Below are 40,775 nucleotides of genomic sequence, written 5' to 3'. Positions count from 1 at the left end.
GGTCAGATAAATCCGAAGGGGGTCAAAATTGGACGCCGATCACCCCGCTAATGGGGTCAATTTTGCACGCCGAAACACAGCGATATGGTCCATCCGTACTTGCGCCGCCGCGAAGGGAAGGAGCCTGTCGAATATCCGACAGAGGAACTTTGAGAGGTGCTCGGCAAGACCCTCGGTGTGCCGCTCTTCCAGGAGTCAGCGGTGAAGGTCGCGATGGTCTGTGCAGGCTTCACCGCAGGCGAGGCTGATCAGCTACGCAAGTCCATGGCTACCTTCAAGTTCACAGGCGGCGTGTCCAGATTCCAGACCAAGCTGATCGATGGAATGGTCAACAAAGGCTACAGCAGGGAGTTCGCCGAGAAGACATTCAAGCAACTGGAAGGCTTCGGCAGCTACGGTTTCCCTGAAAGCCATGCAGCGTCGTTCGCGCTGATCGCCTATGCCTCCTGCTTCATCAAATGTCATTACCCTGAAGCCTTCGCCGCTGCGCTGATGAACTCGTTGCCGATGGGGTTCTATGCCCCGGCGCAGATCATCGGCGATGCTCAGAAGCACGGTGTCGAGGTTCGCCCGATCTCCGTTGCGCATTCGAGATGGGACTGCACACTGGAAGAGATCCCCGGTACCGACCGCCACGCGATCCGCCTCGGCATGCGACAGGTTGCGGGACTGGCGGCTGCCGATGTTGCCAGGATCGTCGTTGCGCGCATCGAGCGGCCGTTCGAGTCCGTGGACGATGTCTGGCGGCGATCGGAGGTTCCATCGGAAGCCCTCGTCCAACTAGCGGAAGCTGATGCCTTCAGACCAGCGTTCGGTCTCGAACGGAGGGACGCGCTGTGGGCGATCAAGGCCCTTCGCGACGAGCCGCTTCCGCTGTTCGTTGCCGCAGCGGCGCGGGAGGAGAGGGCGGTTGCCGAGCAGCAGGAGCCCGAAGTCGTCCTCCGGCAGATGACCGAAGGCCACAACGTCGTCGAGGATTACGCGCACGTCGGCCTGACGCTTCGAGCGCACCCGATATCGTTTCTGCGTCGAGATCTGACAGCCCGGCGGATCGTGACCTGCGCCGATGCCATGAATGCCCGCGACAAGAGCTGGCTGTGCGTCGCCGGACTTGTGCTCGTCCGGCAGAAGCCGGGTAGTGCGAAGGGCGTGATGTTCATTACCTTAGAGGACGAGACCGGCATTGCCAACATCGTCGTCTGGCCGTCGCTGTTCGAGAAGAGGCGACGGGTCGTCCTCGGAGCAAGCATGATGGCGATTCAAGGCAAGATCCAGCGTGAGGGCGACGTAGTTCATCTCATTGCTCGACAGCTAGAGGACTTGTCTGGAGACCTGTCGGCGCTGGCGGACCGCGATACCGAGTTCAAGAACCCAAGTGGCCGTGGCGACGAGTTCGCTCATGGCTCACCCGGAGGTGGTGATGCGCGGGATCGCCCGAAGTCTATCCCCGAAGCGAGGGAAATTTACGTCAGGGATTTGCATATCGATACGCTGAAGGTGAAGTCGCGAAATTTCCAGTGATCGGCAGCCTTCTCTGCTCCCGGCGCACGCAGAGCGGAGCCGGAATCATTTAAAGCTTCACTCATGGGAATTTCTCATCAACGGCATCGGCACGGACTTAGCTTTGATCGGTTCCTGGTCTGCACTGCCTTCTTTATCTATGATCCATAGACGGCGAATGCTCCTCCCGCGACGACAGGCAAAGAGCGCACTGTAAGGTGCGTTGCAACCTGATGTTAGGCCATTCCTGATAATGATGGCGGGTTGCACACCGACCGAATTAGCGCGCGGAGCCTTGCGGTGCGGTGAAAGTACACGGATCATCGGTCCTGGATCACTTCGGCGGTGCCGATCAGTTCCCGTGTGACATCAGTAAAGATGTGTTTCACGCCTGCCACGGCCGTCATCGATGACCTCGTTGCCGCCGTCAAGAACGAAGCGTGAGATGCAACGGCGATCTTGATTGACTGTTTACCTGTTCGCTTTATGTTCGACAATGTAACCGGGAGGCACCCATGGCGACCGCGATTCTCTTTAAGACCTGCAAACACTGCGGCGGCTCGCACGAGCGCGACGGTCCAGACTTCTCGGCTGACAGATTCTGCAACAACTGCAGCGGCGACAGGAGAGAAATTGCGGCTGCGGTCTTCAAGGCACGTCCAGTGACAAGGGACGAAATCGTCGCCTCGGGCAGGTATCTAAAGCGCTCATCTAGCCGCGCTAGCCTCCGAAATACTTCCTGAGTTGGCTGTCGGCCAGGCTCTTGGCAACGGGGCCGCCAGAACTTCCCAAAGTCTTTTTCGCGCCTTTGCCAATGGGGTGGCTGACCGCCGTCCAGCTACACAGTTTGCCGTGCCTTACGAGATCAACCTCTATCCTGCGGCCCTTGATCTCCCGGGTCCAGCGGACGCCGTCGCAGTTGAGGGCGCAGTCCCACGCGGCTTCTCCTGCAATATCGGCAAGCGCATCCAATGCTCGTCGGCTTGTCGCCAGACGTGTCGCGCTGTCGTCCGCGAGCATCGCCCGGATGAGGCGCCGCCATCTGCCGGAGACATGGGGAAGCCACGTCAGCCTGTCAGCGTAGCCGCCGTCCGCCACGCTGAAACGGGGAAGGGGACTCTGCCTGTACCATTCGTCTCCATGAAGAAGGCGGTAGAGCGTCATCCCGAGCGCCCAGAAGTCGGTTTTCTTGCTGGAGAGTCCCGTCTCATGCGATTCCGGTGCCAGGTGATCGGTGTACGAGTAGCCGAGTTCCGCGTAACCCAGCAACATGTCGTCGGTTACGAGGCCGAAGTCGCCGAGCTTCACGGTGCCGTTCTTGGTGACAAGAATATTACCCGGCTTGAGGTCGCGGTGGAGCATCTCGCGATCATGCAGGGAGCCGAGGCCATGGCAGATGTGCGTTGCCACACGATGAACCTCGGTCGAGGGCATCGGCCCCGCCTCGTAAGGCTTCTGAAGGGAACCCCGCTCGCACAGCTCCATTGCTAGGTATATAGCGTCTTCGGTCGTCGAGCCGTTGACGTAGTAGACCTGGACGACGTTGTCGTGGGTCGCCTTCTTCAGGTTGGCGCCCTCCTTCACGAGGTTCCCCTTGCGCTCCTCCCACTTCTCGGGAGTGTCGGTGTTCTTCGGGCGGATTACCTTAATGGCGAGTTGCTCGTGTATGTCGTCGCTTCCCAAGTGAACGTCGCCGAAATGACCGTTGCCGAGCTTGGGCCCGATCTTAAGATTGGAGGAAAACTCGCTCATGTCAGCGGGTCGCCAGTATCAGGAGAGCCGCCTCGCGGCTGCCGCTGCGCATGGCGACACCATCGACGTTTTCCTTCCAGAAGTCGTTGTCCTTCAGATAGTCGTCGGCCTTGCGTTTTCCGAAACCTTTACTGATGCGAGCCTTTGAAACCTGCTCGACCGGGCAACCGCAGGCGAGAGCGCATATGGCGACACCACGTAGCTCCGCTGCCTGGAGATGCGCAAGGCCCATGCCGCGCGCGTTCGCGGCGCTCTCCTTGATGACTGCCTTCACTACGCCTTTGTCCCGGACATAGTCCGAGAGGCGCCTGTAGATCGTCTGGAAGGCCTCGGGGCGATCACCCTTTTCTAGCTTCCATGATTCGTCCGCCACGATGACGATGGGGCCGTCGTCAGGAACCTCGGCGTCGACTACGATCAGTCCGTCACCAGAGACATGCACACCCAGCCACCTGTCCGTCACTGTTTTCCGAGTCCTTCGCGGCACCCGGATATCGAACTGCGTCGGCAAACGCATGGGTGCTTTAGATGATTGAAACTAGCGGGATAGTTGATGATCGAGACGATTCGGTCAAGGAGCGGGTAGTCTCGGTTTGGTGGAGATCATCGCGTCGGAACACCGGATTTTCGCTTTCTCTGCTTCGCTCGGCGGAGCAGTTCGGCGAGACCGAGCGTAACCGCTGTCCTGATTCTACCTTCCGCGTCATCGTTTGATAGCTGATGTTCATCCTCAGCTCGAAATCAGTGCTCCCGTTACCAAGGCAAAACCTCATTTGAACCGAAGTCTTTTGACTAACTGTGCCCACCTCATTCGAAGGGAATTTGGCTCAAGTTCAGACCAGGTTGCCAGCATGAAATCAGGCAACGGTACGTTTGGCATGTTGTCATAGGCTTTAAGGATGGTCTCCAGTGGCGTCAGGGTCTGGTCGCGGTCCCAATAGACGATCTTCAACCATGTGGCCGCACGCTTATATTGGCCGCCTCCCAACCACCCCTCGAGGTTGGCCCGCAACATTCGCTGCCCGGCCTCCAACAGGTCATTTTCGCCAAACCGCGCCCGTCCTAATTTCTTTAGACAAAGCGCATAGGCAAACGCTCGTGGTTTTAACGTTGTTTTGATCGATGGGTTTTTCGGCTTTAAGTGTCGCTCATATTCCTCGACTGCGGTGTCGTATTGACCAGCCTGGAGGCTGAACGCCATGAAATCGTCAAGAGTTCCGTCGACGAGCAGTCTCCGTGAGCTATACGGCAGGCCCTTGACTTCCTGAGGAACGAAACGTTGGTGCTTGTAATCAAACTTGTCGACACCGAGTACTTTGGTAAAGCCGGTTCGCATGTATTCAATTTCTGCATCCTGAGCGGTTTTCCACGATGCTTCGTCGTTTCCTTCACCGTGCATCCAGTGGCCAAGGGCCTTAGCCCAGTGCAAAGTCCTGCGGTGGGAACAGGGAAAAGGACCAAACCTTTCCTCTTCTTTTCCCTCGATGGCCTTGTCCAACCATTGGAGCGCACGTGGAAGAACGGGTGTTATTTCCTTGTCATGACGCACCAGCCAAGCAGAGATAACATCGTTGATGTCATGCACCGCAAAATTCCCCATCGGCCTCGCGGGATCATATTCGGTACGAAGTACGCGGGCTGTAGTCTCACCAATCACCTCCCGCGTTCGAATGGGATTGAATTTTTTCAAAGCTGTCTCCGCCTATTGGGAACGAAATTCGAAACCTTCGCTGGCACCGAGTTCTTGGGGTAAGCGGTGCCCCGATCCCATACTGACGAGGTTTCTCGCCTGATGTCGAGGACCGGAGCCGCGACGACGACGTCTCTTCGCCGTGCGCACCAGGCCAATAAACCTTGACGAGTTAAAGCGCTCAACGGCAACCTCGCGCGGTACTTGAGACATCTATAGACGCCGGTCGTTTTTGGCGGGTTAAAACGACGGATCAAATGTCGGGAGAAGTCCGCAATGTGCCGGATAGAAGGCTTTATGTCCGTCACCGTTTTCGAGTCCTTCGCGGCACCCGGATATCGAACTGTGTCGGCAAACGCATGAACGCATGGGTCTTTAGATGGTTGAAACTAGCGGGATAGTTGATGACTGGGACGATTCGGCAAATGAGCGAGTGATTAGGATCCGGCGAGGCGATAGGTGTTATACGCACCCACACCTTGCCTAAGCTCCTCTGAAATCATTGGGTAATCGCCCGTCGTCCGCACGGCATTTTGCCGACCCACACTGAAATCTTGCCAAAAGCGGTCACCGGCGGGTTGTTTGAGCCAATAATGATTTCTTTATCGGAGGATCAGGTGCCGAGACCAAGCCGTTATTCCTGCGGTGCAACGATGCTCGCCGCCCCCGATTCGTACTGACCGTCCAATTTGGTCATTTCCACAACGTTGTCCTAACGACGTGTTGAAAAGGTTTCCGGATCAGCTATCGATGGATTGGTTCAATCTGGAGTACCACCATGCGATCTCAGTCCTCAGCAGTTGCGGATCAATGGCAAACTTGGTGGATCATCACAGGACCGAAGCTCCCTGCTGACGAGTTCAGATTTTCGGATCGCATCGTTCTGGCTCCTCTATCGGATGCCGCCTTCGAAGACTCGAAAAAGGTTCGGCCACCTGTGATGAAGATGGAGGCTTCTTTAGACTCCCAAGTCGTCTGCTATCCTCCGCGGGATGAGGTGCAAAGTCGGCACCGCCTCCAGATCGATGTCCAAGCATCTAATGCCGACGAAGCTTCCGACACCGCACAGCGTATAGCTGACCGGCTGCTTCTGTCACTGAGCCTTTCGATTGCTGGCAGGAGGTATCACGCCGAGCTTCGCCGTCTGCGACGAGTAGGCGAGCAACAAGAGATCACGGCTTGGTCGCAGTCGGCTACCATAGCGATATTTGAAGAGCCGGACCCGTTGTTTGAAGCCGATTTGACGGAAGTCCGGGCGCTATTTTCGGAGATCGACAAGGACTCTGTTGCCGAAAACGCCTACATCCATCTGCTGACCGCCTGGCAGCTACAAAGCACTGCAGGGGCGAAACCGCTCCAGCGTTCGATCCTCCAGCATTACGTTCTCTGCGTCGAGGCGATCGTCAATGGCGTGATGACCTCGGTGCGGAAAGACCGAGCGGACAGCATCCGGCAGGAAGAACGTCAGTTTGCAGCAGGCTTTGCGGAGAGTTTTTCCAAGCGCGCAAACAAGCCGGAAGCGATCCGTGAAGCGTCGACCGAACTCCGGAAGATAGGTCTCATAAATATGCTGCCGTCAATCGCGACGGTATCTTCAATCTTACGGATATCCGATGATGTGAAGGATCATGCCATAAATCTATATCGATTTCGTTCGAGCAATCTCAGCCATCCCGGTCGAGATAAGCCGGATGCTTTCCGAGAATGGTTAACTGGCGGATCAACCGTTGATAAATTCTGTCTGGCGGATGTCGTCGCGCGAAATTTCTTGGCTGCGTATTGCAGACATAATGCCGGGATTGAGTAGCGGCAGGCAACCCCGGAGAGATTTAGATGACCCTGAAGTGGACTGCACTTGGTGTCTTGCCCAACGTTGATATTGTTTCGAACGTCTTCGGCGGCGAACACATGGCGTTGGTCGGCACCCACGATTCTCGCTACAAGATGCTCTAGCCAACGGTCCAAATCTCCAGACCTTCCTGTCGAAGTTCGAAAGCAATCACCGTCAGCGGCTGAGGCTGCTTATCTGGCTCCGAGGAGCCGTTCCACTACGTTGGAAAATCCAGCCTAGTTGAGCGGTCGCTCAAGTTTGGTCGGACGCGACAGTGGTTTCTCAGCTACTCTGTCTTGTTTTCACTGTTTGTTCTAAAGGGCATTTTCCGGGCAATTTTAGGTGCCCGGAGATAGTCGTTTGAGGCGTTGGCCAGTTTCAGTTTCCAAAATGGCCAGTACTAGGGCTGTTTGGCCAGTACTAGGGTTGGTTTCTCACCTCAAATATCCAGATTATCCGCAAAGGCGGCCCGTTCCTGAATGAAGCGGAAGCGGGCTTCCGGCTTGGTGCCCATCAGCGCGTCGACGGCGTCGCGGGTGCCTTCGAAATCCACCTCGTCGATTTCGACTTTCAGGAGCAAGCGCTTGGCCGGGTCCATGGTGGTTTCCTTCAACTGCGCCGGCATCATTTCACCGAGGCCTTTGAAGCGGCCGATTTCGACCTTTTTGCCCTTGAAGACGGTGTCCATCAGCTCGGCGCGGTGCGCGTCGTCGCGGGCATAGACGGTCTTCGCGCCCTGCCGGATCACGTAGAGCGGCGGCACGGCGAGAAAGAGGTGATTGCCTCGGATCAATTCGGGCATTTCCTGGTAGAAAAAGGTGATCAGTAGCGAGGCGATATGGGCGCCGTCGACGTCGGCATCTGTCATGATGACGATGCGCTCGTAGCGGAGGTCTTCGTCGCGATACTTGGTGCGTGTGCCACAGCCGAGCGCCTGGATCAGGTCGGCGATCTGCTGGTTGGCCATCAGCTTTTCGCGGCTGGCGCTGCCGACATTGAGGATCTTGCCGCGCAAGGGCAGGATCGCCTGATTGGCGCGGTTGCGCGCCTGCTTGGCCGAGCCACCGGCCGAATCCCCTTCGACGATGAACAGTTCGGCACCTTCCGCGGTGTTTTGCGCGCAATCTGCCAGTTTGCCAGGCAGCCGCAGCTTGCGCACCGCCGTCTTGCGGTTGACTTCCTTTTCCTTGCGCCGCCGCAGGCGCTCTTCGGCACGCTCGATCACCCAATCCAGCAGCTTTGCTGCCTCATTCGGGTTATCGGCGAGATAGTGGTCGAAGGGATCGCGCAGGGCGTTCTCGACCAGCCGCTGCGCCTCGACCGTTGCCAGTTTGTCCTTGGTCTGACCGACGAATTCCGGCTCCCGGATGAAGACCGAGAGCATGCCGACCGCCGAGATCATCACGTCATCGGTGCTGATCTGCTGGGCACGCTTGTTCTGGGTCAGTTCGGCATAGTTTTTCAGGCCCCGGGTCAGTGCGATGCGCAGGCCGGCTTCATGGGTGCCGCCTTCAGGGGTCGGAATGGTATTACAGTAGGAATGTACCTGCGGATCGCCGCCATACCAGGTGATTGCCCATTCCATCGCCCCGTGGCCGCCGGTCTTGTCGGTCTTGCCGGCGAAGATTTCTCGGGTGACGGTGAAATCCTTGCCGAGTGTCGCCGCCAGATAGTCCTTCAACCCGCCCGGGAAATGGAACACGGCCTTATCAGGGATTTCGCCGCCGGCGATGACAACGCCCGGATCGCAGGACCAGCGGATCTCTACGCCGCCGAACAAATATGCCTTGGAGCGCGCCATTCGGAAGATCCGGCCGGCATCGAATTTGGCGTGGTCGCCGAAAATCTGCGGATCGGGGTGGAAGCGCACCCGCGTGCCGCGCCTGTTGTGCACGTCGCCGAGTTCCTCCAGCCCGCCGAGCGGCACGCCTCTGGAAAAACGCTGGCGATAGAGCTTGCGATTGCGCGCCACTTCCACTTCCAGCAGATCGGATAGGGCGTTGACGACGGAAACGCCGACGCCGTGCAGACCGCCCGACGTCTCATAGGCCTTGCCGTCGAATTTGCCGCCGGCATGCAGCTTGGTCATGATCACTTCAAGCGTCGACTTGCCCGGTACTTGCGGATGCAGCTCGACGGGAATGCCGCGACCGTTATCGGAAACGGTGAGGAAGCCCTCCGCATCCAGATGCACGTCGATGAAGTTGGCATGCCCGGCAACCGCCTCGTCCATCGAGTTGTCGATGACTTCGGCAAACAGGTGATGTAGCGCCTTTTCATCCGTGCCACCGATATACATGCCCGGACGCATGCGTACCGGCTCAAGACCCTCGAGCACGCGAATGGAAGACGCGCCGTAGTCATCGGGATTGTTGGCGGAGATCGGCGCTGGCCTGGACGAAGCCCCGGTGCGGGCAGGGGTGTCGCTGGCAGCCGGCACAGGGGTCGCACTCGCTGTCTGTGCCTTGGCGGCCTTGGCAGGCGGCGTCGGCAGGGCGGCGAAGAGATCGTTTTTGTCGTCCATGATCTTGTCTGTCACTTGCTTCAAGCTTTGCTTGCATCGAATGTTTCCGATGCGGTGGGTCTTCATCGGTTAATCGTTGAAGACCGATGTCTGGTGATGCTCAGGCTGTAGTTTCCGGTTTGTTCCCGTTCTAACTCAATACCGCCGCAGAAATCAATCGGCTGTAAAACAGGGACGAGCCCTCTACACTGGCGTCGAACATTGTGCGAGAGCCACATGCCCGGCACGGTCAGGTTCACATCCCGCATCATTTTACGGAAAACTTTTGCGTTTCTCGCAGCGGCGTGGCAAGGCTGCGCCGTCAAGGAGACCTGATCCCGATGCGGATGTCCACAGTTCATTTCTTCGCCTCTGCTGTTCTAAGCTTCTCTGCCGCTTTTGCCTGCACTGCCAGCGCCGCCGGCGTCGAGTTGAAACCGTTCAAGGACGAGCTGTTTGCCGGTCAGACGGTTATGGAAAGCCGTGACAAGGGTGACTTCCAGACCATCGATTACCAGGAAATGCGCGACATCAACGGCCGCGATGAAATTCCTGAGCGCCGGGTCAAGGCGCCGTATGTCTCGCTCGGCGTTCGGCATTTTCAAAAGGACGAGACGCTCGATCTGGGCGATGCCGGCAAGATGGAGGTGACCCGCACTGGCCCTATCGATGGCGCCGCCTTCACGGTCATCTTCATTCACGGTCGCGGTGGCGATCGGCGCCTCGGGGCAGATGATTACAAGTTTGGCGGAAACTTCAATCGGCTGAAGAACCTCGCGACCGACAATGGCGGCACCTATTACGCGCCGACGGTCCGGTCCTTCGACCAGGCCGGCGTCACCCAGGTATCGGCGCTGATCGACTATGCCTCAGCCCATTCCGGCGGGAAACCGGTGGTTCTCTCTTGCGCCTCGATGGGCAGTTTCGTCTGCTGGGGTATTACCCGCAACGACAAGATCGTCTCCAAACTGTCAGGCATGGCAATCCTCGGCGGCGCCACCGATCCCGATTTTGGCAACAGCGCCGCCTTCAAACGAAAGCTGCCGATCTGGTTCACCCATGGCAGCCGCGATAGCGTCTACGCCGCTGGCGACCAGATCGCGCTCTACGATCGGCTGCACCGCGCCGGCTACCCGACCCGCTTCACGCTGTTTCTCACGGGATCGCACGGTACGCCAGTGCGGATGACAGATTGGCGCGCGGTTCTCAACTGGCTGATTCGTTAGCAGTGGTCGAGGTCGCAGCTGCGCTTTAACCCCGCTAAACGAGGGGTGAAAGCCGATGCTCTGCTTGAATTAGCGGCATGCTGCATTGCACCTTGCCTTTTTTGCCGTCACGCCCTTTTATAGAGCGTCGAGGTATGAAACAGATGATTTATGCTGTTCCGAAGGGCATCTTCAGCAGAATTGCTGGGGCTGGTGTTCTTTCGGACAAAGAGGGTGGGTTGGAGCGATATGACACCAGATGTTCGTCCGCTTGTCGCGGGCAATTGGAAGATGAACGGAACCCGTGAGTCGCTGGACCAAATCAAGGCCATGGCGGAAGGCGTCAAGGGGCCGCTCAGCGAGAAGGTCGAAAGCCTGATCTGCCCGCCCGCAACGCTGCTCTATGTGGCGACCGCGCTGTGCGATGACAGCCCGCTTTTGATCGGCGCTCAGGATTGCCACCAGAATGCATCTGGCGCCCATACCGGCGATATCTCGGCCGAAATGGTCGCGGATTGCTTCGGGACCCACGTCATCGTCGGCCATTCCGAACGCCGCACCGATCATGCCGAGACGGATCATCTCGTGCGCGCCAAGGCTTCTGCCGCTCATGCCGCCGAGCTAACCGCGATCGTCTGCATCGGTGAGACCGCCGACCAGCGCAAGGCTGGCCAGACGCTCGATATTCTCAAGCGCCAACTGGCCGGCTCGATCCCGGATGATGCCCGCGCAGACAATACCGTGATTGCCTATGAGCCGGTTTGGGCTATTGGCACAGGCCTGACACCGACAGTATCCGATGTCGCCGAGGCCCATGCCTTCATGCGCTCGGAACTGACGCGGCGCTTCGGCGGCGAGGGCGCAAAGATGCGCATTCTCTATGGCGGCTCCGTCAAGCCGTCCAATGCACGAGAATTGATGGGCGTGGCCAATGTAGACGGTGCGCTGATCGGTGGCGCCAGCTTGAAAGCTGCTGATTTCCTTGCCATATACGGCGCGTACTCCGATTTGACTGCCTGATCTTTTGAGATTTAGGGCTTTCTTTGCGGCGGCTCCTCGTGTAGAGAGCCGCCGAATGTTGTTTTGACTTGGCCCCAAGCGGGCAGGATGGATCGTCCATGCAGACCGTACTGATCGTCATTCACCTGATTATCGTGATCGCACTCGTCGGCGTCGTGCTGATTCAGCGGTCCGAAGGCGGCGGGCTTGGCATCGGCGGCGGTTCCGGCTTCATGTCGGCGCGCGGTGCGGCCAACGCCCTGACCCGCACGACGGCGATCCTCGCGGCCCTGTTTTTCCTCACGTCTCTTGGTCTTGGCATCCTGTCGCGCTTCGAGGCAAAGCCGACCGATATCCTGAACCGGATACCAGCAGGCCAGCAGGCTCCATCCGGCAATATCCTCGACCAGCTACCTGGCACGCCGGCAGCTCCGGCCAACAACGGCGCACCCGCATCTTCGACCAATGGAGCTGCCGCACCGGCAGCCGGCGGTGCTCAGGCACCTGCCACGGGCGCAGCCCCGGCTCCGGCACAGCCCGGCGCGGTTCCGACCGGCAACTGATCGGTCTGGTTCTGACTTCGCTCCGGCGGGCTTTTCCAAGTCCGCCGGTTTTTCTTTGTGTGTATTGTCGTCAGCTTTGAAAATAATGCTGGCGGAATCGAAATCGAAACGGTATCCGGTGAAGCCCATGGCGCGATATGTATTCATCACAGGCGGCGTGGTTTCCTCTCTTGGCAAGGGAATAGCGGCCGCGGCACTCGGAGCATTGTTGCAGGCGCGGGGCTACCGCGTGCGCCTGCGCAAATTGGACCCCTATCTCAACGTCGATCCCGGCACGATGAGCCCGACTCAGCACGGCGAAGTCTTCGTGACCGACGACGGTGCAGAGACGGACCTCGACCTTGGTCATTACGAGCGCTTCACAGGGCGTTCGGCCACCAAGACCGACAACATCACCACCGGCCGGATCTACAAGAACATTATCGACAAGGAACGGCGCGGCGATTATCTCGGCGCCACCGTTCAGGTCATTCCGCATGTGACCAACGAGATCAAGGACTTCATCGTCGAAGGCAATAGCGACTATGATTTCGTGATCTGCGAAATTGGCGGCACGGTCGGCGACATCGAGGCCATGCCTTTTGTCGAGGCCATCCGCCAGCTGGGCAACGAATTGCCGCGCGGCACGGCGGTCTATCTGCATCTCACGCTGATGCCCTATATCCCGGCCGCAGGCGAGCTGAAGACCAAGCCGACGCAGCATTCGGTCAAGGAGCTGCAGGCGCTCGGCATTCACCCAGATATCCTGCTGGTGCGGGCAGACCGGGAGATCCCGGAACCCGAGCGGCGCAAGCTGTCGCTGTTCTGTAACGTGCGGCCGTCTGCTGTTATTCAGGCGCTCGACGTTGCCAATATCTACGACGTACCGATGGCCTATCACAAGGAAGGCCTCGATAACGAGGTCCTGGCCGCCTTTGGCATCGAACCGGCGCCCAAGCCGCGTCTGGAAGCCTGGGATGAGGTTTCCAACCGCATCCGTACGCCGGAAGGCGAGGTGACCATCGCCATCGTCGGCAAATATACCGGCCTCAAGGACGCCTATAAGTCGTTGATCGAGGCGCTTTATCATGGTGGCATCGCGAACCGGGTGAAGGTCAAGCTCGAATGGATCGAGTCGGAGGTCTTCGAAAAGGAAGATCCGGCACCCTATCTTGAAAAGGTCAACGGCATCCTGGTGCCCGGCGGCTTCGGTGAGCGCGGCTCCGAGGGCAAGATTCTCGCGGCGCAATTCGCTCGCGAGCGCAAGGTTCCCTATTTCGGCATCTGCTTCGGCATGCAGATGGCTGTCGTTGAGGCTGCTCGCCATCTCGCAGGCATCGAAAACGCCTCCTCTACGGAATTCGGTAAAACGCCGGAGCCTGTCGTTGGTTTGATGACCGAGTGGATGAAGGGCAATGAGCTGGAAAAGCGCTCGTCTGCCGGTGATCTCGGCGGAACCATGCGTCTCGGTGCCTATAAAGCGGCGCTGAAGAAGGATTCGCGGATTGCCGACATCTACGGCTCGAGCGAGATTTCCGAGCGCCACCGCCACCGCTACGAAGTCAATGTCGACTACAAGCAGCGGCTGGAAGACTGCGGCCTGGTCTTCGCAGGCATGTCGCCCGATGGCCTGCTGCCGGAGACTGTCGAGTATCCTGACCACCCGTGGTTCATTGGCGTCCAGTACCATCCGGAACTGAAGTCCCGCCCGCTTGACCCGCACCCTCTGTTCAAGAGCTTCGTGGAAGCGGCGCTGGAGCAGAGCCGGCTGGTGTAATCACTGCCATCGATCGAATGATAGAAACAGAACCCGCCTTCGAGGCGGGTTTTGAGTATTTGGACATCGGTTGCGCCGGCTATGGCGAATGATACCCGGAGGCTGTTTACGACTTTAAGCAGGATTCCGTCTCATGACATTTGCGTTCTTCGAGATTTGGTTCTTATCTCTGCCCTCAAGATCGGTTTTCAGGGAGAGCAAAGGCAGCTGATCCCTGGCAATGTCATTTCGTCCTCTGCTGGGATCGACCCCGACTAGAGCTTTTGCCACCGGGCGATATCTGCTGGCTCCCGACTTTCATTTTGATGAGCAGACCAAGCCCAGGCCATTGCGGTGATCACGCAAAACATCTTGTGGTCGTATATTTCTGAACCCGGAGCGAATTTCTAAAGGGCCGATGATGAGGCAATTCGTCAATTTGCATCAAACAATTGCCGGCTCCGCTGATTAGGAAGTAGTTTAGAAGGCAGTTGTTCCTGGAGAGCTTTGGTGGAAATAATGGCCGAATCTTCCTTTCTTCATCTCCCAAAGGCTCTTGCCGACGGCCGGAAGCCTGCAATCGTGATATTCGGAGCTGGCCACGGCACCACTTATCCTGCCAAGGATAGTGGCGGACATGCTCTTGCCCCCGCCGCCTTACGTGCCGCCAGCCATGAGGACGCAGGCCTTATCGATCATTGGGATTTTGATCTTGGCGGTCCGCTGTTCGCCGGAGGTCCCCATTGTTGCGTCGACATTGGCGACATCCCCACTGCAATGCATGACAATCGCGGCAACCGAACGCGTGTCGAGACAAAGACACACGACATTGTATCGGCATCAGCCGTCCCCATTCTGCTCGGCGGTGATGACTCCCTCGTCATTCCATTTCTCAACGGCTTTGCCGATCAGGAGCCGGTCTGGATCTTGCAGATTGATGCCCATATCGACTGGCGCGACGAGGTAGATGGCGAGCATTACGGCTATTCCAGTACGATGCGCAGGATTAGCGAAATGCCGCACGTCGCGGGCATGGTGCAGGTGGGGATGCCGGAGTGTCGGTAGTGCGAGTCTGTCCGAACTCGACGCGGCTCAACGCTATGGCAGCCATATCGTCACGGCGCGTGCAGTTCACACAGACGGTATCCAATCAGCTCTACGGCACATACCCGAGGGCGCAAGAGTGGCTATCACGTTGGACTGCGACGGTCTTGATCCAAGTCTGTTTCCGGGTGTTGCAGCGCGGGCCCCGGGTGGCCTCACATACACTCAGGTGATCGACTTGATAGCAGGTGTCGGAAACCGCGGAAGGATCGTGGGTTTCGATCTCGTTGAATTCTACCCTCCAGCCGATATCGATGGGCTATCGGCCCTGACCGCTGCCCGCATCCTCATCAACGTGATCGGCACCATCGTCCGCCAAAGCTAAGTGACAGCAGGATACCTCCCCGAACGCAAAACCCCGGCCTAGGCCGGGGTTTTGTCTGAGTCAGAACATGTCTTATCGATCAGCTGAACCGGCCGGCCGCGTGGGCCAGCATGGTGTAAACCTTGCCCGTATCCGACGTCAGATAGGACTGGGTGATCGACTTGTCGCGGTCGGTGCGGGCAACGTCGGAGAGCAGCTTTTCGAAGTCAGCGATGTAGCGATCGACAGCGGTGCGGAATTCCGGTTCGCGGTCGTACTTGCGCTTGATCTCGTCAAAGGTCTGCTGGCCCTTCAGCGTGTAGAGCCGGCGGGTGAAGACATCGCGCTCGCCCCGCTGGTAGCGGCGCCAGAGATCCACCGACGCATCGTGATCGATGGCGCGGGCGATGTCGACCGACAGCGAGTTCAATGATTCCACCATGTGGCGGGGATTGCGGCTGTCATTGCTGCGCGGCGCTTCAGTCGGGGCCGGGCGGGCGCGGGCAGGCGAGGTGATCGTCTGCTCCTCACGCGAGGCACCGCGCAAGAGATCGCTGATCCAGCCACCAGAGGCCTCACCCTGGGCCGGAGCGGCTTGGTCGCCCTGCAGGCTGCCACGCAGGCCGAGCGAGCCGGCGGTGGTGCGTGGAGCGGCCTGCGCCGGGGACTGTGCCGGGCCAGCGGAAATCACTGGACGGTTCTGGACCGGTGCGGGCGGAGCCGACTGCACAGGCTGGGTCGGACGCTGTGGCTGCTGGCTATAAGCCTGCGGCGCCAAGACTGCGGGAGCAGGCTGGACCGGCGCGGGTGCGGGGGCCGGAGCCGGTGCAGGTTGCGCCGCACGTGGAGCAGGCGTGGCGATTTCCAACTGCTGGGCGCTGCGGCCGACGAGCTGGGAAATGTCCTGCAAGGCCTTGATCTGTTCGGCGACAGCACGACGCATGGCGCCAGCACTTTCCTTGGCTTCTTCCGGCAGGTCGAAGGCGCCGCGCTTCAGTTCGTTGCGGGTCAGATCCAGTTCCTGGCGGATTTCCTGGGCGGAGCGACGGATCTCGTCGGTCGCGCCCGAGAACCGGCCGAGAGCATCCTCAACGGCAGAGCGTACCGCTTCGCGCATCTGGTTGGCAGTGCCGTCCGATTTCTGGCCAGCCTCGGCAAGAATACGGTCGACATCGGCAAGCGAGGACGACAGGCCACCGCGCAGGCGGTTGGCCAGTTCGCCAGAGCGCTTTTCGGCTTCGCCCAGCGTACGTTCGATAGAGCGGGTCGCGTCCTCACCAGCAGACAGGAGCGCTTCGCGCATGGAGCCGGCTGCCGAGCGCGCCTTTTCTTCGGTATCGCCGAGGATCTGGCCGATATCGGCAAACGAGGTCTCGATACCCTGGCGCAGATTGCCAGCCACTTGACTGGAGCGCTGTTCGGCTTGCGAGAAGGCACCGTCGACCATGCCGGCCAGCGACTTCATCGTGTTTTCAATTTCTTCTGACCGTTTGACGATGCCGATAGACAGATCGCGAAGGGCCTGCTGGCGCTCTTCGAGCGTGCCGGCGAGATTTGACTGAGCAGCACCGAGCAGTTCAGAGGCCTGGCCCAGAACCTTGGCGTGCTCGCCGAACCGGCCAACAATGCCAGTGACCTGCGACAGCGCCTGGTTTGAGACGTTCGACAGCCGCTCGAGATTGCTCTCAAGCAGGCGGCCGGAAGTGGCCAGGACATCAGCAGCGCGGTCGGTGGTCGAGGCAAGCCTTTCGGTTGTTGCGCCGAACTGACGGTCGGCATCTGCCATGGATTGTGCTGCCTGCTCGACAACCGAATGCAGGACCTGATTGGTCTCACTGATCCGGTCGATCATTTGGCCGGCGCTGGATGTGAGACTGTCTTCAGCTGCACTCATCTGGCGGGCGGCTTCGGCAGCGCGGGTGGCCAGCGCATCGGCCAGCTTGGCGTTTTCACGGCGCAGGCTGTCGGCGCTCTGGTCGGCAGCGTGAGCGATACGCTCCGCGGCTTCGCGGCCAACCTGGGCATATTGCTCGACGGTCGGCTTCGCCTTTTCCTCGATCAGGCGGGCGAGCTCCGAGGTGCGGCCCGACAGCATGGAGTTAAGTTCGCGGGTGCGCTCGTCCAGCGTCGTACGGATGGCATTGCCGCGAGCGTCGAGCGCCTTGTCGACATTGTCGAGAGCAGTCGTCATGTCGCCGGTCGTTGCCGAAAGCGCGGCGCGGATCGCTTCTGCGCGTTCTTCCAGAGCCTTCTCGGCATCGGTCAGCGTGCCGGCAATTGCGCCGGCCTTGGCAGTAATCGTGGCTTCCGCAGCCGAAACCTTGCCGACGATAGCGTCGCCAGCGTCGGAGAAGCTCTGGGCAATCTGAGCACCCTGGCCAGCGAGACGGTTCTGGGTCTCGGAAATACGGCGGGTCAAGTCTTCTGCCTGGTCGCGCACCGAGCGAGTGAATTCCTCGTTGCGGGCCGTCATTGCGTCGGTGAATTCCTGGCCGGTGCGGCTCAGCAATTCAGCGGACTTCTGCGCCTCGCTGTCGATTTCCCGGGTCGCGTCGACCACGGCTTCGCGCAACGAAGAAGCAAGCCCTGCGGCCTTGCCTTCGATCGTGTTGTTGACGTTCTGCAGGCCGATGTTGAGGGCGCGGTCCATGGTGGACAGGCGCTCGTCGATCTGGGACGTGCGGCTGTCGAAGGTCTCGGCCACGCGCTGAGTAGCTTCGCCCAGGGTCTGTTCAATCCGCTGGGTCGCATCGCTGGTGACGCGCTCAAGGTCGGAGACCTTCTCGGTCAGCTTGGCAGCGACATTGTCACCGGCATTGCTGACCTTGAGATCGACACCTTCCAGGCTGCCCTGAATGCGTTGCTCGAGGCTGCCGAGGCTGGTCTCGATCCGTGTGCCGGTTTCCGACAGGCGAGTTGCAACGCCATCGAGCGAGCCTTCGACACGAGTAGAGAACTCCTCAGCCGTGCGGCTGATTTCACGCGCAGCCTGGCCGAATTCGCCAGCAATAGCACCAGCTGATCCACGCAGCCGGTCCTGCAGCTCGCGGCTGGAGGCATCGATCGTGGTGCGCAGATGGTCCTGTTGCTCTTCGAGCGACATTTCAAGCATGCCGGCGCTGGCAGCAATCGAGGCACCGATCGCCATACCCTGGTCTGCAAGCGTTTCTTCTAGACCCGTGCGCGCCTGTTCCAGAGCCGTGGTGATCGCGTTGCCGCGTTCATCAAGCGTCTGGCGCAGACGATTGTGATTGTCTTCGAAGGACGTTTCCAGTCGCGATACGCTGCCGGTGAGGTCGGTTTCGATACGCGACACGCCGGAACCAAGGACTTGTTCCACCCGGTCCGTCGACTGGGCAAATACCCGCTCGACCCGCTCAGTGGACTGGCCAAGCGTTTCGGTGAGCCGGCCGGAATGGGATTCGAGTGTCTGTTCCAGACGGCCCTGATTTTCCTCGTAGGCGGCGCGGATGTCGTCTGCCTTGTTGCCGAAAGCGAGCGCCATGCGCAGATCTGCTTCCGTCGCGGTGTCGAGAACCTGATTGATGCGGCTGTCGAGCATTTCCTCTAAGCGGCCATGATTGGCCTCATAGGCCTGGCGGATCTGGTCGGCCTTTGCGCCCAGCGCTTGTTCCACGCGGCTGTCGGCAAAGCCAACGGTCTCGATCAACTGGCCAAGCTTGGCATCGATTGTGCCGGCAAGACGCGCTTCGCTGTCTTCGTAGACGGAGCGGATTTGGTCGACTTTGCTGCCGAGCGCGAATTCGATGCGCATGTCGGCCTCTGCAGCGACGTCCGTCAACTGCTCGACCTTGCTGTCGAGCGTTTGGGTGAGGCGGGCCTGCCCTTCTTCATAGACGGCACGCATCTGGTCAGCCTTCGAGCCAAACGCCTGTTCGATCCTGCTATCGGCATGACCGAGCGTATCGGTCAGGGCATTAAGCTTTTCGTCAATCGTGCCGGCGAGGCGGGTTTCGCTCTCTTCGTAGACGGCCCTGATCGTGTCCATGCGGTTGCCGAGTGCAAGCTCGATACGCATGTCGGCATCGGACGCGGCGTCGCTGATCTGCTCGATCTTGGTGTCGAGTGTCTGGGCAAGCCGAGCTTCGCTTTGTTCATAGGCGGACAGCACCTGATCGGCCTTGGTGCCGAATGCCTGTTCAATGCGAGTGTCTGCCTGGCCGAGCGTTTCGGTCAGCGCGCCGAGCTTGGCATCGATCGTGCCAGCCAATCGGCTTTCGCTCTCTTCATAGACGGCCCTGATCGTATCCATGCGGTTGCCGAGCGCAAGCTCGATACGCATGTCGGCATCGGAAGCGGCATCGCTGATCTGCTCGATCTTGGTGTCGAGCGTCCGGGCAAGCCGTGCTTCGCTTTGTTCATAGGCGGACAGGACCTGATCGGCCTTGGTGCCAAATGCCTGTTCGATGCGCGTGTCTGCCTGTCCGAGCGTTTCGGTGAGCGCGCCGAGCTTGGCATCGATCGTGCCGGCCAGCCGATTCTCGCTCTCTTCGTAGACGCTGCGGATGGTGTCCATGCGGTTGCCAAGAGCAAGCTCGATGCGCATATCGGCTTCGGTTGCGGCATCCGATATCTGGTCGACCTTGCTATCCAGCGTGCGGGTAAGGCGGACTTCGCTCTCCTCATAGGCCGCACGAATGGCGTCGGCCTTGTTGGCGAAAGCGGCTTCAACGCGGCTGTCGACAGCGATTGCGGTCTGCTCGAGTTGCTCGACCTTGGCATCCAGAACAGACGTCAGGCGCTCGTGATTGGTTTCATAGGCGGCGCGGATGGCATCTGCCTTGTCGCTCAGTGCAGCTTCGATGCGGGCATCAGCGCCATCAGCCGCGTCGATGATTGTCTGCGCCTTGCGGTCGAGTGTTTCGGCGAGACGGCCTTCGCTGGAAGATACCGCCTCGATGATGCCAGAGGAAGCATTCTGCAACAGGTCGGAAATTCGCTCGTGGCTGCCGGTCAGCTGATTGATGACGGCTTCGGAACGGCTGCCCAGGGTTTCGTCGAAACGGTTCTGGCTGACGGCCAGCGCTTCGGTGAGGGCAGAGCCGCGCTCTGCCATGATCTGGTCGATCCGGCTCTGGGCGTTGGTAATGGTCTCGTCCAGTTCGCGACGGCGGCGTTCCAATGCCTCGGCCAGTTCGCGGGAATGGCTCGACAGAGCTTCGCTCAGCACTTCCTGGCTGCCGCCCAGCGTTGCAGCGAGCGCGAAGGACTGGTCGGTCATGGTGTTGCCGAGGCGATCGATCGACGACGAGAGAATGCCCTCGATAGACTCGGAACCTCCAGCCATCGACTCGTTGATCCGCATCAGGCTCTCGCTGAGCTTGCTGTCCAGCGTGCCGGCGCGCTGATCGAAGGCGGTGGCGAATTCGGTCATCCGGTCGTCGAAGGTGGCGTTGATCTGGCCGATCGTTGCCTGCATCCGATCCTCGAACAGGCCTGAGCGCAGGTCGATATCGACAAGCGCATCTTCGGCGTTGGTCTGCAGGCTCTGGCGGAAGGAAACGGACTTCTCTTCCAGCGACGCATTGAGGCGGCTGAGCGCACTTTCCAGGCTACCGCTGATCGAGGCCTCGCCCTGCGTAAAGCTCTGAGCAATTTCCCGGGTGCGGGCGACAAGAGTTTCGTTAAGCTGGCGGGCGCGATCGTTCAGCGCTGCGTTAAGCTTTTCGGTGTTTGCGTCGAGTGTGGAGGCTCGGGTCTCGAACTGGCGCAAAATCTCGTCGCCATGGCTCGACATCGAGCTAGTCAGCGTCTGCAGCCGGTTGTCGAACTCACTCGACAGCGAGAAGCCGGCAGCGCCGAGCGTCTGGACCATCTCGTCGGTCTTGGCGGTCAACAACGAGCCGAGCGTCGTGGCGGCCGTATTCGACTTTTCCATGATCGATGCGGCACGCATGTCGATCATCGAGGCGAAGGCTTCACCAGAGGTGGCCAGACGGATGCCGATTTCCTCTGTCGCAAGCGACAGGTCTTCCTTCAACTGGTCATGGGCGCCGACAATGGAGGAGCGAATGCGGTCGGCGTGGTTGACGATAGCGTCACGCTCAGCCGACAGTTCCTGCACCAGGCTGCGTACCCGCAGTTCGTTGTCCGTATAGCTGCGTTCCAGCGCCGTCACTTCAGAGTGAACGAGTGTCTCGAGCTCGGTGGCACGGGCAATGGTGCGCTCGATGCCTTCGTTCATGGCAGAGACTTCGCGGCGAACAGCCTGCCCAACGGACATGATCCGCTCGGAGGCCACCGTTTCCGGCTCTGACAGCCGCAGCGCCACTTCCGCCATGGACCGGGCGGCATTGCGCATGTCCTGCGCCCGCGACATCATGATTGCGAAGGAGAAAAATACAAAAATCGGCAGAACAGTGCCGACGAGGATTGCGATGATACCGGGGTTGGCGAAAATCACGCCGGCGCCACCGCTCCAGATCTGCGAACCATAAAGCAGTTGTGACAGGACCACGCCTCCAGCCGCCCAAAGCAGCGAGACGATTGTGGCGTTGCGCACGGCACCACCCATCGAGCCATTGTCCAGCGACTTCAGGATCGCGGAGGAAGTACGGCGGGAGGCATCATTGGCAGGCGCAAAGGCAGGGGATTTCGGAGCCGAGTCAGCGGATGGTGTTGCGGATTTCTGAGACTTGGCGGCTTTCGCTTGGGCAGCGGCGCGGGCGCGCTCCCTCTCTGCGGCCGCAGCATCCGCTTTAGGCGCGGCTTGCGGGGCGGGTGCGCGGGCTGCGGGCCGCGTCTGTCTCGGTGTGTCGGACATTCTTGCCTCCGCTGCAGGCGCGGGGCTTGGCACTGGCGTATCGTCTTCTTCCTCGAAGTCGATCCTCAGGGCTGCCTCGAGGGCCTGGAAAGCGCTATCGTCAATCGACTCGCTTGTCTTTTTGGTCGCCATAGGTACGCCTCGCTTACGCCTACTCAGGCCGTCCTGCCTGACCGGATCGCTGCTGAGGCCCGGCAAACACGGCTAACACCTTGATCATCCAGTCCCGTACCCCCGCTAAGATCGGCTTGCCGATCATCGGGCTGGATTTCTGGCAGACTTGGTCCGAACTTGCTTCATACCCCGCATTGCAACGGTCATCCATAGCACTACAGAAGCGAGCAGCAAAGCCTTGGGCCCAATCCGCCTTTCTTACCGTTCCGTAGTGACACATTCCAGGTAGCGTTACAATTAACGCCTTGGCTTATCCTAAGGAGATCGCAGGCTTATTAACACAATTTAAAGGATCTGCGGCTTCGAAAACACGTAATCTGTCGCCCTTTAACGGAAATTAACCATAACGCGAAATTTCCGCAGGCTCCCAGCCCGAATTTAACCCCAATCCCACTGTTGACAAGCATGCTCTAAAACGAGAACCGTACCAAAACAAAAAAGGATTTACAGGGTCATGGCTGCCGTCAACATCGCTTTCGAAGCTCCAGAAGTGCAATCCGGGCTGACTCCCTCGAAGGAAAGACCGATCGACCTCGTGCATCTGGCCACCCAGACCATGGGCGACAAGGCGCTTGAAATCGAAGTTCTGCAGATGTTTGCCAAGCAGGCCCGCAGTTGTCTCCAGGGGCTTGCCGCTGCGACGGCCGATCCGGTTGCGATTGCCCATCGCCTAAAGGGTGCTGCGAGCGCCGTCGGCGCATTCAAGGTTGCGCATGCGGCCGGCGAAGTCGAGAGCAAGGGCGCCGATGCCGCTCGCATTGCAGCGATCACCGCAACCGTTGTCGAAGCTGAGCATTTCATTCTCAAGCTCTGCCGGATCTGAAAAAGAACCATTTAGCTCACCGCACCAGCATCTGCATCATACAGGTCGACTTACACGAGGGGTTGACCTGGGCGCGGAGTTGACTGGCCGACGGAATTGAAAGAAGACTGCCGTCGTTTGTTTTCCCGCATTGCTATGGGCAAAGCCGCAGCGCCGGTCTTGCCGCAATGCCCTTAAGCCTCGGATAGATCTCATGACCAAGTTGACCATCGTCGCCTTTGACGGCACCCGCTTTGACCTCGATGCCGCCGACGGCTCCACCGTGATGGAAAATGCCGTCCGCAACTCGGTTCCGGGCATTGATGCGGAATGCGGCGGCGCCTGTGCCTGTGCCACCTGTCATGTCTATGTCGATGATGCCTGGGCGGAAAAGACCGGCGGTCCGGCACCGATGGAAGAGGACATGCTGGATTTCGCCTCGGATGTCCGGCCAAATTCCAGGCTTTCCTGTCAGATCAAGATCGGCCCGGCGCTTGACGGGCTGGTCGTGCATGTGCCGGAACGCCAAGGCTGAACCGGTATCCGGCGCCTCGGTCGAAGTCTCTGCCAATTTTTGCTTGAACAGAAAAAAGCCCCGCTCTTCTCAAGGACGAGCGAGGCAAGAGGGTGCGCTATCGGCTGGCATGGGAGAAGACGCCAGCGATGTTTGGACGCACCGGGGGAAGAACCAGGCTGGAATTACGCATCAGCACCAATCAATAACGCCATTTTATTTTAGGATTTGCAAAAATTCTATACCAAGAAATTACGGGTGATTTCCGGTTGTATTCACCGGAAAGTTCTCGCAAGCCCGATGGGTCTGCTTTTGCGCCTGCTGGAGGATCCCGTTGATTTTCTGCGGGGATTGGCAGCCAGGTCAGGGCTTTTGCGTTTTGTGATACCGATATGTCAGCAGCCGCATGATCCGATTGTTAAAATTGACGGCCTCAATCCTGTCGAATCGGATCTGGTCTGCATCATGTTCTCGTGTCACCTGGTCGGTGAGCTCCGATACGGTCTGCTGCAGGGCTTCGCAGGAACTGGCGCTGGGCAGAGCTTTTAGTTTTTCGTCGAGATCACGAGCGTGCTGCACCGCGATTTCCGCGTGGCGGGCCTCATGGCGATTGATATCGGCGGACAAGGTATCCCAGATCAAGCCGAGTTCGGGATCGGCTTTGGACCGGTTTTTCCAACTTGGCACGATAATTTTGATCGATACCGTCACTTTGACGTTGCCTATCGAGCAGTGGCCGGGGCGCCGCAGATAATCCATCGTGCCACCGAAGCGGATACGGGTGGCGCCCGGGTGACGCAAGCCGCTTCCCGACGTGTGGGGGCCTTTGCGTTCCAATTCGCCGTCGAGGTCCTTCGCCGAATGCCCGCCGATTACGAAGGTGCTTGTCGATTTGCGCACGATGGTTTCCGCGCTGGCATTATCGGTCAGGGCAGGGGCCGCAACGCCAAAGCTCGCCAGCACCAGCATGAGGCCTGTGAAGCCTCTGGTTTCCATCTTTCCACGCATCCACGACATTGAACTTCATCCCGGTTTGGGGCATACAGCGCCGCACGTCGTTTCATGACGCACCAGTCGCTGCGAGCAACCGTTTCCTTGAGGCGTTATCTTCGGTTTGAATTTTAGCCCTTTCAAGGAGGTAGCAGTTGTTTGGCGCGTTGCAATATCGGCAGTGGCGTTTTTCTGTTGGCAAGAACTCTTAGGCGTCGGATTGCGGAGCGGGTTTCCTCAGCGCCCGAAGATCGCGCGACGACAATACCGCTGATGAAGCACCATCCATTTGCCTGATAGCGGCAGAGATCCCGAGGAAAAGCCTGTGAAAATTGTGAACCGGGAATGGCATTTGGCCCATGGCCGCCGCCTCACACTTGGACCAGAGGCGCGGCTGATGGCGATTGTCAATGTGACGCCGGATTCCTTTTCCGATGGCGGCGTCCATATGGGTCGTGAGTCGGCTCTGCACCACGCATTTACCTGTCTCGAAGAGGGTGCCGATATCGTCGATATCGGCGGTGAATCGACCCGTCCCGGGGCAGCGCCAGTGTCTGCAGCGCAGGAGCAGGATCGCGTTTTGCCTGTCATCGAAGCGCTGGCGCGCCAGACGGACGCGCTGATTTCCGTCGACACCTACCGCGCTGAAACCGCACGGCTGGCGCTCGCAGCAGGTGCCCACATCGTCAACGACGTCCATGGCCTGCAGCGCGAGCCTGAGATCGCAAACGTTGCCGCGCAAGCCGGAGCCGGGCTCTGCATCATGCATACCGGTCGTGGTCGCACCGTGCTTGCCGATCCGATCGAAGACCAGCGCCAGTTTTTCAAACTCTCGCTCGACATTGCCGCAAGGGCCGGCGTCACGCCCGAAACCATCGTTCTTGATCCGGGCTTTGGCTTTGCAAAGGAAACCGTGGAAGCCAATATCGGCTTGATAGCCCGCTGCAGCGAGCTTCTGGCTTTGGGCTTCCCGCTTCTGGTCGGCACGTCGCGCAAGCGGTTTCTCGGCACACTGACCGGTCGCGACGCCCAAGGGCGCGATGTGGCAACAGCCGCGACATCCGTCCTGTTAAGGCAGCAGGGCGCTTCCATATTTAGAGTGCATGATATAAAGGCCAATCGCGACGCCCTTGCGGTTGCCGACGCCATGCTGGCCTTGGCCCAAGATGATGGCACAGGCGTAGACCACAAGCCGCGGGGAGACGAGATCGATGGCTGATACCTACAGGATCACCCTGAAGAATTGCGGATTTTTCGCCCGTCATGGCCTGCATGAGCAGGAAGAGTTTCTCGGCCAGCGGTTTTTCGTCGATGCCGAGTTGGAGGTGCAGTTTTCTTCAGCACTGGAAACCGACGACTTGACCGGCACCGTCGATTACGGAACCGCCTTCAACGTTATTGAGGAAATCGTCACGGGAAAGCGGCGCTATCTGATCGAAGCGCTGGCGCTCGATATTGCGAAGTCGCTCTGTGAGAGGTTCGAATCGATCGTGCGAGCAAAGATCACCGTCAGAAAGCCAAGTGCGCCGATTACCGGCATGCTGGACTATGTTGAGGTCTCCGTTGACCATCATCGATAAGGTGGGCGATCAGCAGGGTGCGGTCGTCGCAGCGCTCGGACTTGGCGGTAATATCGGCGACCCCGCCGCCGCCATGGCATCCGCGCTGCAGGCGCTCGACGCCCGCGAGGATTGCGATGTAATGGCCGTGTCCAGGCTCTACCGCACGCCTCCTTGGGGGAAGCTCGACCAGGCGGATTTCTTCAACAGTTGTGCGCTGGTGCGCACCACGCTTGCGCCATCGTCACTGCTGTCCGTCTGTCTCGATCTCGAGCGGGCGATGAAACGAGAGCGGCGCGAGCGCTGGGGGCCGCGTACCCTCGATATCGATATCCTTCTCTACGGCAACTGCCGGATCGAGGAGGATCATTTATCGGTTCCGCATCCGCGCATGACCCAGCGCGCTTTCGTGCTGCAACCGCTGAGCGATATTGCCGATGGATTTACCGTCGACGATCGCAGTATCGGCGACTGGCTGGCGGATGCCGATGCGCATGACATTACACTCGCCGATAGCGACGTGAACTGGTGGAAGAAAAGATAAAACCCGGCGGTCTTTCGACCCCGGGTTCCTGTCTTCAAATGCCTTAATAAGGGCCGTATCGTTACTTCTTGATGGAGCCGACGGCGACGTCATCGACCTGGCGGTTCAGCCGCAGCCCGATGACAGGGATCATCCGATCCTCTACCTTTACGGAAATTGTTACGTTCATGGCCTTGTCGTTGTCCATGCTCGCGACCATCGCGCCGTTCAACTTAGCGCGGTTGATGCCCATGACGACCTTGTCGCCGTTGACCTGCCCGGAAATGATGTCGAGGCCCTTGCCATCGGCGCCGTCGAGAAACTGGCCGGTATAGGTGCCGCCCTTCATCGAAATCACGGCATTCATGGGCTGGGAGAACACGCCGACCCGGCAGGTGCCGCCGAGCTTTATGCCGGCTTCGGCACCCTCGACAGGCTCACCCGTCAAATTACAACTGAACTTGGTGCCTTTGTATTTGCCCGCGACAATTTCGCCCGGACCACTCCAGACGCCGGAGACAGATTCGAAGAACTGGCGATCCTTCTGGGCGGCGTCAGCAAAACCCGCTGGAAGAGCCACAGCGCAGACGATGGCAAAACTGCCGAGAAGCGAAGAGAAACGGTGCGGCATCGGCTTTCCTTGGGCGCAATCGACGAACACTTGTTGGGTGTTTTATACCGTCGGGATGGTTAATATTTTATTAGCTCAGGGGAAATCGCGCCGACGATCGTTATATGGCTAATAATTGACATTCAATGTCATCAGCCAATTTATCTGTTTTTATTACAAAGTGTTAGCATCGGAATTGCTCGCCGGTTTCAGTGCGGGCATGAAGTCGCCGATGCCCGGACGTCTTAACGCTTTGAAGCTGAGAGGGCGGCAGAGGTCCATAGCGGCTATACCGATTCTTGCCGTCATCAAGCCATTGATCACACCTTCGCCGAGTCGCGCCGACAGGCGGGAGGCAATCCCGTGGCCCAGCACCTGTTGCGCCAACCCGTCGCCGATGGCGATCGATCCTGTAACGGCGAGATGGGCAAAGACATCCCGCAGCAACCGCAGCATACCGATCGAGCCGGGTCTTCCACCGTAAAGTTCCGCCATGCCCCGCACCAGGCGCACGACTTCAAACAATACATAGGCGAGATCGACTAGCGCGCGGGGGCTGACGGCCGTTACGACAGAAACTCGTTTTGAGGCATTGACGATCAGGGCCCGTGCTTTTGCGTCCAGCGGGCCGAGCAACTCTCGCTCGGCAAGGTCAATCAGATGCGGTGCATCGATGATATCGCCTTCCGCGGCCTTCAACACGTCACGCCCGCGTGCAGTCTCGGCTCGATGCCCCGTCAGCGCCTCGACCTCCTTCACCAGCTTGCGCGCTTCGCTCGCCGTGCCCTGAAGGCTCAGCGCTGCAGCCCGCTGCTTGACGGTCTGCACCGCATCCAGCCGATAGATGCCGGCAACCTCGCGCAGTACGACGACGCCGAGCGCCGCAAGGCCAATGCCGAGCAAACCGAGCGCGGTATAACCGAGCCAATCGGCGCGGGTGAAGAGGTCGCGGACCAAGTCATCGATCCAGAGACCAATTGCAAAGGAAGCAAGCGCGCCGAAGGCAGCGCCGGCGAGCTTGCCGAAGGAAAACCGCCGCCGGCGTGGCCGGGCGATCGGCACGGTCGCGTCGGTGCCTTCTAGGCCTGCAAGGAGTGGATCGGCCAGAAACGGATCTTCGGCATCGGGCGTGATCGTCACGTCGGCATCGAAGCTTTGGGGCGCGCGGCGTACCGGTTCTGGCGCTGTCGTAAAAGGCGGGCGGGCAGGGGAAGCCTCGGGCTCGTCTAGGGAAAATGCAGCCGGGCGGCGTGGCATAGGCCTGATATCGTCGGGTGTCTTGCTCATGCCAGCCGATCTCCGAGAAGAAATTGCAGGGCGCGGTCGAGGCGGATATGGGGGATGGACAGCTTGATACTGCCGTTGGCGCCTTGGCTCACCTCTTCCAGTTCCGGCGGACGAAACCTGACGATGTTGAGGTCCAGCCCAGTATCTGTCTGGTCGGGGTGAAACAGACCTTCGATATTTTTCGGCAGATCGCCCGGAAAGACGGCGGTCTTGCGCGTGCCATCGAAGCGCTCGCCGCCAATGGTCTCGCCCTGCATCGGTGTGCCGACCACGACAGGCAGCACATGCCCGTCCTGCTTCACCGTCGCCTCCCGTGTGGCCCGCACCGAAGCCAGAGCCAAGACATCAATGCCGGCGCCAGCCATACCGATCCGGGTGATGGCGCCGTCCACCAGCCGTCTGGTCACGGCCTGTAACTGATCATGGCTTTCATGGTGCAGGTGATCGGCTTTGGTGGCGGCGACGAGCACCTTGTCGATTCGTCTTCCGACCAGACCACGCAGCCAGCTGGAACTGCCGGGGCGAAAACAAGCAAGCACATCGGCCAGTGCCCTTTCCAGATCCTGAACCGCTTCCGGCCCGCGATTGATGGCCTGCAAGGCATCAATCAGCACGATCTGCCGGTCAAGTCGCGCGAAATGCTCACGGAAGAACGGTTTGACCACAACGCTCTTATAGGATTCGAACCGTCGCTCCATCATCGCCCGCAGCGAACCCCGGACAGGTTTCATGTCGGGCGCGAGGACAAGCGGCGCAAAGGTCAGCGCCGGCGAGCCTTCAAGATCTCCCGGCATCAGGAAGCGCCCGGGCGGCAAGGTAGACAGCGACCGCTCATCGGCTTTGCATGCTTTCAAATAGTCGGCAAATGCCTCCGCCAGTTGCCGCGCCGTGGTCTCATCGGCCGGCGCATCGGGATCGACGGCACTGGCAAGCCTCAGCCACCGTGCCGACAACTCCTGGCGAATACCGGTTTGGGCGAGCTCCACCGTATTGCGGCTGAATGTCTGGTAATCCTGCGACATAAGCGGCAGATCCAGCAGCCATTCACCCGGATAATCGACGATATCGATCGCCAGTTTGCCGGACGAAAACAGCCTGTTCCAGCCGCTGGCGCTCTTGTATTCGACCACGAGCCGCAATTCGGAAATCGCTCTCGTCGATCCCGGCCAGACGCGATCGCGCACAAGAGCACGAATGTGATCCTCATATTGAAACCGTGGCACCGCGTCATCCGGCTGCGGTTCAAGCGTCACGCGCGCAATACGGCCCGATTGCAGAGGCTCGAACAGCGGCAGCCGGCCACCGTTCAGCAGATTATGCACGAGAGACGAAATGAACACTGTCTTGCCCGCGCGCGACAGGCCGGTGACGCCAAGCCGGATCGTCGGATAGATCAGGTTCGAGGCCCGGTCCGCGAGATTGTCGAGCGCGATGCGGGTCTCATCGGTAAAGCTGGTCATGGATGGCGGCACGTCGCAAGGATCCTGTTGTTTGCCTGCATATAGGTCTTACCGCGCCCGATTGAAGGCCACCGCTGCGCTTGCCCGCACCGCCGCCGCAAATGTGCCACCCGCTCAGGGCGGATAATGCACTCTGACCGGAATATAGAAAGGTGGAATCAGGCTTCCAGAAAATCCGTAAGTTGCCAACGGCTGACGGTATCGGCGGGATCGATCACGGCTAGCCCACAAGTTGGGTAGCCGCGCGGGATGGCTTGGGCGAGAACCTGCTCTCCGACCAGAACATGCAAGCACTCCTCGATCGACGGATTATGGCCAATCAGCATGACAGACGTCTGCTCCACCGACGTGCGCAGAATTTCCAGATAGGTATCCGCAGCGCCATTGTAGAGGGAGTCGACGAAACGGATCTCGACTTCGTCTGCCCCCATGCTGCGCCTGACGGCATCTGCCGTCTGCCTGCAACGCAGTGCGGTGGAGCAAATCACAAGATCCGGACGATAGCCCTTGTCTGCCGCGCGGTCGATGACCAGTTCGGCCTGGGCATAGCCTTCATTGCTCAAGGGACGATCGAAATCTTTCTGGCCGGCAGCAGGCCAGTCGGCAGCAGCATGGCGCAGCAAGAATGTGCGAAAGGGCTTTGAGAGAATGACTGTCATGCGGCTGATGTCCGTTTCGGGAATTCTAACTATCGCGCAGGCCGACGTGCCGTCAACCATGGCTAAGGAAGCCAGTTTCTATCGTATCCTAACGAGGCAACCGCTGACGCAGCGCCGCTGTCAACCCCTAACGTGAAGTTGACGACTGTCGGATGCTCCGACACAAAAAGGGGTGAAAAAATAGCCGTTTAGCCGATTTTTGTGACAGATTTAAAAATCAAGGAAAGCCTTGAGTAAGGCTTGAATGCGACCTTTCCAAAGTATATACGTCCGCCATTGAGATGTTCTTCAGGAGAATCGCGTTGAGTGAGAAGATCAATCTTAGCGACTATGTGCTCTCGGATGACGACGAGTTCATGAACGCGAACCAGCGAGCTTATTTTCGTGCCAAGTTGATCGCTTGGAAAAACGATATCCTTCGTGAGGCAAGGGAGACATTGGGTCACCTCGCGGAAGAAAGCGCAAATCATCCGGACCTAGCTGACCGGGCATCTTCCGAAACCGACCGCGCCATCGAGCTTCGTGCCCGTGACCGGCAGCGCAAGTTGATCTCCAAGATCGACGCGGCTCTGCAGCGTATCGACGACGGAACCTACGGCTATTGCGAAGAGACCGGCGAGCCGATCGGCTTGAAGCGTCTCGATGCTCGGCCGATTGCTACCCTGTCGATCGAAGCCCAGGAGCGGCACGAGCGGCGTGAAAAGGTCTATCGCGACGAATGAGACGGAGGCTGCTATAAGGCGGCCTATCGGCTCGAGTTTTAAGAAGATCAGCCAATGCGCGGTTTGTTCTGGGCATTGGAAGACTTGCGATTAAGTGAGAGACGCCTGTTCGGCTGGTTATCTCAGACTTGCATCGTCATGATCGATGCAAAGCAGCCCATAGGCTTGCGCCATGCTTCTAGCGAAGCGTCGTACTTACCGGGCAAGTTATGGCAATGTAATCCACGGCCAAAGACACTTGAATGGCAGGAACCACGTCCACAGCCAGCATGGGACTGTGAGCATTCGTCCATAATTGCCCTGTGGCCCGGCTTGCTTTTTACGATCGCCACAACATGACGATGGCTGCTCGCGACAGACGAGGCCATGGCGCTGCACCTGCACTATTCGGGAACGTATGCGGCGGCGCAGTTGTGATCCGGCATCCGGCCGTCAGATCGCCAACAGCGACCGCACCTTACGTCTTATTCTCCGCAACTGATCCCGGTTCTGCAAAAGACGCTCATCGCTGCGCCTTCAAATGCGCAGACCATGACGAAGCCCGCTGGGGCGCAATTAAGTCAATGGTTGGCCGCATAGCGAACGCTCACATCACGACGTGATATGGAACCGGGCGATCAGTCCTTCCGCGGAGCTCCCATATCCCCGAAAATACGGGCGATTTCGTCCTGGAGATTTCCTTCCGGTTTGGCGGCTTCTCCGGTTGCAGCGGCGGATTGCGGCCTGGCGGCGGGCGGAACATTCATCGGCGGGATGGCGCGGGCAACCGGTGGCTCGACGGTTGGGCGCGGCCGGGCGGAAGGTTGGGTAAGCACTTCTCCATCCAGGATCTTTTCAAACTCGCTTTTAAGCGCCTCGATATCAGGCTCAGGTTTTGCTGAAGGCTCATGACGGGGCGTCGAGGTCGGTTCGGTCAGAAGGTCGATGTCGTCTTCCGGAGCGGGTGCCTTGTAGCGCTCAGCTGAGAATGGTTCGACGCGAGACTTCAGCACACGGTCGCGCGCCGCATCCAACAGAGCGCCAGCCTCCTGCGGAGTCGTTGCCGGGCGGCGCTCAACGGGCGGCGGCGTGGGGCTTGTTGCTCCGTCGCCAGCAACCGGTGCTGCAGGCCGAGCAGGAGATGGAGATGCCGTTTCGGCGGCGGCTGGTGGCCGGGACGTTGCAGGAGCCGCTGGCGTCACGGCCGGCGCAGGGTTGGAAATTCGGTCAGCGCGGATGTCGAGAGTGGGCTTCTCAGCCGGCTCATGAGCGCGCACTGTTTCACTTCTGCTCGCAGCAGCTCGATCGGCTGAAGCGGGAGGCTCTATCTCAGGAACGGCTTGGGCGGGCGCCGAAGAGACTTGTGCGGGGGAGGCGACCTCAGCACGAACAGCTCGTTCCTCAACAGGCGCAGCGGGAGGCGCTACTGGCTCAGGCTGGCGGGGTGCAGGTGCCGGAACCGGGCGCGGAGCAACTGTCTGAGGAGCTTGCGGCTGAACGTTCAAGGCCGCCGGCTGCTTCTCCTCTGGCGCTGCCGGCTCCTCCCTGTCTACGCCGCCAGGCGTAACGGCCCGTACCACAGGCTGCGGCTTTACGTCAGATGCACTCCGGGCTTCCTGCTCAACCACTTGGGCTGCAGGACGCTCAGCAACGGGACGTACAACCGGCGCTGGCTGCGGCACCGCTTGTGGAGATGGCTGTTGCCTTGACGGGCTCTGCGCGGCGGGCCGCTCGGCGGATGAAACGTCAGGAGCAGCAACGGGCGGCGTGGCGGTGGAGGCTGACACTGCAGCTTCGGCAGGCTGCGACACAGGCACAGGCCGACGCGGCGTCGCTACTGTTGGCGTGGGTATCTCCCGCCGCTCAGGTTGGATCTCACTTCGTGCGGTTGGCGCTTCCAAGGCCGAGGGTGCTGCTGACACCGGTGCATCTTCGTCTGCATTACGGCTTGCTAGCGCATTCGGCTCCTGGGTCTTCGGTAGGTCCTGCATGCGCGCAAGCGCCTGGCTCCTGGCCAGCGCTTCCTGGGCGGCAAGTTCGCCAGTTAAATAGGCTTTCGGCTCACCGATGCCGCTTTCCACGACGACGTCTGTCGGGCCGCCGATCAGGATGAGGTGTTCGATGTTGTCGCGACGCACCAGCACTAGGCGACGGCGAGCGTCGACGGCGGCGGCGTCCAGGACTTGCAGGCGTGGCTGGCGGTTGCGCCCGCCACGCACAAACGGCGACGGCGCGCGGTTTTTCAAGATCCAGAGAACCACGACCAGCACGGCGAGGGCAAGAAACACCCCGCCAGCGGCTATCAGGAAGCGGCTGCCATAGGCGTTCAAAACATCGTCCATCATGGTGGCTGTCTCCGTCGCGGTCTCGGTGGTCGTTCAAAGCACACTGCCCTGAAAGGGGCGAGGATGCATGCGAGATCTGTCCTATATGACGCGGTGCGCATCTGCCAAGCAACCGCGCTCCTTTGTCCGAAGCCTATTTATTGCGCTTTTACGATAAGGAAAGGGGCAATCGGCTGCTTGACCGCATTCCAGCCCCGATAGTCTGTGCATGGCGGATTTTCCGGGGATCACAGTGCTTTTTGCCGCCCACACTAGTTGGTAAAGATGTTGCTAACCGTGATTCCCGCCAAAGCCTGGGGGACACGGTGCAGCAGACGGGCTATCGTTGGGCGACAGCTGCCGGACGACAAGGCGGGAATCAGCGCCGAAATGAGGAAAGAATGACAAACCAGCAGCAGATCGAGGAAAGCGCAGGGCCGCTTGTGGATCGCCGGCCCAATAGCGGCGCGGCCTTTCGCATCGTCATTATGGCCTTTGTGCTGCTCGCCGTCGCGGCCGCCTTCGTCGTCTTCAAGAACTCGCTCGACAATCAGATCGTGCTCGGGGTTCTCGGCGTGCTGGCCATTGTCGGCATCTTCTTCCTCGTTTCCGCCGTCATCGGCTTCATTGAAGTTCTGCCGCAAGCGCCGTCCGATGGTCTCGGCCGCGCCTTTCTCGATACGCAGAGCGAAGGCACACTGGTCACCGATCCGCGCGGCCATATCATTTATGCCAATGCCGCCTATGGCCGCATGACCGGCGCGCGCCGGGCAACCGACGTCCAGACGCTGGAAGCCCTGCTATCACGGCACCGCGAGGCTGGCGAAGCGCTCTACCGGCTGATCAACGGGTTGCGCGAAGGCCGCGATGGCCAGGAAGAATTCCGCCTGCTGAAGCCGCTCGGCCCGTTTTCCGACAATGGCTCGGGCGCCCATTGGTACCGGCTGCGGGCGCGACGCTTGGTGGAGCAGGGGCCGCATAAAGGGTTGCAGATCTGGCAGATTGCCGACATCACTGCCGACCGCGACGATCAGGAGCGGTTCTTCAAGGAATTGCAGAACGCAATCGATTATCTCGACCACGCGCCGGCCGGCTTCTTCTCAGCCGGGCGCAAGGGCGAGATCTTTTATCTCAATGCCACACTCTCCGAATGGCTGGGCATCGATCTCACCCAGTTTTCGCCGGGTTCCATCTATCTGAAAGACCTGGTTGCCGGCGAAGGCATGGCGTTGATCCAGTCCGTCCAGGCCGAACCAGGCCTGTCGAAGACCGCGACGCTCGACCTCGACCTGCGGCGCGCCGATGGTCGCAGCTTCCCGGCGCGACTGGTGCACCGCGTTCGCTCAGCTCGTGATGGTGCCCCAGGCGAAAGCCGCACGATCGTACTGGCCCGTCAGGAAGTGATCGCCGGCGACCGCTCGGATTCGTCCGCGTCGATGCGTTTTACCCGCTTCTTCAACAATACGCCGATGGCGATTGCCTCGGTGGACGGACAGGGGCGCATCCTGCGCACCAACGCGCCTTTCCTGAAATTCTTTGCTGATGTGGTGTCCCGCGACGATATCGACCGCAAGGTGCGGCTCGATCTCGTGCTGCATGACAATGAGCGTCCGGTCTTTGCCGAGGCCCTGTCCCAGGCGCGAGACCGGCAGGTCGACATTGCCCCGATCGATTCTCGCCACCCGATCGACGACATGCGGCATTTCCGCTTCTACGTGAATGCGGTCATCGATCAGAGCGACGAGGCGCCGGAGGAGGCGGCTATCGTCTACGCGGTCGATGTCACCGACCAGAAGGCCCTGGAAACCCAGATGGCCCAGACGCAGAAGATGAACGCGGTCGGCACGCTCGCCGGCGGCATCGCACATGACTTCAACAATGTGCTGACCGCGATCCTGCTGTCGTCGGACCATCTGCTTCTGCAGGCGCGTCCGTCCGATTCCAGCTTCGCCGATCTGATGGAAATCAAGCGCAACGCCAATCGCGCCGCAGTCCTGGTGCGCCAGCTCCTGGCCTTCTCGCGCAAGCAGACGATGCGCCCGACGGTGTTGAACCTCACCGACGTGATCGGCGATCTGCGCATGCTGGTCGACCGGCTGATCTCGGGCACCAATGTCAAGCTGCATGTGGATTATGGCCGCGACCTCTGGCCGGTGAAGGCCGATCTGTCGCAGTTCGAGCAGGTGCTGATCAATCTCTGCGTCAACGCACGCGATGCTATGCCTCAGGGCGGCAATATCACAATCAGCACTCGCAACGTCACCGATGTCGAAGCGGCGGCCTACAATCATCGAGGCCTGCCGCACGAGGATTTCGTGCTGATCGAAGTCGCCGACAGCGGCACGGGTATCGCCCCTGAAATCATCGACAAGATATTCGAACCTTTCTTCACGACAAAGGACGTCGGGAAGGGCACGGGTCTTGGCCTGGCGATGGTCTACGGTATCGTCAAGCAGTCCGGCGGTTACATTTATCTGGAATCGGAAGTAGGCGAGGGCACGACCTTTCGGATCTTCCTGCCTCGCCATATTTCCGAGCCTGTCACCATCGACGTCACTCCGATAACCGAGTCCCAAGCCAGCAATGGCCGCGTTCTGGCCGGCACGGATGCCGATACAGCCAAGGAGCCGGATGACCTTACCGGCAAATCCGCCGTTGTCTTGCTCGTCGAGGATGAGGATGCCGTACGGCGCGGCGGCAAACGAATGCTGGAAACCCGAGGGTATACCGTCCACGAGGCTTGCTCCGGCGTCGAAGCGCTCGAAATCATGGAAGAACTGGAAGGCAAGGTCGATATCGTCGTTTCCGACGTGGTCATGCCAGAGATGGACGGGCCATCGCTGCTCAAGGAATTGCGCAAGAACTATCCCGATATGAAATTTATCTTCGTGTCCGGTTACGCCGAGGATGCCTTCGCCCGCAACCTGCCGGCTGAAGCGAAATTCGGCTTCCTGCCAAAACCTTTCTCGTTGAAGCAATTGGCCATTGCGGTGCGCGAAATGCTCGACGCATAAGCTGCTGCCCGCAAGGGCAGCGGCATATTTTCAAAACATAACAATTATTCTGGATATCTGTCCTGAAAATTGCCTTGAATGGTCAAGTACTGCTGACCTCGGATCGCGAAGCTGTAATCGTGTTTTGAGCATCATGCCAAAGCCCGTCCAGCGTTTCGGCCAGATATTTCCGAGCCAGACATCCTGCATCACGTCAGGACTTTTCCGACAGGTTATTTTTCATGATTTCTCGCATCGTATTCGCCTGCACCGCGGGCGCCCGGCACTCGACGCGGCGTGCTGGCGTCCCCGCTATCTTGCCGCTTAGTTTGGTGCTCGGCATTGCCGGCTGCGGTTCGGTGCCCATGCCCTCGCCGGGCGCATTGAGTTCCTATAGCAAGCTTGGTCCGACAGAAGGGCAGCTCGCAAAATCGAGGGTCTTTGTGGACAGGCAGGCCCTGCTCGCAGCAAATACGGTGGCGATCGCGCCCACAAAACTGTCGCCGCTGGCGCGCTCCCGACTGCATGAGCCTGATAGCGAGAGGCTAGTCGCCAATGCGCTCGACCGTGCCTTGTGCATCGACCTCAGTGATCGTTTCCGGGTCGTGCCGCCCGGGCAGCGTGCAGATATGACGGTGCAGGCAACGATTGCCGATATCGTGCCGACCGGCAAGGTCGCGGCCGGCGTATCCAAGGTTGCGACGCTCGGCTCGTCGGCCGTCTTACCGGTTGGCGTACCACGCCTGCCGATCGGGCTTGGGGGACTTGCCGTCGAAGCGGAGGCTCTCAATCCGCAAGGCGCTCAAGTGGCCGCGATTGTCTGGGCGAGGGGAGCAAATTCGATTACCAACGGGCCGCGCGTTTCCGAAGTCGGCGACGCCTATGGCCTGGCGTCCTCGTTCGCAAGCCAATTTGCGAAAATGCTGCAGAAGGGCGAAAAGCCTCCCGGCCTCGACCTGTCGCTCCCATCAGGCCAGAAGATCAAGTCGGAGTTGGGCGGTGCGCCCAAGAACGCTGCTTGCGAAGCATTCGGGCGCGCGCCAGGTGTCGGCGGATTTATCGGCTCGGCTGTTGGTGCACCACCTTCTTGGTCCGACACGGCCGGCAAGCAGTAAAATGCGACGAGGCCTGCCTGGATGATCTTATCAGGAAGCGGGAGTGCGGCTTTTGCTGCGCAAACCGTCCATCAGCAGGCCAATCAGCCGGTGGGCGCGCTCGCGCCACTCCGGCGTGTCCGGCATCGAATAGATGCTGGATATAGCATGCAGCAAATCAGTCTCGCCGATGTCATCTCGGATCAGATCTTCATCGCGAGCCTTGTTCATCAACAGGCTTACGGCGTCGCGAATCATGCCTGAGCCTTCGGCAAACAGCGCCGAATTGCTGGTCATCAGCAGTTTCAGGCTGTTGGCCATGCCGCGCTTTGTGGCGATATAGCCCACAAAGCGGCGCATCCACTCCTCCAGGGCCCTGTCACCGGGAAGGGCAGCGGCGAGTTCCCGGGCCGCTTCGGCAAGCCCGGCCAGTTCACGCCGATATACCGCTTCCACCAGATGCTCACGTGTCGGAAAATGACGGTAAAGCGTACCGATGCCAACGCCAGCTTGGCGGGCAATGTCCTCGAGTGAGGCTTCAACGCCGCGATCGCTGAACGCTATTGCCGCCGTCTCCAGCAATTTCTCACGGTTACGCTGGGCGTCTGCCCGAAGTTTCGTGGGCTTGGCTGCATCTGTTTTGGACCCGGCCTCTGCCAAAATCATTCCCCGGCATGATTCAGGGCTTGACGAAAGCTCGCAAGCCACTAATTTAAACGGAGGCGCCTCCGTTTAGAAGGCCCTTCCTTTTCATAATCCAGAAGCGGGGAGGAGTCATGCCTAAAGACAGACGCGGGCCAAAAGACAGACTCTAGTCTAAGTAGAAATAGAGCGAACGTCTCAGCCTTCCAGTCAAAGCCTTAAGCCTTTCCGGGAACTTGGCCCTCCGAAATCTCTTTATGCCTGACCTCGTGACGATAGCAGGGAGCTTGTCATGCCACCAACCATTCATCTGAGCCTGAACGTCAATGGCGCGATGCACGAATGCGATGTCGAGCCACGGGTAACCCTGCTCGACGCGTTGCGCGACCATCTGCACCTGACAGGAACCAAGAAGGGCTGCGATCAGGGCCAGTGCGGCGCCTGTACCTGTCATGTCGACGGTAAGCGCGTTCTCTCCTGTCTGATGCTTGCGGCCCAGGCCGAAGGGCGCGAGATCGCCACCATCGAAGGGCTTGCCGCTGAAAATGGCGACCTTCACCCGGTCCAGGCAGCGTTCCTCGAACACGATGCCTTTCAGTGCGGTTATTGCACACCAGGGCAGATCATGTCGGCCGTTGCCTGTATCCGCGAGGGCCACACCGGATCGGACGATGAGATCCGCGAATATATGTCCGGCAACCTCTGTCGGTGCGGGGCCTATAACAGCATCGTTTCGGCGGTGCGCGAAGCGGCGGAGGCCAGCCGATGAAGAATTTTTCCTATAGCCGCGCCCAGTCCATCGACGATGCACGCGAAGCGGCCCGAAAGGCCGGCGTTGCCCTGTTGGCAGGTGGCACCAGTCTGCTGGATCTTGCCAAATCTGCAGTGGAAGCCCCTGACGATGTGATCGACATCAGCAGGATTCCGGGGCTGGACGCAATTACCGTAAACGACACCGGCGCCGAAATCGGCGCGCTGGCGAAAATGGCCGCTGTGGCAGACCATCCCGATATCAAGGCGCGCTTTCCGGCAATTGCCCAATCACTGGCGCTGTCTGCCTCGGCACAGTTGCGCAACATGGCAAGCCTCGGCGGAAACCTGATGCAGCGCACCCGCTGCACCTATTTCCGTGACCCCGCAAATTTCGCTGCCTGTAACAAACGGACCCCTGGTTCTGGCTGCTCGGCCATCGGCGGCGTGACCCGCAATCATGCCATTCTCGGCACAAGCGAGGAATGCATTGCCAGCTACCCTGGTGACTTGGCCGTGGCACTGACGGCCTTCGATGCCGTCGTCGAACTTGGCAGCCGCAAGGTTGCCATCGATGATTTCTTCCTGCCCTACGGTGCGGCGCCACATCTGGAAACAGTGTTGCAGCCAGGCGAAATTATCACGGCCATCACGATACCGGCAAGCAAGGCTGCAACCCATTCGATATATCTCAAGGTCCGTGATCGCCAATCCTATGAATTTGCCGCTGCAAGCGCTGCTGTTGGCCTCGACTTCGAGGAGGACGGGCACACGGTTAGGGATATCAGGGTGGCGATCGGTGGTGTCGCCAGCAAGCCTTGGCGCGCACGCGCCGTCGAGCAGGCGCTGATCGGCAAGACCCTTGATGCACGTGCCGTAGAACGGGCGAGCCGGCTCGCCGTCGAAGGCGCCGTCACCCAGGGCGATAATCACTACAAGGTTCATTTGGCGCCGCGCACCATTGCCCGCGCCATCCTCACGCTTGGAGGCATCGCATGACGATCGTAACAGCGCGCAAACATGGGAATGCCGCAGATGGCGCGGTTGGCGGCCGGTTGTCTCGGTTCGAAGGCCAGATGAAGGTCACGGGTGCCGCCACCTACGCGCTCGAATATCCGGCCGAAAATCTCGTGCATGGAGTCTTGGTTCAGGCGACAATTGCCAGTGGCCGCATTGTTTCCATCGACACAGCCGCAGCCGAGGCCGCACCCGGCGTGGTGGCGGTGCTGACACCAAAGGATGATCTTGGGCTGATGACCGCGTCCGACTGGCACGGCAATCGTCCAGACGACACGCCCTATCAGCCTTTCACCGAAGAAGTCGTCTATAACGGCCAGTCCATCGCAGCCGTATTCGCCGCCAGTCGCGAGCAGGCTGCGGAGGCGGCGCGCTTGGTGCGGGTGACCTATGAGGAAAAGCCCGGCGTCTCCAGCCTTGACGACCCGAGAGCGGGCGAGGGCAAGGTTATGGAGAACCTGAATGCCGACTGGGGCGATGCCGAAGCAGCCCTTGCCGCCTCGCCCGTGCGCATCGAGGCGGAATATCGTACACCGCGCGAATATCACGTCGCGATGGAGCCGCATGGCTTGACTGCCCATTGGGAGGGCGATCAACTGACGCTTTGGGAGCCCAGCCAGTGGACCCATGGCATGGCCCGTTCCTATGCGGAGTGGTTCGGCTTGCCGCTGGAAAATGTCCGGATTGTTTCGCCCTTCATCGGCGG

Annotated in this window: 27 protein-coding genes and 3 pseudogenes (1 of these 30 only partly in view); 18 read left to right on the top strand and 12 right to left on the bottom strand. The window is 59.7% G+C overall.

Annotation, left to right across the window (positions count from 1 at the left end; translation table 11 throughout):
• Window positions 1-69: 69 nt before the first annotated feature.
• Window positions 70-1,521, top strand: a pseudogene (locus BJF91_RS02305) (helix-hairpin-helix domain-containing protein); the annotation flags it as partial.
• A gap of 699 nt (window positions 1,522-2,220) precedes the next feature.
• Here BJF91_RS02305 and BJF91_RS02300 read toward each other — a convergent pair.
• From BJF91_RS02300 to BJF91_RS02290, 3 genes are all read right to left on the bottom strand, one after another.
• Entirely contained in the window at window positions 2,221-3,252 is a 1,032-nt protein-coding gene (locus BJF91_RS02300) for a serine/threonine-protein kinase (protein ID WP_075612862.1), read from the bottom strand.
• A 1-nt stretch (window position 3,253) separates the two neighbouring features.
• Window positions 3,254-3,715, bottom strand: coding sequence for a hypothetical protein (locus BJF91_RS02295; RefSeq protein ID WP_075612861.1), 462 nt, complete (start codon window positions 3,713-3,715; stop codon window positions 3,254-3,256).
• Between the two features lie 306 nt (window positions 3,716-4,021).
• Window positions 4,022-4,942: a hypothetical protein gene (locus BJF91_RS02290; protein WP_210289119.1), complete on the bottom strand. Its 921-nt coding sequence runs from the start codon at window positions 4,940-4,942 to the stop codon at window positions 4,022-4,024.
• Window positions 4,943-5,720: 778 nt separating this feature from the next.
• Between BJF91_RS02290 and BJF91_RS02285 the strand changes: the two genes are divergently transcribed.
• Window positions 5,721-6,749, top strand: coding sequence for a hypothetical protein (locus BJF91_RS02285; protein WP_075612860.1), 1,029 nt, complete (start codon window positions 5,721-5,723; stop codon window positions 6,747-6,749).
• Window positions 6,750-7,212: 463 nt separating this feature from the next.
• On the opposite strand, the gene parE is transcribed toward BJF91_RS02285, so the two are convergent.
• Window positions 7,213-9,297, bottom strand: coding sequence for a DNA topoisomerase IV subunit B (parE, locus tag BJF91_RS02280; RefSeq protein WP_075612883.1), 2,085 nt, complete (start codon window positions 9,295-9,297; stop codon window positions 7,213-7,215).
• A 320-nt stretch (window positions 9,298-9,617) separates the two neighbouring features.
• Between parE and BJF91_RS02275 the strand changes: the two genes are divergently transcribed.
• From BJF91_RS02275 to BJF91_RS25535, 5 genes and pseudogenes are all read left to right on the top strand, one after another.
• Window positions 9,618-10,502: a phospholipase gene (locus BJF91_RS02275; RefSeq protein ID WP_075612859.1), complete on the top strand. Its 885-nt coding sequence runs from the start codon at window positions 9,618-9,620 to the stop codon at window positions 10,500-10,502.
• Window positions 10,503-10,730: 228 nt separating this feature from the next.
• Entirely contained in the window at window positions 10,731-11,501 is a 771-nt protein-coding gene (tpiA, locus tag BJF91_RS02270) for a triose-phosphate isomerase (protein WP_075612858.1), read from the top strand.
• A gap of 98 nt (window positions 11,502-11,599) precedes the next feature.
• Window positions 11,600-12,043 carry a preprotein translocase subunit SecG gene (gene secG, locus BJF91_RS02265; protein ID WP_075612857.1) on the top strand — a complete coding sequence of 148 codons (444 nt, stop codon included), beginning with the start codon at window positions 11,600-11,602 and terminating at the stop codon, window positions 12,041-12,043.
• Window positions 12,044-12,161: 118 nt separating this feature from the next.
• A complete protein-coding gene (locus BJF91_RS02260; protein ID WP_075612882.1) occupies window positions 12,162-13,799 on the top strand; it encodes a CTP synthase in 1,638 nt (545 codons plus the stop codon).
• A 495-nt stretch (window positions 13,800-14,294) separates the two neighbouring features.
• Window positions 14,295-15,207 (top strand): annotated as a pseudogene (locus BJF91_RS25535) (arginase family protein).
• A 79-nt stretch (window positions 15,208-15,286) separates the two neighbouring features.
• On the opposite strand, the gene BJF91_RS02250 reads toward BJF91_RS25535, so the two are convergent.
• Entirely contained in the window at window positions 15,287-22,102 is a 6,816-nt protein-coding gene (locus tag BJF91_RS02250; RefSeq protein ID WP_075612856.1) for an apolipoprotein A-IV repeat region-like domain-containing protein, read from the bottom strand.
• Window positions 22,103-22,598: 496 nt separating this feature from the next.
• Between BJF91_RS02250 and BJF91_RS02240 the strand changes: the two genes are divergently transcribed.
• Together BJF91_RS02240 and BJF91_RS02235 are read left to right on the top strand one after the other, a co-directional pair.
• A complete protein-coding gene (locus BJF91_RS02240; RefSeq protein WP_075612854.1) occupies window positions 22,599-22,967 on the top strand; it encodes an Hpt domain-containing protein in 369 nt (122 codons plus the stop codon).
• A gap of 193 nt (window positions 22,968-23,160) precedes the next feature.
• Entirely contained in the window at window positions 23,161-23,481 is a 321-nt protein-coding gene (locus BJF91_RS02235; protein ID WP_075612853.1) for a 2Fe-2S iron-sulfur cluster-binding protein, read from the top strand.
• A gap of 342 nt (window positions 23,482-23,823) precedes the next feature.
• On the opposite strand, the gene BJF91_RS02230 is transcribed toward BJF91_RS02235, so the two are convergent.
• Window positions 23,824-24,429: a DUF922 domain-containing Zn-dependent protease gene (locus BJF91_RS02230; protein WP_139310557.1), complete on the bottom strand. Its 606-nt coding sequence runs from the start codon at window positions 24,427-24,429 to the stop codon at window positions 23,824-23,826.
• 346 nt (window positions 24,430-24,775) lie between these two features.
• Here BJF91_RS02230 and folP point away from each other — a divergent pair, with 346 nt between their 5' ends.
• The 3 genes from folP to folK are packed head-to-tail and all read left to right on the top strand — an operon-like array spanning window position 24,776 to window position 26,553.
• Window positions 24,776-25,669 (top strand): dihydropteroate synthase, encoded by an 894-nt coding sequence (gene folP, locus BJF91_RS02225; protein WP_075612851.1) that lies wholly within the window; start codon window positions 24,776-24,778, stop codon window positions 25,667-25,669.
• The gene (gene folB / locus BJF91_RS02220; protein ID WP_075612850.1) at window positions 25,662-26,030 is read left to right on the top strand and encodes a dihydroneopterin aldolase; all 369 of its coding nucleotides are present in this window, start codon (window positions 25,662-25,664) and stop codon (window positions 26,028-26,030) included. Before folP ends, folB begins: the two co-directional genes overlap by 8 nt.
• Window positions 26,014-26,553 carry a 2-amino-4-hydroxy-6-hydroxymethyldihydropteridine diphosphokinase gene (gene folK, locus BJF91_RS02215; RefSeq protein ID WP_267890133.1) on the top strand — a complete coding sequence of 180 codons (540 nt, stop codon included), beginning with the start codon at window positions 26,014-26,016 and terminating at the stop codon, window positions 26,551-26,553. The genes folB and folK overlap by 17 nt, the downstream gene beginning before the upstream one ends.
• 61 nt (window positions 26,554-26,614) lie before the next feature.
• On the opposite strand, the gene BJF91_RS02210 is transcribed toward folK, so the two are convergent.
• The 4 genes from BJF91_RS02210 to BJF91_RS02195 form a co-directional block, all read right to left on the bottom strand.
• On the bottom strand, window positions 26,615-27,163 hold the full coding sequence (locus BJF91_RS02210) for a hypothetical protein (RefSeq protein ID WP_075612848.1): 549 nt from the start codon (window positions 27,161-27,163) through the stop codon (window positions 26,615-26,617).
• Window positions 27,164-27,316: 153 nt separating this feature from the next.
• On the bottom strand, window positions 27,317-28,429 hold the full coding sequence (locus BJF91_RS02205) for a YcjF family protein (RefSeq protein ID WP_075612847.1): 1,113 nt from the start codon (window positions 28,427-28,429) through the stop codon (window positions 27,317-27,319).
• Entirely contained in the window at window positions 28,426-29,901 is a 1,476-nt protein-coding gene (locus BJF91_RS02200) for a YcjX family GTP-binding protein (RefSeq protein WP_075612846.1), read from the bottom strand. The genes BJF91_RS02205 and BJF91_RS02200 overlap by 4 nt, the downstream gene beginning before the upstream one ends.
• 146 nt (window positions 29,902-30,047) lie before the next feature.
• The gene (locus BJF91_RS02195) at window positions 30,048-30,548 is read right to left on the bottom strand and encodes a SixA phosphatase family protein (protein ID WP_075612881.1); all 501 of its coding nucleotides are present in this window, start codon (window positions 30,546-30,548) and stop codon (window positions 30,048-30,050) included.
• Window positions 30,549-30,850: 302 nt separating this feature from the next.
• On the opposite strand from BJF91_RS02195, the gene dksA reads away from it, so the two are divergent.
• Window positions 30,851-31,270 (top strand): RNA polymerase-binding protein DksA, encoded by a 420-nt coding sequence (gene dksA / locus BJF91_RS02190; RefSeq protein ID WP_041696655.1) that lies wholly within the window; start codon window positions 30,851-30,853, stop codon window positions 31,268-31,270.
• Window positions 31,271-33,299: 2,029 nt separating this feature from the next.
• On the opposite strand, the pseudogene BJF91_RS25615 reads toward dksA, so the two are convergent.
• Window positions 33,300-33,594, bottom strand: a pseudogene (locus BJF91_RS25615) (flagellar biosynthetic protein FliO); the annotation flags it as partial.
• Window positions 33,595-33,974: 380 nt separating this feature from the next.
• Between BJF91_RS25615 and cckA the strand changes: the two are divergent.
• On the top strand, window positions 33,975-36,587 hold the full coding sequence (gene cckA / locus BJF91_RS02180; protein ID WP_075612844.1) for a cell cycle histidine kinase CckA: 2,613 nt from the start codon (window positions 33,975-33,977) through the stop codon (window positions 36,585-36,587).
• 221 nt (window positions 36,588-36,808) lie between these two features.
• Window positions 36,809-37,681 (top strand): DUF3313 domain-containing protein, encoded by an 873-nt coding sequence (locus BJF91_RS02175; protein ID WP_075612843.1) that lies wholly within the window; start codon window positions 36,809-36,811, stop codon window positions 37,679-37,681.
• Between the two features lie 30 nt (window positions 37,682-37,711).
• Here the strand turns inward: BJF91_RS02175 and BJF91_RS02170 are convergent, their stop codons facing one another.
• Complete coding sequence (locus tag BJF91_RS02170; protein WP_139310556.1) at window positions 37,712-38,326, bottom strand: TetR/AcrR family transcriptional regulator; 615 nt, start codon at window positions 38,324-38,326, stop codon at window positions 37,712-37,714.
• A 268-nt stretch (window positions 38,327-38,594) separates the two neighbouring features.
• On the opposite strand from BJF91_RS02170, the gene BJF91_RS02165 reads away from it, so the two are divergent.
• The 3 genes in view from BJF91_RS02165 to BJF91_RS02155 are tightly spaced (each overlapping or abutting the next) and all read left to right on the top strand, a layout consistent with a single transcriptional unit that may run on beyond the window.
• A complete protein-coding gene (locus BJF91_RS02165) occupies window positions 38,595-39,071 on the top strand; it encodes a (2Fe-2S)-binding protein (RefSeq protein ID WP_075612842.1) in 477 nt (158 codons plus the stop codon).
• On the top strand, window positions 39,068-40,051 hold the full coding sequence (locus BJF91_RS02160; protein WP_075612841.1) for an FAD binding domain-containing protein: 984 nt from the start codon (window positions 39,068-39,070) through the stop codon (window positions 40,049-40,051). Before BJF91_RS02165 ends, BJF91_RS02160 begins: the two co-directional genes overlap by 4 nt.
• Window positions 40,048-40,775: the beginning of a xanthine dehydrogenase family protein molybdopterin-binding subunit gene (locus BJF91_RS02155; RefSeq protein ID WP_075612840.1), read on the top strand. 1,564 nt of this gene lie beyond the right edge of the window; only the first 728 of its 2,292 coding nucleotides appear in the window; it begins with the start codon at window positions 40,048-40,050; its stop codon lies beyond the right edge, outside the window. Before BJF91_RS02160 ends, BJF91_RS02155 begins: the two co-directional genes overlap by 4 nt.

It is taken from the genome of Gillisella taibaishanensis (genome assembly GCF_001938985.1).
In the GTDB taxonomy this organism is placed as follows: Bacteria; Pseudomonadota; Alphaproteobacteria; order Rhizobiales; family Rhizobiaceae; genus Allorhizobium; species Allorhizobium taibaishanense.
Note: the sequence above shows the minus strand (reverse complement) of the source record. Positions and strands in the feature narration are given on the sequence as shown.

Excerpts from the sequence above, each read along its gene's own strand:
- BJF91_RS02300 (WP_075612862.1), bottom strand. The coding sequence starts at position 3,252 with ATGAGCGAGTTTTCCTCCAATCTTAAGATCGGGCCCAAGCTCGGCAAC.
- BJF91_RS02285 (WP_075612860.1), top strand. The coding sequence starts at position 5,721 with ATGCGATCTCAGTCCTCAGCAGTTGCGGATCAATGGCAAACTTGGTGG.
- parE (WP_075612883.1), bottom strand. The coding sequence starts at position 9,297 with ATGGACGACAAAAACGATCTCTTCGCCGCCCTGCCGACGCCGCCTGCC.
- BJF91_RS02275 (WP_075612859.1), top strand. The coding sequence starts at position 9,618 with ATGCGGATGTCCACAGTTCATTTCTTCGCCTCTGCTGTTCTAAGCTTC.
- tpiA (WP_075612858.1), top strand. The coding sequence starts at position 10,731 with ATGACACCAGATGTTCGTCCGCTTGTCGCGGGCAATTGGAAGATGAAC.
- secG (WP_075612857.1), top strand. The coding sequence starts at position 11,600 with ATGCAGACCGTACTGATCGTCATTCACCTGATTATCGTGATCGCACTC.
- BJF91_RS02250 (WP_075612856.1), bottom strand. The coding sequence starts at position 22,102 with ATGGCGACCAAAAAGACAAGCGAGTCGATTGACGATAGCGCTTTCCAG.
- BJF91_RS02240 (WP_075612854.1), top strand. The coding sequence starts at position 22,599 with ATGGCTGCCGTCAACATCGCTTTCGAAGCTCCAGAAGTGCAATCCGGG.
- BJF91_RS02235 (WP_075612853.1), top strand. The coding sequence starts at position 23,161 with ATGACCAAGTTGACCATCGTCGCCTTTGACGGCACCCGCTTTGACCTC.
- BJF91_RS02230 (WP_139310557.1), bottom strand. The coding sequence starts at position 24,429 with ATGCTGGTGCTGGCGAGCTTTGGCGTTGCGGCCCCTGCCCTGACCGAT.
- folB (WP_075612850.1), top strand. The coding sequence starts at position 25,662 with ATGGCTGATACCTACAGGATCACCCTGAAGAATTGCGGATTTTTCGCC.
- BJF91_RS02210 (WP_075612848.1), bottom strand. The coding sequence starts at position 27,163 with ATGCCGCACCGTTTCTCTTCGCTTCTCGGCAGTTTTGCCATCGTCTGC.
- BJF91_RS02205 (WP_075612847.1), bottom strand. The coding sequence starts at position 28,429 with ATGAGCAAGACACCCGACGATATCAGGCCTATGCCACGCCGCCCGGCT.
- BJF91_RS02195 (WP_075612881.1), bottom strand. The coding sequence starts at position 30,548 with ATGACAGTCATTCTCTCAAAGCCCTTTCGCACATTCTTGCTGCGCCAT.
- cckA (WP_075612844.1), top strand. The coding sequence starts at position 33,975 with ATGACAAACCAGCAGCAGATCGAGGAAAGCGCAGGGCCGCTTGTGGAT.
- BJF91_RS02175 (WP_075612843.1), top strand. The coding sequence starts at position 36,809 with ATGATTTCTCGCATCGTATTCGCCTGCACCGCGGGCGCCCGGCACTCG.
- BJF91_RS02170 (WP_139310556.1), bottom strand. The coding sequence starts at position 38,326 with ATGATTTTGGCAGAGGCCGGGTCCAAAACAGATGCAGCCAAGCCCACG.
- BJF91_RS02165 (WP_075612842.1), top strand. The coding sequence starts at position 38,595 with ATGCCACCAACCATTCATCTGAGCCTGAACGTCAATGGCGCGATGCAC.
- BJF91_RS02160 (WP_075612841.1), top strand. The coding sequence starts at position 39,068 with ATGAAGAATTTTTCCTATAGCCGCGCCCAGTCCATCGACGATGCACGC.